General features: G+C 70.7%; 41 protein-coding genes, 1 tRNA gene and 2 pseudogenes. 24 read left to right on the top strand and 20 right to left on the bottom strand.

All coding sequences use genetic code 11. The features are described from left to right. Positions 1–302: 302 nt before the first annotated feature. Positions 303–1,262, bottom strand: a complete 960-nt coding sequence (locus ACWFR1_RS32640) for a helix-turn-helix transcriptional regulator (protein WP_453557639.1) — start codon at positions 1,260–1,262, stop codon at positions 303–305. 62 nt (positions 1,263–1,324) lie between these two features. Here ACWFR1_RS32640 and ACWFR1_RS32635 point away from each other — a divergent pair, with 62 nt between their 5' ends. Next, complete coding sequence (locus ACWFR1_RS32635; protein ID WP_453557637.1) at positions 1,325–2,857, top strand: MFS transporter; 1,533 nt, start codon at positions 1,325–1,327, stop codon at positions 2,855–2,857. Between the two features lie 127 nt (positions 2,858–2,984). Here ACWFR1_RS32635 and ACWFR1_RS32630 read toward each other — a convergent pair whose 3' ends face one another. Next, the gene (locus tag ACWFR1_RS32630; protein WP_453557635.1) at positions 2,985–4,322 is read right to left on the bottom strand and encodes a hypothetical protein; all 1,338 of its coding nucleotides are present in this window, start codon (positions 4,320–4,322) and stop codon (positions 2,985–2,987) included. 280 nt (positions 4,323–4,602) lie between these two features. Between ACWFR1_RS32630 and ACWFR1_RS32625 the strand changes: the two genes are divergently transcribed. Beyond that, positions 4,603–5,715 carry a glycosyltransferase gene (locus ACWFR1_RS32625; RefSeq protein ID WP_453557633.1) on the top strand — a complete coding sequence of 371 codons (1,113 nt, stop codon included), beginning with the start codon at positions 4,603–4,605 and terminating at the stop codon, positions 5,713–5,715. Between the two features lie 59 nt (positions 5,716–5,774). On the opposite strand, the gene ACWFR1_RS32620 is transcribed toward ACWFR1_RS32625, so the two are convergent. The 5 genes from ACWFR1_RS32620 to ACWFR1_RS32600 form a co-directional block, all read right to left on the bottom strand. Next, positions 5,775–6,623: a DUF6227 family protein gene (locus ACWFR1_RS32620; RefSeq protein WP_453557631.1), complete on the bottom strand. Its 849-nt coding sequence runs from the start codon at positions 6,621–6,623 to the stop codon at positions 5,775–5,777. A gap of 111 nt (positions 6,624–6,734) precedes the next feature. Beyond that, positions 6,735–7,895, bottom strand: coding sequence for a P1 family peptidase (locus ACWFR1_RS32615; RefSeq protein ID WP_453557629.1), 1,161 nt, complete (start codon positions 7,893–7,895; stop codon positions 6,735–6,737). A gap of 9 nt (positions 7,896–7,904) precedes the next feature. Continuing rightward, complete coding sequence (locus ACWFR1_RS32610) at positions 7,905–8,471, bottom strand: AAA family ATPase (RefSeq protein WP_453557627.1); 567 nt, start codon at positions 8,469–8,471, stop codon at positions 7,905–7,907. Between the two features lie 28 nt (positions 8,472–8,499). Then, positions 8,500–9,684, bottom strand: a complete 1,185-nt coding sequence (locus tag ACWFR1_RS32605) for a low temperature requirement protein A (protein WP_453557625.1) — start codon at positions 9,682–9,684, stop codon at positions 8,500–8,502. Between the two features lie 13 nt (positions 9,685–9,697). Beyond that, positions 9,698–10,171, bottom strand: coding sequence for a sirohydrochlorin chelatase (locus ACWFR1_RS32600; RefSeq protein ID WP_453557623.1), 474 nt, complete (start codon positions 10,169–10,171; stop codon positions 9,698–9,700). Here ACWFR1_RS32600 and ACWFR1_RS32595 point away from each other — a divergent pair. From ACWFR1_RS32595 to ACWFR1_RS32555, 9 genes are all read left to right on the top strand, one after another. After that, entirely contained in the window at positions 10,110–10,253 is a 144-nt protein-coding gene (locus tag ACWFR1_RS32595; protein WP_453557645.1) for a nitrite reductase (NAD(P)H) small subunit, read from the top strand. The genes ACWFR1_RS32600 and ACWFR1_RS32595 overlap by 62 nt on opposite strands. 147 nt (positions 10,254–10,400) lie before the next feature. Next, entirely contained in the window at positions 10,401–11,834 is a 1,434-nt protein-coding gene (locus ACWFR1_RS32590) for an MFS transporter (RefSeq protein WP_453557621.1), read from the top strand. A 230-nt stretch (positions 11,835–12,064) separates the two neighbouring features. Then, positions 12,065–14,311 (top strand): formate C-acetyltransferase, encoded by a 2,247-nt coding sequence (gene pflB / locus ACWFR1_RS32585; RefSeq protein ID WP_453557619.1) that lies wholly within the window; start codon positions 12,065–12,067, stop codon positions 14,309–14,311. Positions 14,312–14,399: 88 nt separating this feature from the next. Next, positions 14,400–15,212 carry a pyruvate formate-lyase-activating protein gene (gene pflA, locus ACWFR1_RS32580; RefSeq protein ID WP_453557617.1) on the top strand — a complete coding sequence of 271 codons (813 nt, stop codon included), beginning with the start codon at positions 14,400–14,402 and terminating at the stop codon, positions 15,210–15,212. Between the two features lie 67 nt (positions 15,213–15,279). Continuing rightward, positions 15,280–16,398 carry an MFS transporter gene (locus ACWFR1_RS32575; RefSeq protein ID WP_453557615.1) on the top strand — a complete coding sequence of 373 codons (1,119 nt, stop codon included), beginning with the start codon at positions 15,280–15,282 and terminating at the stop codon, positions 16,396–16,398. Then, a complete protein-coding gene (locus ACWFR1_RS32570; protein WP_453557613.1) occupies positions 16,395–18,719 on the top strand; it encodes a molybdopterin oxidoreductase family protein in 2,325 nt (774 codons plus the stop codon). The genes ACWFR1_RS32575 and ACWFR1_RS32570 overlap by 4 nt, the downstream gene beginning before the upstream one ends. Positions 18,720–18,726: 7 nt before the next feature. Beyond that, entirely contained in the window at positions 18,727–19,326 is a 600-nt protein-coding gene (locus tag ACWFR1_RS32565; RefSeq protein WP_453557611.1) for a 4Fe-4S dicluster domain-containing protein, read from the top strand. Further along, the gene (locus ACWFR1_RS32560) at positions 19,323–20,000 is read left to right on the top strand and encodes a QcrA and Rieske domain-containing protein (RefSeq protein WP_453557609.1); all 678 of its coding nucleotides are present in this window, start codon (positions 19,323–19,325) and stop codon (positions 19,998–20,000) included. The genes ACWFR1_RS32565 and ACWFR1_RS32560 overlap by 4 nt, the downstream gene beginning before the upstream one ends. Continuing rightward, entirely contained in the window at positions 19,997–20,410 is a 414-nt protein-coding gene (locus tag ACWFR1_RS32555) for a hypothetical protein (RefSeq protein WP_453557607.1), read from the top strand. The genes ACWFR1_RS32560 and ACWFR1_RS32555 overlap by 4 nt, the downstream gene beginning before the upstream one ends. Here ACWFR1_RS32555 and ACWFR1_RS32550 read toward each other — a convergent pair. Then, positions 20,388–20,465, bottom strand: a pseudogene (locus ACWFR1_RS32550) (hypothetical protein); the annotation flags it as partial. The gene ACWFR1_RS32555 and the pseudogene ACWFR1_RS32550 sit on opposite strands and share 23 nt — an antisense overlap. Positions 20,466–20,600: 135 nt before the next feature. Between ACWFR1_RS32550 and ACWFR1_RS32545 the strand changes: the two are divergent. Continuing rightward, the gene (locus ACWFR1_RS32545; RefSeq protein ID WP_453557605.1) at positions 20,601–20,822 is read left to right on the top strand and encodes a hypothetical protein; all 222 of its coding nucleotides are present in this window, start codon (positions 20,601–20,603) and stop codon (positions 20,820–20,822) included. A gap of 19 nt (positions 20,823–20,841) precedes the next feature. Here the strand turns inward: ACWFR1_RS32545 and mscL are convergent, their stop codons facing one another. The 6 genes from mscL to ACWFR1_RS32515 all read right to left on the bottom strand — a co-directional run bounded on the left by mscL (position 20,842) and on the right by ACWFR1_RS32515 (position 26,630). After that, positions 20,842–21,390: a large conductance mechanosensitive channel protein MscL gene (gene mscL / locus ACWFR1_RS32540; RefSeq protein ID WP_453557603.1), complete on the bottom strand. Its 549-nt coding sequence runs from the start codon at positions 21,388–21,390 to the stop codon at positions 20,842–20,844. 93 nt (positions 21,391–21,483) lie between these two features. Continuing rightward, positions 21,484–22,017 (bottom strand): hypothetical protein, encoded by a 534-nt coding sequence (locus ACWFR1_RS32535; RefSeq protein WP_453557601.1) that lies wholly within the window; start codon positions 22,015–22,017, stop codon positions 21,484–21,486. Between the two features lie 168 nt (positions 22,018–22,185). Further along, the gene (locus tag ACWFR1_RS32530; protein WP_453557599.1) at positions 22,186–23,031 is read right to left on the bottom strand and encodes an S-methyl-5'-thioadenosine phosphorylase; all 846 of its coding nucleotides are present in this window, start codon (positions 23,029–23,031) and stop codon (positions 22,186–22,188) included. 82 nt (positions 23,032–23,113) lie between these two features. Further along, on the bottom strand, positions 23,114–23,461 hold the full coding sequence (locus tag ACWFR1_RS32525) for an FmdB family zinc ribbon protein (protein WP_453557597.1): 348 nt from the start codon (positions 23,459–23,461) through the stop codon (positions 23,114–23,116). Positions 23,462–23,529: 68 nt separating this feature from the next. After that, on the bottom strand, positions 23,530–24,801 hold the full coding sequence (locus ACWFR1_RS32520; RefSeq protein WP_453557595.1) for an MFS transporter: 1,272 nt from the start codon (positions 24,799–24,801) through the stop codon (positions 23,530–23,532). 251 nt (positions 24,802–25,052) lie between these two features. After that, positions 25,053–26,630, bottom strand: coding sequence for a potassium/proton antiporter (locus ACWFR1_RS32515; protein WP_453557593.1), 1,578 nt, complete (start codon positions 26,628–26,630; stop codon positions 25,053–25,055). Positions 26,631–26,889: 259 nt separating this feature from the next. Between ACWFR1_RS32515 and ACWFR1_RS32510 the strand changes: the two genes are divergently transcribed. Then, the gene (locus tag ACWFR1_RS32510) at positions 26,890–29,640 is read left to right on the top strand and encodes a penicillin acylase family protein (RefSeq protein ID WP_453557591.1); all 2,751 of its coding nucleotides are present in this window, start codon (positions 26,890–26,892) and stop codon (positions 29,638–29,640) included. Here ACWFR1_RS32510 and ACWFR1_RS32505 read toward each other — a convergent pair. Beyond that, positions 29,637–30,236 (bottom strand): 5-formyltetrahydrofolate cyclo-ligase, encoded by a 600-nt coding sequence (locus ACWFR1_RS32505; protein ID WP_453557643.1) that lies wholly within the window; start codon positions 30,234–30,236, stop codon positions 29,637–29,639. The genes ACWFR1_RS32510 and ACWFR1_RS32505 overlap by 4 nt on opposite strands. 113 nt (positions 30,237–30,349) lie before the next feature. Here ACWFR1_RS32505 and galU point away from each other — a divergent pair, with 113 nt between their 5' ends. The 7 genes from galU to ACWFR1_RS32470 all read left to right on the top strand — a co-directional run bounded on the left by galU (position 30,350) and on the right by ACWFR1_RS32470 (position 35,769). Further along, complete coding sequence (gene galU / locus ACWFR1_RS32500) at positions 30,350–31,261, top strand: UTP--glucose-1-phosphate uridylyltransferase GalU (RefSeq protein WP_453557589.1); 912 nt, start codon at positions 30,350–30,352, stop codon at positions 31,259–31,261. A gap of 148 nt (positions 31,262–31,409) precedes the next feature. Next, the gene (gene glp / locus ACWFR1_RS32495) at positions 31,410–32,669 is read left to right on the top strand and encodes a molybdotransferase-like divisome protein Glp (RefSeq protein WP_453557641.1); all 1,260 of its coding nucleotides are present in this window, start codon (positions 31,410–31,412) and stop codon (positions 32,667–32,669) included. Between the two features lie 58 nt (positions 32,670–32,727). Further along, positions 32,728–33,213 (top strand): cyclic pyranopterin monophosphate synthase MoaC, encoded by a 486-nt coding sequence (gene moaC, locus ACWFR1_RS32490; protein ID WP_453557587.1) that lies wholly within the window; start codon positions 32,728–32,730, stop codon positions 33,211–33,213. Beyond that, entirely contained in the window at positions 33,210–33,803 is a 594-nt protein-coding gene (locus ACWFR1_RS32485; protein WP_453557585.1) for a MogA/MoaB family molybdenum cofactor biosynthesis protein, read from the top strand. The genes moaC and ACWFR1_RS32485 overlap by 4 nt, the downstream gene beginning before the upstream one ends. Beyond that, positions 33,800–34,411: a GNAT family N-acetyltransferase gene (locus ACWFR1_RS32480; RefSeq protein ID WP_453557583.1), complete on the top strand. Its 612-nt coding sequence runs from the start codon at positions 33,800–33,802 to the stop codon at positions 34,409–34,411. Before ACWFR1_RS32485 ends, ACWFR1_RS32480 begins: the two co-directional genes overlap by 4 nt. Before the next feature lie 137 nt (positions 34,412–34,548). Next, on the top strand, positions 34,549–35,601 hold the full coding sequence (gene sepX, locus ACWFR1_RS32475; RefSeq protein WP_453557581.1) for a divisome protein SepX/GlpR: 1,053 nt from the start codon (positions 34,549–34,551) through the stop codon (positions 35,599–35,601). Positions 35,602–35,695: 94 nt separating this feature from the next. Continuing rightward, a tRNA-Ala gene (locus tag ACWFR1_RS32470) sits at positions 35,696–35,769 on the top strand. A gap of 235 nt (positions 35,770–36,004) precedes the next feature. On the opposite strand, the gene ACWFR1_RS32465 is transcribed toward ACWFR1_RS32470, so the two are convergent. Next, on the bottom strand, positions 36,005–37,828 hold the full coding sequence (locus ACWFR1_RS32465) for a hypothetical protein (protein ID WP_453557579.1): 1,824 nt from the start codon (positions 37,826–37,828) through the stop codon (positions 36,005–36,007). After that, complete coding sequence (locus ACWFR1_RS32460; protein WP_453557577.1) at positions 37,825–38,757, bottom strand: hypothetical protein; 933 nt, start codon at positions 38,755–38,757, stop codon at positions 37,825–37,827. The genes ACWFR1_RS32465 and ACWFR1_RS32460 overlap by 4 nt, the downstream gene beginning before the upstream one ends. A 72-nt stretch (positions 38,758–38,829) precedes the next feature. On the opposite strand from ACWFR1_RS32460, the gene ACWFR1_RS32455 reads away from it, so the two are divergent. Beyond that, positions 38,830–39,192: a helix-turn-helix domain-containing protein gene (locus ACWFR1_RS32455; protein WP_453557575.1), complete on the top strand. Its 363-nt coding sequence runs from the start codon at positions 38,830–38,832 to the stop codon at positions 39,190–39,192. 159 nt (positions 39,193–39,351) lie between these two features. Here the strand turns inward: ACWFR1_RS32455 and ACWFR1_RS32450 are convergent, their stop codons facing one another. After that, positions 39,352–39,894, bottom strand: coding sequence for a hypothetical protein (locus ACWFR1_RS32450; protein ID WP_453557573.1), 543 nt, complete (start codon positions 39,892–39,894; stop codon positions 39,352–39,354). A gap of 339 nt (positions 39,895–40,233) precedes the next feature. Here ACWFR1_RS32450 and ACWFR1_RS32445 point away from each other — a divergent pair. Next, positions 40,234–40,992, top strand: a pseudogene (locus ACWFR1_RS32445) (transposase family protein). Positions 40,993–41,005: 13 nt separating this feature from the next. Here ACWFR1_RS32445 and ACWFR1_RS32440 read toward each other — a convergent pair. Together ACWFR1_RS32440 and ACWFR1_RS32435 are read right to left on the bottom strand one after the other, a co-directional pair. Continuing rightward, complete coding sequence (locus ACWFR1_RS32440; protein WP_453557571.1) at positions 41,006–41,368, bottom strand: hypothetical protein; 363 nt, start codon at positions 41,366–41,368, stop codon at positions 41,006–41,008. A 122-nt stretch (positions 41,369–41,490) separates the two neighbouring features. After that, positions 41,491–41,928, bottom strand: a complete 438-nt coding sequence (locus ACWFR1_RS32435; RefSeq protein ID WP_453557569.1) for a hypothetical protein — start codon at positions 41,926–41,928, stop codon at positions 41,491–41,493. 516 nt (positions 41,929–42,444) lie between these two features. Here ACWFR1_RS32435 and ACWFR1_RS32430 point away from each other — a divergent pair. Further along, positions 42,445–42,957, top strand: a complete 513-nt coding sequence (locus tag ACWFR1_RS32430) for an AMIN-like domain-containing (lipo)protein (RefSeq protein ID WP_453557567.1) — start codon at positions 42,445–42,447, stop codon at positions 42,955–42,957. Between the two features lie 320 nt (positions 42,958–43,277). After that, positions 43,278–43,499 (top strand): hypothetical protein (locus ACWFR1_RS32425; RefSeq protein WP_453557565.1); only part of this gene is annotated, 222 nt, incomplete at its 3' end.

The following is a 43,499-nucleotide window of genomic DNA, read 5'->3' as shown; positions in this document are numbered from 1 at the left end:
AAGGCGCCACATGGTCGTCGATGAACACGTACAGTGCCGCCAGAAGGGCGTCCAGGTTTGTCTTCACACACTGACCAACGGGCGCCCTTCGCCATAGTCGCGACCAGCACGAACATCGGACTCATTCATCTAGGTTGTTCGTCACACAACGATCTTGGACGCCCTGTCTGCGTTCCCGAACGCATCGTCAACATTCGGAATGACTCGTCTAGGGGGTGTTTCGAACTAGGAGGGACCCACGACGTACGGAGGACGTGCGGCGGGGCGCCGGGCGAACGGCTCCCCGCTTCCGTCCGTGCCGCCTACCCCCGTGTCGCCGCCGCGAGGCGGGTGGCCAGCTCGTCCACGTAGCCGTGGAGGACGGGCGGGCCGTGGATCGTGAAGGGCGCGTCGACCAGGGCCAGGCGGAGCGCCAGCCACTCGACGGAGTCGGCGGAGCGGGTGCGCAGGCGGCAGGTCGTCGGGCCCGTCGCCGTCGGGACCAGGTGGGACGGCAGCCGGGCCGTCACGAAGTCGGCCGGGGCGTCGAAGCTGACGTCGAGCTCCAGCTCGGCCTTGGCCCGGGACATCGAGCGGAGCAGCAGCTGGGCCGCGTCGCCGACCGGGAGCTCGCGCGGGGCGAAGCGGGCGCCCGTCGCGAGCGGGTCGCTCACCCGGTCCACCCGGAAGGTCCGCCAGTCGTCGCGGTCCAGGTCGTACGCGACGAGGTACCAGCGGCGCCCGGTCGACACCAGCCGATACGGCTCGACCAGCCGTTTCGACTCGGCGCCGTCCGCCGCCCGGTAGCCGAAGCGCAGCTTCTCCCGCCCCGTGACCGTGCCCGCGAGTGTCGTCAGGGTGGCGGGCGCGACCGTGGCGCCGTCGCCCCTGGTCAGAGGGAGCGTCGCGTTCTGGAGGGTGGAGACCCGGTGGCGGAGCCGCGCGGGCAGGACCTGCTCCAGCTTCGCCAGGGCCCGTACGGACGCCTCCTCGATGCCTTCGATGGCGTGTCCGGCGCCCGCGCGCAGGCCGACGGCGATCGCGACGGCCTCCTCGTCGTCGAGGAGGAGCGGCGGCATGGCCGTACCCGCGACGAGGCGGTAGCCGCCGACCGCGCCGAGGGTGGCCTCGACGGGATAGCCGAGGTCACGGAGCCGGTCGATGTCCCTGCGGATGGTGCGCGGGGAGACCGAGAGCCGCTCGGCGAGCTCGCTTCCGGGCCACTCGCGCGGGGTCTGGAGCAGCGAGAGCAGATTCAGGAGTCGTGCCGGGGTGTCCGTCATGTCTTCCAGGATGAGGCTCATCTAGGACATGTACTGGCCTAGATGACTTCTATCTTCTTCGTATGAGTTCACACGAAGCCGTCACGGATGCGGCCCCCCAGGACACGAGCGACAAGAGGCGGTGGATCGCCCTCGCCATCGTGATGACGGCCGCCTTCATGGATCTGGTCGACGCCACGATCGTCAACATCGCGATCCCCAGCATCGAGAACGACCTCGGTGCCTCCTCCGGGGCCATCCAGTGGATCACCGCCGGTTACGCCCTCGCCTTCGCGACCGGGCTGATCACCGGCGGCCGGCTCGGTGACATCTACGGCCGCAAGCGGCTCTTCCTCATCGGCACCGCCGCCTTCACTCTCGCCTCCGCGCTCTGCGGCGTCGCCGCCAACTCGGAGATGCTGGTCGCCTCCCGCCTCCTCCAGGGCGCGGCGGCGGCGATGATGGTGCCGCAGGTCCTCTCGATCATCCACGTCACCTTCCCCGCGCACGAGCGCGGAAAGGTCTTCGGCATGTTCGGCGCGATCATCGGCCTCGGCGCCGTCTCGGGTCCGCTGCTCGGCGCGCTGCTCACGGAGTGGAACATCGCCGGTCTGGAGTGGCGCCCGATCTTCCTGATCAATCTGCCGGTCGGCATCGCGGGCCTGATCCTGGGCCGGAAGTTCATCACCGAGTCGAAGGCGCCGAAGGCGCTGCGCCTCGACATCGTCGGCATGCTCCTGGTGGCGGCGGCGCTGCTGATGCTGATCTACCCGCTGACGCGTGGACGTGAGCTGCAGTGGCCGCTGTGGGGCCACCTGATGATGATCGGCAGCCTGTTCGTGTTCGCCGCGTTCATCGCGTACGAGAAGTACAAGGCGAAGAAGGACGGTTCGCCGCTCGTCGAGCTGTCGCTGTTCAAGGTGAAGAGCTTCGCCGCCGGCATCGCCGTGCAGCTGACCTTCGGTGTGGTCCTCGGCATCTTCTTCCTGGTCTGGACGCTGTACATGCAGATCGGCCTCGGCTGGAGCGCCCTGAAGGCGGGTCTCACCGGTGTGCCGTTCTCGATCGCCGTCTCCGTGGCCGCCGGTCTTTCGGTGCAGAAGCTGGTGCCGCGCTTCGGCCGCAAGGTGCTCCAGGCGGGTGCGCTCACGATGATCGCGGGCGTCCTGCTCTACTTCTTCGTGGCGGGCCGGTACGGGACCGGGATCGAGTCCTGGCAGATGATCCCGCCGCTGGTGGTCATGGGTCTGGGCATGGGCCTGATCGTGGCCCCGCTGACGGACGCGGTCCTCTCCGAGGTGCCGCGTGAGCACGCGGGCTCGGCGTCGGGCCTGATCAACACGACGGGCCAGATGGGCAACGCGCTCGGGCTCGGCCTGGTGTCCGTGGTCTTCTTCGGCGTGGTCGACGACTGGAACCTCGCGAAGGCTCCGGCCGAGGTGGGCGCGGCGTTCACGGACGCCTTCCAGAACTCGCTGGGCTGGGCGGCGGGTGTGCTCGCCGCGATCTTCCTGGTGATGTTCGCGCTGCCGGCGAAGCCGAAGCAGCACCTGGAGGGCGGCGAGGACGAGGACGTTCCGGCGGCCGTGGAGAAGGAGCCGGTGCTGACGCACTGAGTTCCTGGCGAGCGGGAAGGGGCGGTGCGCATCGCGATGCGCACCGCCCCTTCGTCATGTCACCTGTCGGTCATGTCACCTGTCGGTCATGTCGCTGTCGGGCATGTTGCCTGTCCTCAGGGGGACTTCAGTTCCGGGGGGCGAGGTTGCGGGACGCGCCGGGAGGCAGGGCCCGTGCGAACTTGTTCGCGCGGAGTGCCGCCGGGGTGGGTGTCGTCTGCTGAACCCAGGGTTGGTTCCAGATGAAGTCGGTGCCGGTGGTGTCGCCCACCGTCTGCCACACCTCCCCGGTCGTGGTCACGATCTTGACGTACGCCGTGTTGCCCTGGCTGTCGTAGGAGACGCCGCAGGCGCCGGCGGGGAAGTCGGGGTTCGCGGGGTCCGTCATGGTCGCGACCGCGTTGCTGAGGTCCTGCCAGACGATCGTCCCGCCTGCCGAGGGCGCCCTTCCGACGTAGACCCTGCCGCCGGTGAGCACGGCCTGCTGGTCCTGGGTGGCGGAGGGAGCGTAGAGGTCGATGTCGGAGCAGGGGCCGGTGGGCCCGGTGGCGCCTGTGGCGCCTGTCGCACCGGTGGCTCCGGTGGCTCCGGTTTCGCCTGTGGCGCCGGTCTCGCCGGTGGCTCCCGTGGCTCCGGTGGCTCCGGTGGCGCCCGTGGCGCCCGTCTCGCCGGTGGCTCCCGTGGCGCCCGTAGCGCCCGTCTCGCCGGTGGCTCCCGTGGCGCCCGTAGCGCCGGTCTCACCCGTGGCGCCCGTGGCTCCGGTGGCTCCGGTTTCGCCTGTGGCGCCGGTCTCGCCGGTGGCTCCCGTGGCTCCCGTGGCTCCGGTGGCGCCCGTGGCGCCCGTCTCGCCGGTGGCTCCCGTGGCGCCCGTAGCGCCGGTCTCACCCGTGGCGCCCGTCTCGCCGGTGGCTCCCGTGGCTCCGGTCGCGCCCGTCGCGCCCGTGTCTCCCGTCGGGCCGGGCGGGCCGGGCGGGCCGGTTGGGCCGGTCGGGCCTGTGGGGCCGACCTTGCAGTCGCCGTCGCCGCCGTTCGGGGCCGCCGGCAGGGCGCGGGACTGGTGGTCCTCGACCAGGGGGCGGATCTCGTGGTCCAGGAACCCCTGGAGGTCACCGGTGGCCGGCGGGCCGGCCAGGTCCGCGCTGCGAGGGCCGTTCTGCTCCCACGGCGGGGGGCCGTCCTGCTGCTCCCACGGCGGCGGTCCGTCCTGGTGCTGCTCCCAGGGCGGAGGGCCGTCCTCGTGGTGCGGCGGCGGTCCGTCCGGGTGCTGCGGGGGCCGCTCCTCGCAGTGGTCGCCCGTCGACGGGCCCGCCGTCGTCCTCTCCGGGGAGTCCCAGGCGGCGGCGGCCGCCGGTGAGGCGAAGCCCGTGAGGACGAGTGCGACGGAGGCGAGGGCCCCGCCGACGACCCAGGGGCGTCGTCGGGGCAGGGGACCGAGCGGGGACCTGGTCCTGGCATCAGGACGCATGCATGCTCCTTCTTCCACCGGCCGCGCGGCGGCCGGTCCGAGTGATCTCCGGGAAGCTCGTTCGCGCTTCCTGGTCGGATCATCGGATCGCGCATGGGAAGGCTTGACGGTCTCGCGGCACTCCCAACGCCATGGCGTATCGCTGCTAGCCGGATGGATGCGTACACGAAGGCGAATTTCGAACCGCCCGTCGGCGTGCCGACATCGCCCCCTCCGTGGGCGCCCGTAGGGTCGCCCACCCCCCGACAGCTCTCCCGCCCCCACCGGAAGTGGTGTTGCCGTGCAGCCGTCCATCTGCCTGTGCATGATCGTCAAGAACGAGGCCAAGGTCATCGAGCGCTGCCTCGCCTCCGTCCGAGGTCTCGTGGACACCTGGGTCATCTCCGACACCGGTTCCACCGACGGGACCCAGGAGCTGATCCGCACCGCCCTCGCCGGCGTCCCCGGCGAGCTGCGGGAGGAGCCGTGGGTGAACTTCGGCCACAACCGCAGCGCGAACATCGCGCTGGCCCGTGGCCGCGCCGACTACCTCCTGCTCCTCGACGCCGACCACGTCCTGCGGCAGGACGGCCCGCTGCCCGTCCTCACCGAGGACGCGTACATGATCCGCCACGAGGGATCCCTGGAGTACCGCATCAAGCGGCTGGTCAGGGGCGATCTGCCCTGGCGGTACGAGGGGGTCACCCACGAGTACCTGACGGCCGACCGGGACCACGGGCAGCGGAACCTGGACGCCCTGGTCATCGAGGACTACGCCGACGGCGGGTCACGCCACGACAAGTTCGAGCGGGACGCCCGTCTCCTGGGCGCCGAGCTCGACCGGGACCCGGCCAACCCCCGTACGGTCTTCTACCTCGCCCAGACGCTGCGCGACATGGGCCGCACCGACGAGGCCGTCCCGCTCTACGAGCGGCGCGCGGCCATGGGCGGCTGGGGCGAGGAGGTCTACTACTCCCTCCTCCAGTCCGGCGTCCTCCGGGCGGAGTCCGGCGACTGGCCGTCCGCGATGGACGCCCTCTCGCGGGCCTGGGAGTCGCGGCCGGAGCGGCTCGAAGCCTGTTACGAGCTGGTGGCGCGCCTGCGGAAGCTGCGCCGGTACCGGGCGGCCCACGCCGTCGTCTCCGCCGTCCTGGACGGGAGGCAGCCGGACGACCTGCTGTTCATGCAGCCGTGGGTGTACCGGTACGGGCTGCTCTTCGAGTACTCGATCACCGCGTACTGGACGGGTGACCACGCCGCCTCGCTCGCCGCCTGCGACCGGCTGCTCGCGCTGCCGGAGCTGCCCCCGGCGTACCGCGAACAGACCCGCGCCAATCGCGCGTTTGCCGTGGGGAAGCTGGCGGAGGCCGGTGTGGACGTCCCCGACCCCGCCCCCGACCCCGCGCTCGTCTGAAGCGGAGCCGGGGTCTGGGGTCGGGGCCGAGGCCGGGGTGCGGGGCCTGGGTGCGGGTGTCAGCGGACCCGCGCGCGGGTCTCCATCGCCGCGCGGGCCGAGCGCTCGTCCTCGTACACCTCGCACATGTGCCGGCCGTCCGGGGTCGCCGTGTGCTCGATCTCCCAGAGGCTGATCTCGCTGCCGTCGAGCAGCAGGAACTGGTGCTCGTAGAGGGTGAAGCCGGCGTCCCGGCCCCCCTCCACCGCGCACTGCCGCCCGAAGGCCTGTGTGATGTGGTGCGCGAAGGCCAGGCGGAGCCGCCGGGCCGTCCGCTCGCCCGGCCGGTCCGCGTTCTCCGCGCGCCGCAGGACGCGGCGCGCGTGGTCGGCGGAGTTGTCCGGCACGTACATCCGGGGCTGGGCCGGTATGGGGCGGGCGAGCAGGGCGCTCAGGAGCGCCATGTCCTCGTCGTCGTCGCTGTCGAGGGCGCGGCCGTCGGCGCGCTCCACGCTCCAGCCGGGCAGCGGACCGGCCGGCAGTCGCGAGGCCGCGAGCCGGGCCTCCGACTCCTCCGCGTACAGCTCGTGCTGGTCGGTGCCGTCCCGGCCGGTGTTGTGCGTGAGCTCCCACAGGCTGAGCGCGCTGCCGTCGGCGAGCAGATACGTGTGGCGGTAGGTGGTCCGGTGCAGCGACGCGCTGTGGTGCGAGGAGTGCAGCGCGGTGGAGTGGGCGAGCGCCGTGCCGAGGCGCTCGACGGTGGAGTCGGGCAGGTCGAAGGAGTTGAGCGCCCTGCCGAGAAGCCGCTCAAGGTGCGTCTCGGTCGTCTCGTACGGATCGTGAGGATCCTGCGGATCGTTCAAGAGGGTCTCCAGGCCGTCGCCGCATGTCACTTGATGCTTGCTAAACGTAGTCCCTGGGGCTGACATCGTGTCCGGGGTTCAGCAAAACGAAGGGCGCGCACGGGAAGTTCCCGCCGCGTTATTCGTCAACTCCCTTGTGGTTACCGGGAGTACGGGGAGTGGGGGAGGGCTGGGCGGTCAGGCCGGGGTCGCCTCGGGCGGCGCTCCACCGGACAGGCCGCCGGACTGGTCGCCGGAATGGTCTTCGGACAGTTCGCCGTACAGCTCGCCGTACGAGGGGAAGTCCCCGCCCGGGCCGCGCCGCCCGCCCGGGGCCGCGAGCAGCGCCCGGACGATCGCCTGGGTCACCAGGTCCGCGCCGGCCGCCAGGATCTCGTTCAGGGCGAGCGGACCGGGCTCCTCCGGCAGCTCCCGCCGCCCGGTGGCGAGCGCGAAGACCGTGTCCCCGTCGTTCATCAGGTGCACCGGACGCACCGCGCGCGCGATGCCGTCATGCGCCGTGCCCGCGACCTTCTGCGCCTGCGCGCGCGTGAGGACCGCGTCCGTGGCGACGACGGCGAGCGTCGTGTTCAGCGAGGGAGGGGCGCTCGCCGCCCGGGCCTCCGCGAGCCGCCGTAGCGCCGCCTCGTGCACCTCCTCCGCCGGGAAGTCGGGACCGCGCCTGCCGCCCTCGAACCAGCTGCCGTACGGCACGCCCGTCGCCGGGTCGACGGCCGAACCGACCGCGTTCACCACGACCAGGACGCCGACCGTGATCCCCGACTCCAGGACCGTGCTCGCCGTCCCCACCCCGCCCCGCAGCCCGCCGACGACGGCCCCGGTGCCCGCGCCGACCGCGCCCGTCTCCACGCGCGCGTGGTCCCCGCTCGCATCGGCGGCCTCCACCGCGGCGCGTCCCGTCGACGCGTCCGGCCTGGCCGAGAAGTCGCCGCCGCGTCCCAGGTCGAAGACGCACGCGGCGGGCACCACCGGCACCACATGGGACGGGTCGGGGCCCACCCGCACGCCGCGGTGGTGCTCCTCCAGCCAGGCCATGACCCCGCCGGCCGAGTCCAGGCCGTACGCGCTGCCGCCGGTCAGGACGAGCGCGTCGATCCGCTGGACGACGTTCCGGGGGTCGAGCGCGTCGGTCTCCCGCGTGCCCGGCCCGCCGCCCCGTACGTCCACGGCCGCGACGGCCCCGCCCGCCGGGGCCAGGACGACCGTGGTCCCGCTCAGCGCCCCGGGCCCGGCCACGCGCGCGTGCCCCACGCGCACCCCGCTCACATCGGTGATCGCGTCCATGGCGACGCGCACGTCCCGTCCGGCCCCGGCCGTCTCCTCAGGCTGCTGTGTCATGTCCTTTGCCTACCACGCGGCTTGACGCGACGCCGGTCGGTCCACGAGGAGCGCGCCGACCTCCCCCACGAGGGCGGCGAGCGCCGCCCCGACGACCGGCCGCGCGGTGTCGACGACCACGCCGGGCCCTCCGAGCCCCAGCGGACCCGGGTGGGCCGCCCAGGCGGCGACCCGCTCGTCGAGCTGCTCGGCGCTGAGCTCCCGGTCGAGGTGGCCGGGGTGGCGCTCGCGCGCCCGGAACCGTTCGGCGGCGAGCGCGGTCGCGCAGGCGCAGTGCACCTCGACGAGCCGGGCGCCGAGTGCCCGGAGCCGGGCGGGGGCGGTGTCGCGGTGCCACCAGTTCACGAGCACGGCGCGCCCGGCGTCGGCGGCGAGCGCGTACAGGGCGTCGTCGGCCGCCCGGCTCAGCCGGTGGCGCCAGGCCTGGTCGCCGATGCCGAGGGAGTCGTACAGCGACTCCAGGATCACGTCCTTGTCGATGACGGGGAGGTCCAGGCGCGGGGCGAGGGCGCGGGCCAGGGTGCTCTTGCCTCCGGCGGGGAGGCCGGAGACCACGACGAAGGCGCTGTCGGTCATGCCGTCACCCTGTCATCGCCTCAGCCTGTCATCCCCGAGCCCCCTCGCCCGTGCGGGTCGCCGGGTTCCGGGCGGTCAGTGTCACCCCGGTCGCGACCGTGGCCGCCGCGACGAGGCCGGCGGCGAGGACCGCCCAGCGGCCCGCGAACGTACACATCAGGATCGCGAACGACGCCACGGGCAGCACCATTTGCTGGGCGATGCCGATCTTGAAGTAGCGGGCGTGGAGCAGCCAGACGGAGAGCAGGAACACCGCCGAGGGGATCGTCACGGCGGCGGACGCGGCGAGCGTGGAGATATGGGCCTCGCCCACCGCCTGCTCGACGGCGATCTCCAGGCCCGCGCCGACGGCGGCGGCCGAGGCGAAGATGACGTAGTGGCCGTAGCCCCACAGGAAGCCCTGACGGCTGGAGGTCAGCCGGTCGTGGGCGGGCACGACGAAGTAGATCCACCAGGCGGCGAAGACGAGGAGCAGACCGCCCACGGCGATCGGCAGGAGCTCGCCGAGGGCGTCGTTCTCGACGACGCCGGACTTCACGGCGACGGTCGCGGCGGCGACGGTCTCGCCGAGCACGATGATGGTGAACAGGCCGTACCGCTCGGCGATGTGGTGCGGGTGCCAGGTGCTGGGGGCGTCCTTCTCCGCGTACAAGGGCACGGCCATCTCGGCGAGCGCCATGACGAGGAAGATCCAGCCGCGGGCGGGCTCGGGGGCGAGGACGAGCGCGAGCCAGCCGATCTGGACGGCGACGACCCCGCCCGCGTACCGCCGGCACATCGTCCGCTCGGCGGGGTCGGTGGCGTGGTGGCCGGCGCGCAGCCACTGGAAGGCGAGCGCGAGCCGCATGACGACGTAGCCGAGGTAGACGACGAGGAAGTCGTGCTCCTGGAAGGCGCGCGAGACGCCTGCGGCGAGGACGAGGACGCCGGCGATCTGGACGAGCGTGACGACGCGGTAGAGGACGTCGTCGTTGTCGTAGGCCGAGGCGAACCAGGTGAAGTTCATCCACGCCCACCAGATGGCGAAGAAGACCATCGCGTAGTTGAGGATCCCCTCGCCGGTGTGGTTCTCGGCGACCGCGTGCACGAGCTCGGCGCCGGCCTGCGCGACGGCGACGACGAAGCACAGGTCGAAGAAGAGTTCCAGGGGGGTGGCGGCGCGGTGCGACTCCTCGCGGGAGCGGGCGGCAAGAGGCAGGAACGGTTGTGTCATGTACCCCAGGACATCAGAGTGATTGGCGAGCCTCGCCACATGGCACGCGGTACGGGCGCGGCTCCCGCTCCCTCGCGCGCGCACCGCGCCACCACCAGCCCGGCCAGGCGCGGATGGTCGGCGAGCGGTTCCCCGACCGCCGCAGGAGCGTGCCCAGCTGCCGGACCGCCGTGAGCGTGCCGTCGTTGCCGCCGGGCCGGGAGGAGCCGGCCCCGGCGACGACGACCGCGTCGGCGGGGCCGTCGGCCGTCCGCTCGGCGGCGCGCAGCCGGTCGTACAGGGCGAGGGCCACCGCGTGCTCGCCGCTCAGCCCGCGCGTGACCGTGCAGTCGAAGTGGCGGGCGACGGCCGGGATGTCGACGGTGCGGTGATAGCCGTCGCCGAGGAGCAGCGGGACGAGGGACCCGTTCTCGGGGGCCGACGCCATCGCGAACGGGATCACGGGCAGCCGTGACGGGGTGCCGGTGGTGGCGTCCCCGATGCACAAGCAGGAGTTCGACCTGCGGACCGGGGTCTGCCTCGACGACCCGGAGGTGTCCCTCCCGGTCCTTCCGGTGCCCACGACCTGACCGGGAGCCCGGTCCTTCCGGTGCCTACGACCCGAGCGGGAGGGGACCTACGCCCGCCCGTCCGGCGACCAACGGCACTCACCTCCCCTTATGCCGGGGCGCAGCCTGGAAGAGCAAGGAAGGTCTGCGAAAAGGCAGGGAAGCGCCATGAGTTCCGTACTCCAGTCCCAGGACCAGGGCAGCAGAAGGACGGGCGGGCCGACTCCGTCGTACGACACGGAGCAGTACCGCCCCGGCAGGCCGATCGCCGACTGGGAGCCCGAGAACGAGCTCTTCTGGAAGTCCATCGGCAAGAAGGTCGCCACCCGCAACCTGTGGATCGCGGTCCCGGCGCTGCTCGTCGCCTTCGTCGTCTGGCAGGTCTGGTCGGTCACCGCGACCAACCTCAAGGACGTCGGCTTCGGCTTCTCCACCTCGCAGCTGTTCTGGCTGACGGCCATCCCCGGTCTGACCGGCGGCACGGCCCGGATCCTCTACACGTTCCTCGGCCCGATGGTCGGCCAGCGCCGCTTCACCGCGCTGTCGACGGTCGTCCTGATCGTCCCGCTGATCTGGCTCGGCATCGCCATCCAGGATCCGACGACCCCGTACGGCGTGATGGTCGCCATCGCCGCGCTCTGCGGCATCGGCGGCGCGAACTTCGCCTCCTCCCTCGCCAACATCGGCTTCTTCTTCCCCAAGGCGAAGAAGGGCAGCGCGACCGGCATCAACGGCGGTCTCGGCAACCTCGGCGTCTCCGTCGTCCAGCTCCTCACCCCGATCGTCATCACCTGGTCGACCATCGCGATCGGCTCCGCCCAGCACAAGGCCGACGGAACCCCCGTCTACCTGCAGAACGCCGCGTTCCTCTGGGTCCCGATCCTGCTGATCCTGGCCGCCGTCGCCTGGTTCGGACAGAACGACCTCACGGTGGCCTCGACCCCCTTCAGCCAGCAGAAGATCATCTTCAAGCGCAAGCACAACTGGCTGATGACCTGGCTGTACGTCGGCACCTTCGGCTCCTTCATCGGCTTCGCCGCCGCCCTGCCGATGCTGATCAAGACCACGTTCCCGGACTACTCCGTCGCCACCTACGCCTGGATGGGCCCGGCCGTCGGCGCCCTCGCCCGCTGGGGCGGCGGCTGGATCGCCGACAAGTGGGGCGGCGCCCGGGTCACGATCCTGTCCTTCGTGGGCATGGCCGTCTCCATCGTCGGCGTGATCAACTTCCTGCCCTCGGGCAGTGACGGCGGCTCCTTCCACGGCTTCTTCCTCTGCTTCCTCGCCGCGTTCTTCTTCTCCGGAATCGGCAACGGTTCGACCTTCCGGCAGATCCCGGTCATCTTCCGCGGCACCCACCTCAAGGGCCTTGAGGAAGGCACCCCGGAATACACCAGGGCGCTGAAGCAGGCGGAAATGGAGTCGGGTGCCGTCACCGGATTCACCTCGGCCATCGCCGCCTACGGATTCTTCTTCATCCCGGCCCTCTTCGGTTCGGTGGCCGTGACCAGCGCGATGTGGGGATTCGTCGCCTTCTACCTCAGCTGCACGGTCGTGACCTGGTGGTTCTACGCCCGCAAGAGCGCCGAGGCGCCCAGCTGAGCCCATCCCCGAACCCCTCCCTCCACCCCTCCCTCCACCCTCTCGGAAGGTCCCGCCACGGCGGGGCCTTCCGGCGTACTCGGACCAGGACCAAAGCCCGTCGACCGGTGACCAATGCCGACCGGAACGATCGATCGGAAGGAGTGAAATGGAGGTAGGCAACGACGCGATCGAATGAAGCGAAGAGGGCGGTGTGGGCAGTGACTGCGACCCCTGCTGAAGCAACGGCAATGATGAACGAGCAGGCCTGGAACGGCTTCAAGGGCGGGCTCTGGCGCGACGCCGTCGACGTCCGCGACTTCATCCAGCAGAACTACACGCCGTACGAGGGCGACGACTCCTTCCTGGCCGGCCCCACCGAGCGGACCACCGCCGTGTGGAAGGCCATCACGGACAAGTTCCCCGAGGAGCGCGCCAAGGGCGTCCTCGACGTCTCGTACGACATCCCCTCCACCATCACCGCCCACGCCCCCGGCTGGATCGACCGCGACAAGGACCTGATCGTCGGCCTCCAGACCGACGCCCCGCTGAAGCGCGCGATCATGCCGTACGGCGGCTGGCGCATGGTCGCCGGCGCCCTGGAGACCTACGGTTACCCGGTCTCCGAGGAGCTCGAGAAGGTCTTCACCGAGTACCGCAAGACCCACAACGCCGGCGTCTTCGACGCGTACACCCCCGAGATCCGCGCCGCCCGCAAGGCCGGCATCGTCACCGGCCTCCCCGACGCGTACGGCCGCGGCCGCATCATCGGCGACTACCGCCGCGTCGCGCTCTACGGCGTCGACCGTCTCATCGCGGTGAAGAAGGAGGAGAAGGAGGGGCTCAACGCCCTCCCCGCCGGAAACCGCTCCCTTGAGGAGACGATCCGCCTCCGCGAGGAGCTCTCCGAGCAGATCCGCGCCCTCGGCGAACTCAAGGCAATGGCCGCCTCCTACGGCTACGACATCTCCGGAGCCGCCGCCAACGGTCACGAGGCGATCCAGTGGCTGTACTTCGCCTACCTCGCCGCCGTGAAGGAGCAGAACGGCGCCGCGATGTCCCTGGGCCGGACGTCCACCTTCCTCGACGTCTACCTCCAGCGCGACATCGAGGAGGGCCTCCTCACCGAGGAGCAGGCCCAGGAGCTCGTCGACGACTTCATCATCAAGCTCCGTATCGTCCGCTTCCTGCGCACCCCCGAGTACGACGAGCTGTTCTCCGGCGACCCCACCTGGGTCACCGAGTCCATCGCCGGCATGGGCGAGGACGGTCGCCCGCTGGTCACCAGGACCTCCTTCCGCTACCTCCAGACCCTCTACAACCTCGGCCCGGCCCCCGAGCCCAACATGACCGTCTTCTGGTCGCCGCGACTCCCGCAGGGCTTCAAGGAGTTCTGCGCCAAGGTCTCCATCGACACCTCCTCCGTGCAGTACGAGTCGGACGAGCTGATGCGCCCGCGCTTCGGCGACGACACCGCCATCGCCTGCTGCGTCTCCGCGATGCCCGTCGGCAAGCAGATGCAGTTCTTCGGCGCCCGCGTGAACCTCGCCAAGACCCTCCTCTACGCGATCAACGGCGGCCGCGACGAGAAGTCCGGCGCCCAGGTCGGCCCGTCCACCGGGGCCCTGACCTCCGAGGTCCTCGACTACGACGAGGTCATGGCCAAGTTCGACGAGCAGATGGAGTGGCTCGCGAGCGTCTACGTCCACGCCCTGAACGTCATCCACTACATGCACGACCGGTACGCCTACGAGCGCATCGAGATGGCGCTCCACGACCGCGACGTGCGCCGCACCATGGCCTGCGGCATCGCCGGCCTCTCCGTCGCCGCCGACTCCCTCGCCGCCGTCAAGTACGCCAAGGTCACCCCGGTCCGGGACGAGACCGGTCTCGCCACCGACTACGTGATCGACGGCGACTACCCGGCGTACGGCAACAACGACGAGCGCGTCGACGGGATCGCGGTGCGGCTGGTCGAGGAGTTCATGCGGAAGGTGCGCAAGCACCCGACGTACCGCGACGCCGAGCACACCCAGTCCGTCCTGACCATCACCTCCAACGTCGTCTACGGCAAGAAGACCGGCAACACCCCCGACGGGCGCCGCGCCGGCGAGCCCTTCTCCCCGGGCGCCAACCCGATGAACGGCCGCGACACCCACGGCTACGTGGCCTCGGCACTCTCCGTCGCCAAGCTCCCGTACGAGGACGCCGAGGACGGCATCTCGCTCACCAACACCGTCACCCCCGACGGCCTGGGCCGCACTCCCGAGGAGCGGATCAAGAACCTCGCGGGCGTCCTCGACGGCTACATGGCGAGCGACGGCTTCCACATGAACGTCAACGTCCTCAACCGCGACGTGCTGTTGGACGCCATGGAGCACCCGGAGAACTACCCGCAGCTGACCATCCGGGTCTCCGGATACGCGGTCAACTTCGTCCGGCTCACCCGCGACCAGCAGCTCGACGTGCTGAACCGCACCTTCCACGGCTCGCTGTAGCCCCCCGGGCACGACCCGGGGCCGGTGGCCCTCACCCCCGGCCCCGGGTCGCGCCCCCCTCCGACACCCTCCCTAGGAGGCCCCTGCCATGACCAGCCTCACCGTCGGACCCGCCACCCCGGCCGCCGCGGCGACCCAGCGGCCCTCCGAGGGCTCGGTCCACTCCTGGGACCTGTCCACCGGCGTCGACGGACCCGGCACCCGCTTCGTCACCTTCCTCTCCGGCTGCCCCCTCACCTGTCTCTACTGCCACAACCCCGACACCTGGCGGATGCGCAACGGCACGGGGGTACCTCCCAGCGGTAGCCGGGGGAGCACCTCCGCCGACGACGTGATCGCCGAGGCGGGCAAGTACGTCCGCTTCATCGCCGCCTCCGGCGGCGGGGCGACCGTCTCGGGTGGGGAGCCCCTCCTCCAGCCCGTCTTCACCGGCGAGCTCCTGCACCGGATGAAGCACGAGCTCGGCCTCCACACTGCCCTCGACACCTCGGGCTTCCTCGGCGTCCGCGCCACCGACGCCCTGCTGCGGGACACCGATCTGGTCCTGCTCGACATCAAGTCCTGGGACCCGGACACGTACAAGAAGGTCACCGGGCGGCCGCTGCGGCCGACCCTGGACTTCGCCCGGCGCCTCGCCGACCTCGGCCAGGAGGTCCACGTCCGCTTCGTGCTCGTCCCGGGGCTCACCGACTCCCCCGACAACGTCGAGGGAGTCGCCGCCTTCGCCGCCGGCCTCGGCAACGTCTCCCGCGTGGACATCCTCCCCTTCCACAAGCTCGGCGAAGCGAAGTGGCAAGCACTCGCCAAGCCGTTCACCCTGCACGACACCCCGTCCCCGACGCCCGAGCAGGTCGCCGAGGCCCGTGAGGTCTTCCTCTCCCACGGCCTGCACGCCGTCTGAGGGACGTGCTCACCCCGCTGCCTCGCAAAACAGGACGAAACGGTACGTACGCCCTTACCGTGGCCGCGTGACCGAGCCACCGCAGACAGCCGAGCCGCCCCTCCCACCGGCCGAGCCCACCGCCGGGCCCACCGCCGGGCCCGCGCCGCGGACGCCCGCCGCCGTGCGCCGCCGCGCGGCCCTGACGGGCACCGTCGTCTCCGTGCTCCTGATCCTCGCGATCGTCTTCGGCAGCCGTCTCCTCCGCGACTTCGACTCGGCCCTCCTCCCGTACGCCGTCGCGACCGTCTTCCTCGCCTTCGGTGTCGCCTACCGGTACACCGTCTGGGTCTCCGCCCCCGGCGCCCGACGCCTCTTCCGGCAGGGCTGGCGGTCCTTCTCCTCCGCCGCGAACTTCCGCAAGGCACCCACCGCCCTGCCCCGGATGATCGCCACCTACCTCGGCTTCCAGAAGTTCCTCGGCGCCCGCTCCCACGCCCGCTGGGCCGCCCACCAACTCGTCTTCTGGGGCTGTCTGCTGGCCGCCGCCATCACCTTCCCCCTCACCTGGGGCTGGTTCACCTTCACCTCGTCCACCGGATCGGGACCCGGCTACGAGATGCGGATCTGGGGCCTCAAGGTCGTCGGCTTCGACGCCCTCAGCGTCCTCGGCTGGCTCATGTTCCACGGCCTGGACATCGCCGCCGTCCTCGTCATCGCCGGCGCCTCCTACTTCCTCTGGCGCCGCATGAAGGACCGCGGAGCCGTCACCGGCCAGCGGTTCGCCTACGACCTGGTGCCCCTCCTCGCCCTCGTCGTCATCTCCGTGACGGGGCTCCTGCTCACCTTCTCGTCGATCTTCCTGCACGGCGGCGGCTACGAGTTCCTCGCCATCCTCCACATGGTGTCCGTGGTCTTCACCCTCATCTACATCCCCTTCGGGAAGTTCTTCCACATCGTCCAGCGGCCCGCGGCCGTCGGCATGCAGCTCTTCAAATACACGTCCCGTCGCAAGGACGGGGACGAGATCCTCGCCTGCCGCCGCTGCCAGGAACCCATCGACACCGCCCCCTACGTCGAGAACCTCCAGGGCACCATGCGCGACCTCTCCCTGGGCTTCGACGAGTGGGCCGAGTACTGCCCCCGCTGCAAGCGCGTCCTCCGCGGAAACGCCTACCTCGACCACGTGAAGAAGGGCTTCAAATGACGGCCACCGACCCCGTGACCACCCCCGGGCAGCCGGTGCCGCTCGATCCCTCCCTCGCCCCGTCCGGCACCCGTGGCTTCCGCGACGCCGGCGGGATCCCGGCCGACCGCTGGCACGCCGACCAGAACGGCGAGACCCTCGTCCCCACCCACTGCTGCTTCTGCGGCGTCCAGTGCGGCATGTACCTCCGCGTCGACCGCGGCGGCAAGGTCTTCGGCGTCGAGCCCCGCAACCACGACATCAACCGCATGCGGCTCTGCCCCAAGGGCATCAACGCCTACCAGCAGGTCAACCACCCCGACCGGCTCACCGCCCCCCTCATGCGGAGCAACCGCGACGAGGAGTTCCGCGAGGTCAGCTGGGAAGAGGCCCTCGACCACACCGTCGCCGAGATCCGCCGCATCCAGGGCGAGTACGGCAACGACGCCTTCGGTCTCCTCGGCGGCGCCAGCCTCTTCTCCGAGAAGACCTACCTCGTCGGCAAGTTCGCCCGCGTCGCCCTCAAGTCCCGGCACGTCGACTACAACGGCCGTCTCTGCATGGTCTCCGCCGCAGGCGCCAACAAACTCGCCTTCGGTATCGACCGCGCCGGCAACCCCTTCTCCGACATCCTCCTCACCGACTGCCTCCTCATCGCCGGCTCCAACGTCGGCGAGTGCTTCCCCGTCATGACCCAGTACCTGTGGGGAGCCCGCGACCGGGGCGCCACCCTCATCGTCGTCGACCCCCGCGAGACGGCGATCGCCCGCACCGCCGACGTCCACGTCGCGCTCAAGCCCGGCACGGACTCCGCCTTCTTCAACGCCGTCCTGAACGTCGTCGTCGCCGAGGGCCTCACCGACGAGGCCTACCTCGCCGCCCACACCACCGGCTGGGACGAGGTCAAGAAGACCGTCGCCGACTACCCGCCCTCCCGCTCCGCCCGGATCTGCGGCGTACCCGAGGAGCAGATCGTCCAGGTCGCCCGCATGTTCGCCGGCGCGGGCAGGTCCATGGCCTGGCACGCCCGCGGCGTCGAGCACCACTCCCAGGGCGTCGAGAACTGCCTCTCGATCATCAACCTCTGCGTCGCCACCGGGAACATCGGCAAGCCCGGCGCCGGCTACGGCACCATCACCGGCCAGGGCAACGGTCAGGGCGGCCGCGAGCACGGCCAGAAGTCCGACCTCCTGCCCGGCGGCCGCTCCATCACCAACCCCGAGCACCGCCGCCAGATCTGCGAGATCTGGGGCGTCGACGAGGCCGAACTCCCGCTCGCCGGCACCTCCATGATGGAGATGGTCTGGCAGATGCAGCGCCAGGAGATCCGCGGCCTCGTCGGCATCTGCAACAACCCCTTCGTCTCCCTCCCGAACTACGCCACCGTCAAGGACGGATACGACACCCTCGAGTTCCACGCCCAGTTCGACTTCTTCCTCTCCGAGACCGCGGCCAACGCCCACGTCGTCTTCCCCGTCACCGTCTGGGCCGAGGACGAGGGCGTCATGGCCAACGCCGAAGCGCGGGTCGTCAAGCACAACAAGGCCCAGGAACCCCCGGCCGGTGTCCGCACCGACACCTGGGTCATGTGCGAACTGGCCAAACGGCTCGGCGCGGGCGACAAGTTCGACTTCCCGGACTCCCGCTCCGTCTTCGAGGAGCTCCGCGTCGCCTCCGCGGGCACGGTCAACGACTACTACGGCATCACCTACGAGCGCCTGGAGGAGACCGGCGGCATCGCCTGGCCCTGCCCCACCACGGAGCACCCCGGCACCCCGCGTCTCTTCGAGGACGGGACGACCTACCACCCCGACGGCAAGGTCCACATGCAGGTCGTCGAGTGGCACCCGCCGATGGACCCGTACAGCGAGGAGTACCCCCTCTCGCTCACCACCGGCCGGACCGTCGCCCACTTCCTCTCCGGCAACCAGACCCGCCGGCTCGGCGCCCTCGTCGAACAGACGCCCCGCCCCTGGGTCGAGGTCCACCCCTCCCACGGCTTCCGCAACGGCGACCCCGTCCGCGTCGTCACCCGCCGCGGCAGCGAGGTCTTCCCCGCCCTGGTCACCGAGGCCATCCGCCCCGACACCGTCTTCATCCCGTACCACTGGCCCGTCCCCACCGCGGCCAACGCCCTCACCATCGACGCCCTCGACCCCCGCTCCAAGATCCCGGAGTACAAGGTCTGCGCCGCCCGCATCGAGGCCGCCGAACGCGTCGACGAGGTCCCCGCACCGCCCACCGCCCCCGGACAGCAGGCCTACCCGGAGACCCAGGTCTCCCGTCTCGACCCGCTGCCGCCGACCTCCCCCCAGGGCCGCGGCACCGCGGAGAGGAGCTGACCCGCACATGATGGGCCGCACGATCTTCATCGACCCGGGCCGCTGCATCGGCTGCCAGGCCTGCGTCTCCGCCTGCCGCGAGTGCGACTCCCACCGCGGCAAGTCGATGATCCACCTCGACTACCCCGACGAGGGCCACTCCGTCGCCTCCCTTCCCACCGTCTGTATGCACTGCGAGGACCCGGTCGCCCCGTGCGCCGAGGTCTGCCCCGCCGACGCGATCCTCGTGACCGCCGACGGCGTCGTGCAGCAGGCCGACACCACCCGCTGCATCGGCTGCGCCAACTGTGTGAACGCCTGCCCCTTCGGCGTCCCCAAGATCGACCTCCAGGCGAAGCTCCAGATGAAGTGCAACCTCTGCTACGACCGCACCTCCTACGGCCTCGCCCCCATGTGCGCCACGGTCTGCCCCACCGGCGCCCTCTTCTACGGAACGCTCGAAGAGCTCCAGGCCGAGCGCCCCGGCGTCCAGATCGCCGACTCCTTCACCTTCGGCACGACCACCGTCACCACCGGCGTCGCCATGGTCGTCCCCGCCGACAAGGTCCAGTGGCCGGTCCCCGGGGGCCTTCCGGTGGTAGAGATCAACGGGAGGGACGTCCGATGAGCGTCACCGACCCGCAGCCGCCCGCGCCGGACCCCCGCGCGGACGCGGCTCAGGAGGCGCTCCGCGACCGGATCGCCGCCGACTCCCTCACCACCCGCCGCGACTACCTGCGGATCGTCGCCACCGTCTCCGGCGGCCTGGCCGTCGGCGGCGTCGCCGTCGCCTCCGGCATCCTGCACCGCCACGGCGACAGCGAGGGCGCCCCCGAGATCAGGAAGGTCGCCGACCGGATCGAACCGGGGGAGTCGCTCGCCTTCCGCTACCCCGGCGACGAGGACCGGGCCATCGCCGTCCGGATGGACGACGGCACCCTCGCCGGCTACTCCGCCGTCTGCACCCATCTCGCCTGCGCCGTGCTGTGGCGCAAGGAGCGGGGCAGCGAGGGCGAGCTGTACTGCCCCTGCCACGAGGGCGTCTTCGACGCCCGTACGGGAGAGGTCACCGCGGGTCCGCCGCCGAGGGGTCTGCCGAAGGTGCTCCTGGTCGAGCAGGCCGACGGCAGTGTCTGGGCGATCGGCACCGCCCGCTCGGGCGAGAGCGCGGTCGAGGGCTTCTGCCGCCAGAACGGCGACGACCGTCCGGGCTGCCCCGGCTTCGGCGCCGGCGGCCCGGCCGGCCCGAGCGGCCCCGGCGGCCCCGGCCGGAAGACGGCCGAGAGGAGTGAGCGGACATGAGCGAGACCCCGTTCCCACGGGACCCCGGCGCGCCGGAGGCACCAGGGGCGCCGGAACCCCCGCCGCCGCCCGCGTACACCCCCGGCAGTGCCCAGCCGCGCCTGAACCGGCCGGTGCGTGAGCGGTATCCGCAGATCCGGCCCACCAGCGGCTACGGCGACCCGCGGATCCGGCACACCGGTCCGGGTCCGGGAGCCGGTACGGAGCAGGAGCCGGAGCGCTCCTCGAAGCTGTCCGCCCGCCTCGCGCTGGCGCTCACGGCCGTCATCGGCCAGCTCTGGGGGCTGACGATCGTGGTGGACGAGTGGATGGCCGGTGACACCGGCACCGCGTGGTGGGGCGCCGGCTTCCTCGTGCTGTCGTTCCTGGTCGTGCTCGGCATCTGGCTCATCGACCCGAAGGACCGCTGAGCTGAGATCCGCTGAGCTGAGATCCGCTGAGCTGAGATCCGCTGAGCCGGGAGCCGCTGAGCCGGGACCCGCCGAGCTGAGATCCACTGAGCCGAGATCCACTGAGCCGGGACCCGCCGAGCCGGGGCCGGCGGCCGAAGTTCGCTGATCAGCGGGGTAGGGGGCGGGGGAGCGGGCGTACCCTGAAGGTATGAGCACCGCCCCCGCCCACGGACCGCGAGACGCCAAGCAGCCCGGCTCCCGACCCAGCCCCGAGAACACACCGAAGCCGGTCATCGTCTTCGACGATCCGTTGGACCAGCAGTCCGCGGACGACACGGACCGCGGGTGGGGCGAGCGGCCTCCGGCCGGCGGCGGCAGTGCCGCCGACCTCGCGCGCTTCCTCGACGAGAAGCCGCCGCACCACCTCTGATCCCGGCACGCTCCGCCGGTCAGGAGGTGGGGTGCGTCCCCGCGCCGCCGCCGGAGCCCGAACCGGATCCCGTGCCCGCGCCCGTCCCCGTGGAGGGGCCGCGCTGGGAGACGAGGTGGTCGCGGATCTCCTTGAGCACCTCCAGCTCGCTGATCTCCATGGTCTCCGCGACGCCTTCCTTCGCCCTGTCGTGTGCCGCGCGCTTGGCGAGGATCTTGGCCATCGGCAGGACCATCAGGAAGTAGACGACGCCCGCGGTGATGATGAAGCTCAGGACCGCGCTGAGGACCAGGCCCCACTGGAGCTGGACGCCCTGCACCTCGCCGTTGACCACCTGGCAGGTGCCCTTGATGCAGGACGAGTAGCTCTCCAGGTCCTTCGTGCCGAAGGCACCGACGACCGGGTTGATGATGCCCTTGACGACCGAGTTCACGATGTTGGTGAACGCGGCGCCGATCACGACCGCGACCGCCAGGTCGATCACGTTGCCCCGCATCAGGAAGGCTTTGAAGCCTCCGAGCAAGCTTTCCTTCTTCTCGGCCACCGAAGTGCCTTTCGTTCTCGTCATGTGTGCTGTGTGCGGAGCCATTACGCCGTGAACGGCGCAGAGGCGTCCAATCCGTACACACGGAACGGTGACTTGACAGTAGGTCAGTGCGAATCAGCACAGCGTCACCGCCAGTTGGGACGTGACACCGGCACCTGCCAGCGCCGCCGCGGTCGCCCGTGGCACGGACAGGACGACGAGTGCCCCTCCGTCCGAACGAGTCTCGCCCGAGCGGGGAACTTCGGCCACTCGGGCGCCCGTCGCCACCACCCGGGCCTCACCGGCGCCGCCCATCGGGGAGTTGGGCGCGGCGATCACGTCGACCCGGTCGCCGGCGCGCAGCAGCCGCACGGTCTCCGCGTCGGCGATCCGTACCGGCGCGGACACCAGCCGGACCGCGACGGCGGCGGGCGGCCGCGCCCGGGGCGTCACGGCGGCCCCCGGCGGCGAAGCGCCCGAGCGGGAAGCCGTCGTCGTCGCCGCCGTCAGCGCGGCGACCGTCAACGCGAGCAGCACCACCGGCGCGCGCCGCCCCCGGCGCAGCGCCCTGAGCGGTCCGCGCCGCCCTCCCCGGCCGCGTACCGGCTCGAAGGCGGGCACGACGCACTGTGCGGGAACGGAGGGGAGGAAGGAGCTCGTGGTCGTCATCGTGGGGTACCGCCTGTCCTGGTCGGGAGAAGGGCCGAGGAGGGCCACGCCCCACTCTCCCGGCCTCGCCGCGTCCCCGCTCCGGCCTGGGGACCACCCGCCACCTGTGGACAACTCCCCCGCCCACACGGGTGGTTTGAGCAGCCTCCGAAGGCACTCGAAGCCGCTCTACGGCAGCTCGATCCCCAGGTCCCATCCCTCGTGCGCCCGCGTGCACAGGCAGTCCCGGTCGACCGTCGCCGGGAGCGAGCTCACCGCGTCGAACAGCACGTCCCGCAGCCGCCCCACGTTCTCCCCGAACACTCGCAGCACCTCGGTGTGCGAGACGCCGTCGCCGGTCTCCGCGCCCGCGTCCAGGTCCGTGACCAGCGCGAGCGACGTGTAGCAGAGGCCCAGTTCGCGGGCGAGGACGGCCTCGGGATGGCCGGTCATGCCGACGACCGACCAGCCGGCGGCGGCGTGCCACCGGGACTCGGCCCGGGTGGAGAAGCGGGGCCCCTCGACCACGACCATCGTGCCGCCGTCCACCGGTTCCCAGTCCTGCCCCCGGGCGGCCTTGACCGCGACCCGCCGCCCGTCGGGGCAGTACGGGTCGGCGAAGGTCACGTGGACGACGTTCGGTACGGCTCCGTCGGCCCGCCGTTCGCCGTCGAAGTACGTCTGCGCCCGGGTCTTCGTCCGGTCGACGAGCTGGTCAGGTACGACGAGGGTGCCCGGCCCGTACTCCTCGCGGAGCCCGCCGACGGCGCAGGGCCCGAGGACCTGCCGTACGCCCACGGAGCGCAGTGCCCAGAGGTTGGCGCGGTAGTTGATCCCGTGCGGCGGGACGGTGTGGCCCCGGCCGTGACGGGGGAGGAACGCGACCTGCCGGCCGGCGATCGAGCCGAGGAAGAGGGAGTCGCTCGGGCTGCCGTACGGGGTGTCCACGGACACCTCGGTGACGTCCTCCAGGAAGGAGTAGAAGCCCGAGCCGCCGATCACGCCGATGTCCGCGTACGCATCATGGGTCGCCATGGCGATCACCCTAGACGGCGGCCCCGGGAAACACCGAGGGCCCCGTCGCGTACGGCGACGGGGCCCTCGGTGAGGAAAAGGATCAGGCGGCCGAGGTCGAGCTTCCGGCGCTCGACGACGACGAAGAAGACGACGACGAAGACGACGCGGATGCGGTCGAGGACGACGACGCGGCCGGCTTGGCGTCCGAAGAGGACGCCGAGGACGACGGGGTCGAGGACTTCGACGCGGCCGGCGAGCTGCTGGACGACGAGCCGCGGCTGTCGTTCCGGTAGAAGCCGGAGCCCTTGAAGACGATGCCGACGGCCGAGAACACCTTCTTCAGGCGTCCCTTGCAGCTGGGGCATTCGGTCAGCGCGTCATCGGTGAACTTCTGCACCGCCTCGAGGCCTTCGCCGCACTCGGTGCACTGGTACTGGTAGGTCGGCACGTGACTTCCTCCTGGCACTCACACTCATCGAGTGCTAACGACGATCCATACTGACGTATTCCGTGGGATCAGTCCACCGCCACCGGCACGCGGTGACCGATACCACGTGCCGCGACCCGGCTGGTCTCGTGCGGCTTCAGCCGCGACCGGAGGGCGAGGAGCGTGGCCAGGGCGAGGACGGTGCCCGCGGCAGGCACCAGGAACCCGGCGCTCGACCCCTGGGAGTCGGCGAGGCGGCCGGCGATCGTGACGGCCGCGGCCTGGCCGAGCGCGACGGCGCCGGTGAGCCAGGTGAAGGCCTCGGTGCGGGACGACGCCGGGATCAGGGTCTCGACGATCGTGTAGCCGGTGATCAGGGCGGGGGCGATGCACAGACCCACGACCAGGCCCAGGGCGCCGAGGAGGAGCACCGAGTGCGCGGTCCACAGGAGGGAGGCCGCGACCGTGAGGCCGGTGTAGCCGAGGATCAGGCGGCGGCGGGGGCCGGTCTTCCATGCGACGGCGCCCATGGCGAGGCCCGCGAGCATGTTGCCGGCGGCGAAGATCCCGTACAGCAGGCCGTTGGCGCCGGGGTTGCCGATCTCCTCGGTGAAGGCGGTCAGGGAGACCTGCATGCCGCCGAAGACGGCGCCGATGCCGAGGAAGGCGACGATCAGGACGCGGACGCCGGGGATGGAGAGGGCCGAGCGGGCCGGGCCGGCGGCGGTGGCCGCGGAGATCCCGTACGGGGGCTGGGTGGCGCGCTGCGCGGCGAAGAACAGGCCGCCGACGAGGGTGAGGGCGGCCTCGGCGATCAGGCCCGCGGCCGGGTGGATGCCGGTGCACAGGGCGGTCGCGAGGACGGGGCCGACGACGAAGGTGAACTCGTCGGTCACGGACTCGAAGGCCGCGGCCGTCGGCATCAGCGGGGTGCCGTCGAGCTTGGCCGCCCACCGGGCCCGGACCATCGGTCCGACCTGGGGTACGGAGGCGCCGGCGGGCACGGCGGCCAGGAACAGCGCCCACAGCGGGGCGCCGCTCAGGGCGAGGGCCACGAGCAGCGAGACCGAGGCGGTGTGGACGAGGACGCCGGGGATCAGGACGGCGCGCTGACCGAAGCGGTCGGCGAGCTTGCCGCTCTGCGGGGCGAAGACCGCCATGGAGACGCCGGTGACGGCGGCGACCGCGCCCGCGCTGCCGAAGGATCCGGTGGTGTGCTGGACGAGCAGGACGATGCCGATGGTCAGCATCGCGAAGGGCTGCCGGGCGGCGAAGCCGGGGAGCAGGAAGGACAGCGCACCGGGGGTGCGCAGAAGCTGCCCGTAGCCGGGTCGCTTGTCCGAGATGACCGTGGACGCCACGGTCCTGGCCTTTCTGCCGCCTGGTAGCGCGCCCCGGCACGGTGGTGCGGGTGTCGCCGAGAGCTGTCCTCATGCGCGTTACTGCGGTAGATACCGGGCCGGCCCCACTGCGGAGGGGCGCCTCGGCCGCCATACGGTCGCGCCAGCTCTGCGTCAGGCAGAGTTGGTTCGATCAGGTGTGCCTTCATGGTACAGGGAAGAGCGTCTTCCCGCCTGGGAAAACGCTCCCGCACCTGAATTAATGCCTGCGATCAACCGGATGTTTTCTTCTGAGGGCCCCGAGAGCGGTGCCCGTGGCCGGTCCCGTGGCCGCTCCCGCCGCTCCCGTGGCCGCCCGGGAGGTGGAAGCGCGTCGCTGTCTGCGCGTGCGCCCTGGCCTCCGCGGAGCCTCCCGTGCCGAGCCAGCCGGCGAGCTTGCCGCCCTGGCCGACCGCGCGCAGGCGCCGCTCCGTGGCGTCCCGCACCGGGTCGGTCGCGACGACGAGGAGCTCGTCGCCGCGCCGCAGGACGGTCGCCGGACCCGGTACGAAGCTCTTCTCCTCGCGTACGACGAGGGTGACCGCCGCTCCGGCGGGCAGCCGCAGCTCCGCGACCTCGACGCCGTGCATCCGCGAGGCCTCGGGGATGGCGACGGAGAGCAGGTGCCCGCGCAGTCGCTCCAGGGGGGCCGACTCGACGCCGAGGTCGGCGGCCTCGGAGGAGTCGCCCAGCTTCAGCGCCCTGGCCAGCCAGGGCAGGGTCGGGCCCTGGACGAGGGTGTAGACGACGACGAGGACGAAGACGATGTTGAAGATCCGCTCGCTGCCCTCGATCTGCGACACCATCGGGATGGTGGCGAGGATGATGGGGACGGCTCCGCGCAGCCCGGCCCAGGACATCAGGGCCTGCTCCTGCCAGGGGATCCGGAAGGGCGCCAGGCTGACCAGGACCTCCATCGGCCGCGCGACCATCGTCAGGACGAGGCCGATGACGACGGCGGGCCAGAAGTCGTGGACGAGCTCGTGCGGGGTGACGAGCAGGCCGAGCAGGACGAACATGCCGATCTGCGCGATCCAGCCGAGCCCCTCGGCGAAGCCGCGGTTGGCCGGCGCGTGCGGCAGCTTGGCGTTGCCGAGGACCATCGCGGCCAGATAGACGGCGAGGAAGCCGGAGCCGTGGGCCAGGGCGCCCGCCGCGTACGCCACGACCGCGATGGCCATGACGGCGATCGGGTAGAGGCCGGAGGCGGGCAGGGCGATGTGCCGCAGGCCGTACGCGCCGAGGAAGCCGACGGCCAGACCGACGGCGACGCCGATGGCGAGCTCCAGGGCGATCGTGCCGACCAGGACGTACCAGGCGTCGACGGGGCCCGCGGTGGAGAAGGCGACGACGAGGATGACGACGGGGGCGTCGTTGAAGCCGGACTCGGCCTCCAGGACGCCGGTGACCCGGGAGGGCAGCGGCACCTTGCGCAGGACGGAGAAGACCGCGGCGGCGTCGGTGGACGAGACGACGGCGCCGATGATCAGCGCCTGCTGCCATTCGAGACCGACGAGGTAGTGGGCGGCCGTGGCCGTGATGCCGACGCTGACGGCGACGCCGACCGTGGAGAGGACGACGGCGGCGGGCAGTGCCGGCTTGATCTCCTTCCACTTCGTGCCGAGGCCACCCTCGGCGAGGATCACGACGAGGGCGGCGTAGCCGATGACCTGGGTCAGTTCGGCGTTGTCGAAGGCGACGTTGCCGATGCCGTCCTGCCCTATCGCGATGCCGATCCCGAGGTACAGCAACAGGCTGGGGAGCCCGCTCCGGGACGAGATCCGTACGGCCGCGACGGCGATCAGCAACACGAGGGAGCAGATGAGCAGGAGTTCGTTGAGCTGGTGGACAGTCAGTGGCCGATCCTTCCCCTCGCGTGCAGCTGGATCGTTCCTCCAGCGGCCGACACTTCGTTACCTTACCTAATCTTTAACGTTTTCTTGACGCCTCCTTTGCGACAGGTCGCTCATCAGTACGGTTCTCTTCCTGACACCGAGTCCGGGCCCTCCGGGGGCTGCGCCTAAGGTTGCTCCCGTACTCCAGGACCACCCTGCCCCTCGAAGGACAGCGATGCCCTCCAACACGACCGCGCCCCCCGCCAAGAAGAAAGGGCGGCGCGCCCGCCTGCTCCTCCTCGTCCTGGTCCTTGCGCTGGTCGCGGGCATCGGATTCGGCGGGTACTGGGGTGTCAGCACCGTCCGGGCCTCGTTCCCGCAGACCACGGGCGAGATCCGGCTCGACAGCCTCTCCGGTGACGTCGAGGTGAAGCGGGACGCGAACGGCGTCCCGCAGATCTACGCGGACAACGAGACCGACCTCTTCCGCGCCCAGGGCTACGTCCAGGCGCAGGACCGCTTCTACGAGATGGACGTCCGGCGGCACGTGACCGCCGGCCGGCTCTCCGAGATGTTCGGCGACAGCCAGGTCGAGACCGACTCCTTCCTGCGCACGCTCGGCTGGCGCCGGGTCGCGCAGCAGGAGTACGACACCGTCCTGTCGGCCGAGACGAAGAAGTACCTCGCGGCCTACGCGGAGGGCGTCAACGCCTACCTCAAGGACCGCGACCCGGCGGACGTCTCCGTCGAGTACGCGGCGCTGTCCTTCACCAACGACTACGCGATCGAGCCGTGGACCCCGGTCGACTCGGTGGCCTGGCTCAAGGCGATGGCCTGGGACCTGCGCGGCAACATGCAGGACGAGATCGACCGCTCGCTGATGACGAGCCGGCTGAGCGCGAGCCAGATCAAGCAGCTGTACCCGGAGTACCCGTACGCGCTCCACCAGCCGATCGTCGACAAGGGCGCGGTCGACGAGTCGACCGGTGCCTTCGACCCGGCGGCGAAGCCCGGCGAGGGCGACGGATCGACGACGGGCGACACCCCGGGCACCAACCCCACCGGCCCCGGTTCCTCCGCCGGCGGCGATGTGGACACCCAGCTCAGCGGGCTCTCCGAGGTCCTCGACGGCATCCCGGCGCTCCTCGGCCCCAACGGCAACGGCATCGGCTCGAACTCCTGGGTCGTCGCCGGCAAGTACACGACCTCCGGCAAGCCGCTCCTCGCCAACGACCCGCACCTCGCGCCGCAGCTGCCGTCGCTCTGGTACCAGATGGGGCTGCACTGCCGCTCGGTCTCGGCGACCTGCCGCTACGACGTCGCCGGCTACACCTTCTCCGGTACGCCCGGTGTGATCATCGGTCACAACGACAAGATCGCCTGGGGGCTCACCAACCTCGGCGCCGACGTCACCGACCTCTACCTGGAGAAGATCGGCCCGGACGGCTACCTCGTCGACGGCAAGGTCAAGCCGTTCACGGTCCGCGACGAGATCATCAAGGTCGCCGGCGGCGAGGACCGGAAGATCACGGTCCGCTCCACCGACCGCGGCCCGCTCGTCTCCGACCGCTCCACCGAGCTGGAGAAGGTCGGCCAGAAAGCCCCCGTCGGCAACGCCGCCCCCGACCGCGGCACCGGCTACGGCGTCTCCCTCCAGTGGACCGCCCTCCAGCCCGGCAAGTCGATGGACGCGATCTTCGCGCTCGACCGCGCCAAGGACTTCACCACCTTCCGGGCGGCCGCCAAGAACTTCGAGGTCCCGTCCCAGAACCTCGTCTACGCCGACACCGAGGGCAACATCGGCTACCAGTCCCCGGGCAAGATCCCGCAGCGCACCAAGGGCGACGGCGCCCTCCCGGCGCCGGGCTGGGACTCCACGTACAAGTGGAAGGGCTACATCCCCTTCGAGAAGCTGCCGTACGAGTACAACCCCGACCGCGGCTACATCGTCACCGCCAACCAGGCCGTGATCGACCGGAAGACCTACCCGGAGCTGCTCACCAAGGACTGGGGCTACGGCTCGCGCAGCCAGCGGATCAACGACCTCATCGAGTCGAAGACCAAGGACGGCGGAAAGATCTCGCCGGACGACATGCGGACCATGCAGACGGACAACCGCAGCGAGATCGCGACGCTGCTCAACCCGCTCCTGCTGAAGGTCGACATCTCCGACCCGTACGTCCGCGAGGCGCAGAAGCTCCTGGAGGGCTGGGACTACACCCAGGAGCCCGACTCGGCCGCCGCCGCCTACTTCAACGCGGTCTGGCGCAACGTCCTCAAGCTCTCCTTCGGCGACAAGCTGCCCAAGGAGCTCCGCGCCGAGGGCGACTGCATCACCGTCCGCCCGGCGGACGCCACCGGCCCGGTCGACGAGCAGAACAAGCTCGTCCGGGAGTGCGGCCAGCGCGACCCCGACTCGGCGCAGCCGGACGGCGGCGACCGCTGGTACGAGGTGGTCCGCCCGCTCCTCAAGCAGGAGAAGAGCGAGTGGTGGACGACCCCGGGCAACCGCACGGACGCCGCCACCGAGACCCGTGACCAGCTCCTCGCCCGGGCCATGAAGGACGCCCGCTGGGAGCTGACCGCGAAGCTCGGCAAGGACGTCTCCACCTGGAGCTGGGGCCGGCTGCACCAGCTGACCCTGAAGAACCAGACCCTCGGCACCGCCGGCCCCGGCTTCGTGCAGCAGCTCCTCAACCGCGGCCCGTGGAACCTGGGCGGTGGCGAGGCGGCGGTCGACGCGACCGGCTGGAACGCGGCCGGCGGCTACGAGGTCATCTGGGTGCCGTCGATGCGGATGGTGGTCAACGTCGGTGACTGGGACAAGTCCCGGTGGGTCAACCTGACCGGGGCCTCGGGCCACGCCTTCGACGACCACTACACCGACCAGACGGACACCTGGGCGAAGGGCGAGCTCTACGACTGGGCCTACGGCAAGGCCGCGGTGGACGCCTCGACGAAGGACACGCTGATGCTGAAGCCCTAACCGGCTGCTGCGAATCGGGTGACCCCCTCCGGGGTCACCACCGCGTGCACGGGGTGGTCGTGCGGTTCCTCCGGGACCCGGGCGACCACCTCGTTCGCGTACAGGAGCACGACGAGCGCCGGGTCGGTGCCCGCCCGCGCGAGCCGGGCGAGGACCCGGTCGTACGAGCCGCCGCCCCGACCGAGCCGCATCCCGCGCGCGTCGACCGCGAGACCCGGCAGCAGGACGGCGTCGGCGGAACAGACGGCCTCGGGCCCGAGGCGGGGCCCGACCGGTTCGAGGAGACCGCGCCCGGCCTTCGCGAGCCGCTCCGGACCTTCGTACGAGGCCCAGTCCAGGTCGTTGTCGGGGAGCAGTACGGGGAGCAGGACCCGCACCCCGCGCGCGTGCAGCGCGTCGAGCAGCGCGCGCGTGCCCGGTTCGCGGCCCACGGACACATAGGCGGCGACGGTGGACGCCTCGGCGAGTTCGGCCAGTTCCACTCCCTGGCGGGCGAGGGATTCGGCCGTGTCCGCCAGGGATTCGGCGCTCAGTGCGGCGCGGGCGGCCAGAAGTCGACTGCGCAGCAGGGTCTTTTCGGACATCTCGGGTGTCATGACGGCCTCGGGTGGATTCACGAAACGCTCATACCTGTCTTAACTGCCGCAATGCGGAGGAAGTTCATCGGAGTCACATCTTTCTCTCATTCCGAACGGCTAAGGTGCACCGCATGAATCAGTCGCTCCCCAGGCTCGGCCGGATCAGCAAGGCTGTCATCCCGGCCGCCGGCCTCGGCACCCGCTTCCTCCCGGCGACCAAGGCGACGCCGAAGGAGATGCTTCCGGTCGTCGACAAGCCGGCCATCCAGTACGTCGTCGAGGAGGCCGTCGCGGCCGGCCTCTCGGATGTTCTGATGATCACCGGTCGCAACAAGCGTCCCCTGGAGGACCACTTCGACCGGAACTACGAGCTGGAGGAAGCTCTGAGCCGGAAGGGCGACGCCGAACGCCTCTCCAAGGTCCAGGAGTCCAGCGACCTCGCCACCATGCACTACGTGCGCCAGGGCGCCCCGCGCGGCCTCGGTCACGCGGTGCTGTGCGCGGCCCCGCACGTCGGCGACCAGCCCTTCGCGGTGCTCCTCGGAGACGACCTGATCGACCCGCGCGACCCGCTGCTCGCGCGGATGGTGGAGGTCCTGGAGCGCGAGGGCGGCAGCGTGATCGCGCTGATGGAGGTCGAGCCCTCGCAGATCCACCTCTACGGCTGCGCGGCGGTCGAGGAGACCGTCGACGCGGACGTCGTGAAGGTGACGGACCTGGTCGAGAAGCCCGACGCGGGCCAGGCGCCCAGCAGCTACGCGATCATCGGCCGCTATGTGCTGGATCCGGCCGTCTTCGGGACGCTGCGGGAGACCGAGCCGGGCCGCGGCGGGGAGATCCAGCTCACCGACGCCCTGCAGAAACTCGCCACCGACGAGAAGATCGGCGGGCCGGTGCACGGGGTCGTGTTCAAGGGCCGCCGCTATGACACCGGTGACCGCGGGGACTATCTGCGTGCCATTGTCAGACTCGCGTGCGAACGTGAAGATCTGGGACCGGACTTCCGGGCCTGGCTCCGGAGATACGTCAGCGAGGAGATGTAGGACCTTGAGCAGCAGCGCGGCACCGTCGCCGTCCGACGAGCGCGGCCACGGCCACGGCCATGAGCACGTCCACGGTGACGACCACGGCCACGGTGACGGCCACGGCCCGGCGGACCCCTGCGCGGGGCCGTCGCGGGGCCTGTGGTCGGTGGACGAGCACCTGGCCGACATCCTCGCGACGGTCGGCCCGCTCGAACCCATCGAGCTCCAACTCCTCGACGCGCAGGGCTGTGTCCTCGTCGAGGACGTGACGGTGCCGGTCGCGCTGCCGCCCTTCGACAACAGCTCCATGGACGGGTACGCGGTGCGGGTCGCCGATGTCGCCGGTGCCACCGAGGAGTTCCCCGCGGTCCTCACGGTGATCGGCGACGTCGCGGCCGGTGACGGCAGGCTGCCGACCGTCGGCCCCGGGCAGGCCGCCCGGATCATGACGGGCGCCCCGCTGCCGCCCGGCGCCGAGGCCGTCGTCCCCGTCGAGTGGACCGACGGCGGTACGGGCGGGGGCGCGGCCACCGGCATGCGCGCCGCCAGCACCGCCCCGGAGGGCGCGGGTGGCGAGGTCCGGGTGCACCGGTCCGCCGAGACCCGCGCACACGTCCGCGCGCGCGGCAGCGACGTCTCGGCAGGGGAGCTGGCCCTCGCGGCGGGCACGGTCCTGGGGCCGCCGCAGATCGGCCTGCTCGCGGCGATCGGCCGGGGCACGGTGAGGGTCCGCCCCCGTCCCCGGGTCGTGGTCATCTCCACCGGCAGCGAGCTCGTCCAGCCCGGTGAGCCGCTGGGCGAGGGCCAGATCCACGACTCGAACAGCTTCGCGCTGGCCGCGGCCGCGCGGGACGCCGGCGCCCTCGCCTACCGCGTGGGCGCCGTCACCGACGACGCCGAGACGCTGCGGGCCACGATCGAGGACCAGCTCATCCGGGCGGACCTGATCGTGACCACGGGCGGGGTGAGCGTCGGCGCGTACGACGTGGTGAAGGAGGCGCTGACCGCCGACGGGCAGGTCGACTTCCGCAAGCTGGCCATGCAGCCGGGCAAGCCGCAGGGCTTCGGCGCGATCGGCGCCGAGCAGATCCCGCTGCTGGCCCTGCCGGGCAACCCCGTCTCGTCGTACGTCTCCTTCGAGTTGTTCGTCCGCCCCGCGATCCGCGCCCTGATGGGCGTCGAGGACCTCCACAGACCCACGGCCCGGGCCGTCCTCACCACCGACAAGCCCCTCTCGTCCCCGGCCGGCCGCCGCCAGTTCCTGCGCGGCACGTACGACCCGGAGGCGGGCACCGTCACCCCCGTGGGCGGCGCCGGCTCACACCTCATCGCGGCCCTCGCCCACGCGGACTGCCTGCTCGTGGTCCCGGAGGCCACGACCGGCGTGGAGCCGGGCACCGAGCTGGACGTGGTCCTCCTCGGCTGAGGGGGCGAGGGTGGCGGTACGGTGTCGTCCCCATACAGCGACCGGGAGTGTCACGGCCATGAGCACGCAGCAAGGTCTCACCCACATCGACGATGCGGGGGCGGCCCGCATGGTCGACGTCTCCGCGAAGGACGTCACGGCCCGCACCGCGCGGGCCAGCGGACGGGTCCTCGTCTCGCCGCGCGTGATCGAGCTGCTGCGCGGCGAGGGAGTACCGAAGGGCGACGCGCTGGCGACGGCGCGGATCGCCGGGATCATGGGGGCGAAGAAGACCCCCGACCTGATCCCGCTCTGCCACCCGCTCGCCGTCTCGGGCGTCACCCTGGACCTGGCGGTCACGGACGAGGCGGTCGAGATCCTGGCGACGGTGAAGACCACGGACCGCACGGGCGTCGAGATGGAGGCCCTGACGGCGGTCTCGGTGGCGGCCCTGACGGTGGTCGACATGGTGAAGGCGGTCGACAAGGGCGCGGTCATCTCCGACGTACGGGTGGAGGAGAAGACGGGCGGAAAGTCGGGCCACTGGACGCGGAGCGAGTCGTGACGCGCGCGGGCCGGGTGACGGGCTCGCACGAGCACGAGCACGAGCACGGCCACGAGGCGCAGGCTCCGGCGGCGCCCGGGGACGGCGTCGGCGGCGCCCTCTCCGCTCCCTACTCGGCCCTGGTCGTCACGGCCTCCAACCGGGCGTCGGCAGGGGTGTACGAGGACAAGGGCGGTCCGCTGATCGCCGAGGGCCTGGCCCGGACGGGCTTCGCCGTGGACGGCCCGCAGATCGTCCCGGACGGGGCGCCGGTCGAGGCCGCGCTGCGGGCCGGCGTCGCGGCCGGGTACGACGCGATCGTCACCACCGGCGGTACGGGCATCTCGCCCACCGACGAGACCCCCGAGGCCACCCGCAGGGTCCTGGACCGCGAGATCCCGGGCATCCCGGAGGCGATTCGCGCGTACGGCCGGGAGAAGGTGCCGACGGCGGCGCTCTCGCGCGGGCTCGCGGGCGTGGCGGGCGGGACGCTGATCGTGAACCTGCCGGGGTCTCCCGGCGGGGTACGGGACGGGCTGGCGGTCCTGGAACCGCTCCTCAGGCACGCCGTCGACCAGATCCGCGGCGGCGACCACCCGAGACCGTCATGATCCCGCCCTGGCCCGTGGTCCTGGTGGACGGGGACGTCGTCCTCCGCCCGATAAAGATGAGCGACCAGCGGGCCTGGCGCGAGGTGAACCGGCGCAACCGCGAGTGGCTGCGGCCCTGGGAGGCGACGGTCCCGCCCCCGGCGCCGGGCGGCCCGGTCGCGCAGCGGCCGACGTACCGCCAGATGGTCCGTCATCTGCGGTCGGAGGCGAAGGCCGGCCGGATGCTGCCGTTCGTCATCGAGTACCAGGGGCGTCTCGTCGGGCAGTTGACCGTGGCGGGGATCACCTGGGGCTCGATGTGCTCGGGGCACGTGGGCTACTGGGTGGACAGCGAGGTGGCCGGGCGCGGGGTGATGCCGACGGCGGTCGCGCTCGCCGTCGACCACTGCTTCCGCGCGGTCGGACTGCACCGGATGGAGGTGTGCATCCGCCCGGAGAACCGCCCTTCGCGGCGGGTCGTGGAGAAACTCGGCTTCCGCGAGGAGGGGCTGCGCCCCCGCTATCTCCACATCGACGGCGCGTGGCGGGACCATCTCGTCTTCGCGCTGACGGTGGAGGAGGTGCCGGAGGGATTGCTGCGGCGCTGGCGCCAGACACGAATGGCATAAACGTTCGAATTTAATCGGTAGTTGGCACGCAAACGATCTGAACAATCACAAAAAAGTTCAGTGATATCAGCCAGATCGTGCGACACACCGGGCCAATTGGCCGATGGCCTCCCGCGAACCCCTCTACCGTGTGAGGCGTGAGCAGCAGCGGCCTCATCTACGCAGTCATCGTCGGGGCCTGGGCCGCCTACTTGGTGCCGATGTGGCTCCGCAGGCAGGACGAGCTGAACGAAGCCCGTCCGACGGAACGCTTCAGCACCGCCATCCGGCTGCTGTCCGGACGGGCGGGAATGGAGCGCCGGTACGCCAAGGAGCTCAAGGAGCGGGACCTTACGGCGGAGGGACCGACGCCCGACGTGGACCCGGACGCGACGACCGAGCATGTGAGCTCGGTCGACGTCCGGGCTTTTTCCGCGCCCGCGGCCAGGACCGAGGCGCGCCTCGAACTCCCCGAGCCCGAGCCGGAACCGACGCCGGAACCCGCCCCCGCCCCGGCGCGCCCCTCCGCGAGTGGCGCGGCGGCCGAGCGGGCCCGCCGGGGCAAGGTCCTCGCCCGGCGCCGGCGCACCACCACGCTCCTCTTCGCGGGGTTCAGCCTCGGCGCGGTCGTCGCGGCCGTCGGCGGCGTCCCCTTCCTGTGGGCGCCCGCGGTCCCGGCGCTGCTCCTGAGCGCGTACATCGTGCATCTGAGGGTCCAGGAGCGACGGCGCTTCGTGTACGTGATGGACCGGCGCCGCGCGGAAGCGGCGGCCGCCCGGCTGCGCGAGAGCCGCCGGCCCACGCCGACGCCCGAGCCGGAGGCCGAGCAGGCGCCGGTCTCGACGTCGCCCGTGTCGCCGCAGGAGGCGGGCCGGCGCGCCCTGGTCGAACAGACCGACCACGCGGAGTGGGTGGACCAGCAGCGCGAGCGCGGCCCGGCCCGCGGCGACAGCTGGGAGCCGGTCCCGGTCCCGCTCCCCACGTACGTCACCGCGCCGGTCGCCCCGCGCGCGTCGAGCGGCGTCGACATCACGGACCCGGAGACCTGGAGCGCGGCCCGCTCCTCCACGGCGGCGGACCCGACCCCCGCCCCGTCCCCGTCCCAGCCCCGCCGCCGCACCGCCCCGCCCCGCCGGGGCCGCGACAGCGGCCGCACGCCCCTCTTCGACCAGTACGCGGAGGACGACCGCCCCCGGGCGGCCAACGAATGACCCCCACCGGGGGCCCGCGACGGTCCCCGGTGACCTGCGGCGAAACCGATTTTTGCGTGAGCCGGTCGGGATGCTAATGTTTCACACGTCGCAAGGGCCTGTGGCGCAGTCTGGTAGCGCACCTCGTTCGCATCGAGGGGGTCTGGGGTTCAAATCCCCACAGGTCCACAAACGGCTGTTCTTGAGTTCGCTCAGGAAGAGTTTACGAGATCCCGCCTGATCGAAAGATCGGGCGGGATCTCTGCGTTTCCGGGGTCTGTTCGAGGCGTTGTCCGAACGGGGTCGGTGCCGGAGTCGGTTGCCTGGCGGTCGTCAGCCTGGAGTTTTCGGGGTGGTTCGGATCCATGGGGTGTTCTGGGGCTACCGGTGGGCGTGCGTGATCCCGATCTGTGGTGCAGGGGTGTCAGGTGGTCTCGCGGATTTCCTGCTCCGTGGGCGGAGGCAGCCCGGTGGCGTCGGGTGGCCGGGCCGCCGGTCCGGCGATAGCGGCGAGTTCGTGGGTGGCGACCGCTTCCGTGGACCCGGTGGTCTGTTGCCAGGTGAAAAGGATGCTCAGGTTGATGCTGCAGATCATCAGCGCGAGCAGGATGGTCTGTGCGACGCGTCCGTGGGCGAGGCGCTTTGTGGGGTCGGAGATGTCGATGCCGTGGCTCTTGGCCCTGCCGTTGAGACCTTCGATGTTCGCTCGCTCGGGCCGGTAGGCGTCCTGCCAGGTGGGGTGGAGGTAGTGCCGGTCCTGGCGGAACTTGTCGAGCTTGCCGAGGGCACCGGGCCGGACGGTGATCGTGGGCTTCTGGCAGATTCGCGGCAGCTCGCCTTTGGGCAAGGGGCGGAGCCGTTCGCCTTGGGGGATCGGGACGGTGGGTTTGGCCGCGCTGTGCGCGGCGGTGGCCCGCTTGCTGGTGAGGTCCATCACGACCGGCCGCGGAGCCGGGACGCGGTGGACCTGGTTGAAGCGGGGACACGACACGGCGGGCGAGGGTCCGCTGGCCGGGCACTGGAGCCTGATCGCGCCCCGCTCGTCCGCGGACTCCTTGAGTTTGAGGAAGTACGGCTCCCGGGCAGCGATCAGATCGCGGAGCTCGTCGCTGTCGCCGATGCCGCGTACGGCTTTGTCGTCGAGCCCTGCGGTCGTGCGGGCCAGTGCGTCCGGCATTGCGGGGCAGGCGAGCGATCCGTCGACGAGGAGGGCACCCTGGTGGGTGCCCTGGACACCCCGGTGCTGCTGCTTGTAGTCGAGAACCAGCTGGTAGCCCATGGTGCGGACCGGCTGGGCGAAGTGCTCGGTGATCTGGTCGGTGTAGGCGCGGTCGGCCGCCAGCAGACCTTTGGGGAAGCCGAACGGGGCAAGCTGGGCGAGGGAGTGGACCGCGTTCGGGCCGATGCGTTTGCCCGGGGTGTCCAGGACGAGGCCGAGCGCGAGCTGCGGATGGCGGCTGACACGTTCACCGGCCTGCCGATGGCCGCCGGGGTGGCGTCGGCTGGCCGCGACCAGGAGGCTGGCGGAGTGTCCGAAGATCCCTTCTTCGGAGCCTCCGCAGTAGTGCCAGCCGGCGGTGAGCTCGACGGAGGCCAGGCCCCGTCGTTCGCGGGCCGGCTGGTGCCAGGCGGGAATCGGGGTGGTGTCGGCGGCGATATCGCCCCGCCAGCCCTTGAACAGGCCCCGGCGGTGGGCGAGGCGGACGGTGATCAGCACCAGACGGTCACTGACCTCCTGCAGAAGCTCCCGCCGACGTGTGCGCTCGGCGTCCGCGTCCTCCCAGGCAGCGGCCACGACTGCGGCCTCTTCCGCCGGCAGCCGGCGCCGCCGGTCGCAGCGCAGGGGGTCGAGGGCGGTCGTCAGCCGGTCGAAGGAGCGGTAGACGCGGCGGGAGAACGCGATCCTGGCATGGTCGTCGGCACGGCAGGCGTCCGGGACGCCGAGCCACGATCGCGCGGGGGCACGGAGCTCATCGAGCAGCACTCGGCAGACGTCCGCGAGGCTGGCGCTGCGGTGATAGTGCAACGCCAGAAGCAACCCCACCAGCACGGTCCGGACCGGGAGCCCCTTCGGGCCCGGTCGGCCTTGCAGCTCGGGGTCGATCAGTTCAAGCACTCCGGACTCGTGCAGAAGTGCATCGAGCTGGCCGACCTTCGACTCGGGGATCTCGAAGTGGGCATCGGTGACCGGCCGTGGCCGGCACCTCCTGATCTTCTCCGGGTTCCGCCAGGCCCGGGGCTTGGTCACCTCTCCTCCGTGCCCCGCAGGAGCCGGGCCGCTGTCACCTCGTCCACGGGCGGCACCAGGTGCTGCCAGCGGGCCAGGGACGCGGCGGATGCGAGCCCGGCGGCCTGGGCGATCAGATGGTGATCGATATGCGCGCGCATCAGCTCGACGATCCACGTCGCCCGCAGCCGGCCCACCGAGACAGCGGGCAGATCCCGCGGCGGCCGATGGATCAGGGACCAGGAGCCGATCAGGTTCTTGGAGTACTCGACGGTCCGTCTCGGCCGGAACAAGTACCCGCCACCCGCCTCCTCCGCCAGCTCGCCCAACACCGTGTCCCATGCGGCCCGGGCGACAAGTGGGACCAACCGTTTGACGCCCTTGTGCAACAGCGGCCCGTCCCGGCGAGGGCGCCGCAGATCAACGCCTCGACTGGCTGCGACCTCCTTCGGCATCAGCCCCAGCCCGGCACCCAGCCCCAGCAGCGCGAGCGCGTCTGTCCTCTGCTGCCGGGACAAATGAGTCGCCCAGTGCCGCAAGCCCGCCAACTCGGCCGCCGTGTAGGGCTGGTAGGGGCTGGCCTCGGCATGCATCCGGGCCGAGGGCGCCTCGCCGCGCTCGCTCCAGGCCAAGGCGTCACGTACGCGCAGAAGCCACGTCCTGTAGGTCCGGACCGACGACGGCTCGATGTCCCCGGTCCGCGAGAGCACGAATGCGTCGATCGCCTCGTTGCGCAACCATGCATCCGCGGACCGCTCGATCCCCATCGCCTCTGCCCACAGTGCCAGCCCGCCGACCACGTGCAGCAGCCGCTCCACGTCATAGGGCACGGCCGTCACGGTCGCGGTCACGATCGTCCGCACCAGTGGCGAGACCTCGGCCCAGACGGGCGGAGCGTTCTTGGGCCGGTAGCGGGTGATCTTCGCGGACGTGACGGGATCAAGGACCACGGTCCATGCATACCGGCTGGACAAGCAGCCATTCCGCAGCTGATCAACTTCAACGGACAGGATGGTGCGCGCATGGTCGGCGGACGCGCCCGCGCACGCTCCCCCAGGGAGCTGACCTGCAATCCGGAAGCCTGGCCCGAGCAGCCGAGCACCGACCCGGCCGCCGAAGCGGTTCGTCACATCGCTCGTACCCTCGCCCTCGTCCTGGACGGCCGGGGCCTGAGCCTGCGTGCGACTGCCGCTGGCTCCGGTGTGAACAGGCAGGCCGTCGCCGACCTTCTCGCGGGACGGTCCTGGCCGGACGTGGCGACCGTCGCCCGCCTCGCCCACTTCACCGGCGCCAACCTGTGGCCGCACAGCATCAACATCGATCGGAAGAGAACGCAATTGAGCCTCGATCCACGCCCGAAAACACGAAACAGCGACCGGGCATGACGAAGTTCGCGGCTCCGCGCATCGAGGGGGAAGAGCTCCACTACCCTCGAACACGCGAGAGCCACCTGCCAGACGGGCGCTCACGCACCCGGCACCGCCGAGTCGATTGGTAGTCCCTCGGCGGTGCCACCTCACCTGCCGCGCGCTCGCGGCCCCGGTTCACTCCCGGGTATCCCCCTGCCGCTGTTCACCGGCATGGGTCGGAGCGATCGCGAACCAGGCCGTCGGACCCTCCACCACCCGGCCCTCCTTCGCCAGGGCCTTCAGCCGGGATCGAGTGGTCTCCACCCGCCGCCCCTTCGACGTGTCCGAGACGTCCTCGCCGATCGCCACGGTGATGTCCTTCGCATGCATCGCACGCCCCGCCCCCGCAAGGAGCACCAGAATCCGCTCTCGCGCCTCTTCCCACTCCAGCGGGCCGGAAGGCGCGGCCCCGCTGGAAGGTACTTCTGCATCGGCAGGCCGGGAATCGTCGGCAGGGGCATTCGCCACCGGGTCCTCTGCAGGGGCCTCTGGCGGCTCTTGCGTGGAGTCGTGGCCCTGGTTGGTGTACTCGTCGACGACCAGGGACAACAGCGTCTCCCGCGTGATCGTCAGATGAGCCAGCCGCTCCTCGGACGCAGCGATCTTGTCGCGTAGGGCCGCCAACTCGCCACGGACGACCGCCTCTTCCTGATCCAGACGCTCGAACAGTGACGTCATACCGGCCCCACCTTCACTCGCCGACCCCAGAGCCCGATGGCACTCCAGGCCCCAGCCAAACGTAGGACCAACTCCAGCAAGATCGCAGAGGGTGACCGTAGATGGCCCCAACCGACTGCATGTGAACGCCTTGCGCTCACACCCCTCCGACCGGCGACAGAACCCGTCCGCACCGTAGTGTCAGAACATGCAGACCGAAGACTCCCCGGGGCCCGCCGCCAAGCTGAGTCTTTTCCAACCTGACGGTGCTGGCCGCGTATTGAAAGGATCTGCGGAACGACGAAGCTCCTGGTAGATGGGTTCTCGACCAAGATCGCCCGTAGCCACCAGGAGCTTCGTGTGCTTGTCTACCCGTCGTCGATCGACCTGTCCAGTCGTACCCTGCGGTGGCCTGACCGCACGGCTTGCGGTGCGGCGAGGGGAGATCGGGACCCGATGGCGGCGTCTGACCGCCGGCCGTCAGGCTCTGCTCGCCTTGGCCCATTGCAATGCGGTGACACATACGCCCAGCTCGCCGCCGGGTTCGGCATCGGCATCGCGACCGTATACCGCTACATACGCGAGGCCATCGAGGTGCTGACCACCCTCGCGCCCACCCTGGCCGAGGTGATGCAGATCGCGCGGACAAAGTTGTTCGTGATCCTGGACGGCACCCTGCTGCCGATCGACCGGATCGCCGCCGCCAGTCCGTACTACTCGGGCAAGCATAAACGTCACGGTATGAACGTCCAGGTCCTCACCGATCCCTTCGGACGGCTGCTGTGGGCCTCGCCCGCGCTGCCGGGCTCCACTCACGACCTGACCGCCGCCGCCCGCACCCACGGCATCGTCGAAGCACTCGCCGATGCCGACCTCAAGGGCTGGGCCGACAAGGCGTATCAAGGCGCCGGTGGCGCCATCCGAGTGGCCTTCCGGGGCCGCAGTCTCAGGCGGTGGCAGCGCCGGCGCAACAGCACACGCGCCAAGATCCGCTGCCTCGGCGAGCAGGCCATGGCCACGCTGAAGGGCTGGCGCCTCCTGCGGAAGCTCCGCTGCAGCACCAACCGCATCACAGCGATCGTCCAGGCTGTCCTCGTCCTTCATCACGCGTCAGCGTGAGGTTGAAAAAGGCTCAGTAAGGTGTGACGGAGTCGATGTAGATTTTCGGATCGTCCGGCAGGTTGCCTGCATGGGAAGCGCCCATCACTGTGGATTCCGAAGCGACCTGGCCGGCGGGCACCTGCTGAAAGTCGAACTCGTTGGTCGTCACCCATTCCTTGCCGTCACCGATGCTGACCTTGACCCTGATGTTCCGCGTCTCTCTTGCGGTATTGGTGACGTTGCATGCGACATTGATGCCGATCTCGTTACGGGTGGCCCGGATCTCCACATCACCCATCGTGACGATCTTCGTCTTCCCCAGGTAGCTGATGGCCGGTGACGGTTCCGGACTGGGCTCCTGAGATTCCGGAGTGCGGAGAGTGCTGCTCTCCATGGCAGGAGGAGAAGGCAAGGAACCAGGAGAAGAGCCCTCGCTGCTCGAACATCCGGTGACCAGTGCGACGACGAGCAGTGCCGCGCCCCACGATGTGGGGCGCAGTGCGCTGGGGGATGCCATCAGTTGCAGGACCCAACCTGGAGGTAGTTGTCAACGACAACCTGGCTGCCGACCTTCATGTAGGAGTACGCCTTGCCGCAGTAACCCCGGTTCTGGTAAACGGGCCCGGCGTAGGAACTAAAGGAGCCGAAGTTCTCGGTGGCAGGGGTGGAGGTGTAGTTGTCGTTCAGGCGGATGCCCATGTAGCGGGTGTAGCCGGTGTCGTTGAAGAACACGGCACAGATCGGCCTGTCGTAGTAAGAGCTGCCTGTCTCGGTGCCGTTGGTCCAGGTGTACGTGGTGCCGTAGGTGCCGTAGCGGGCGGCCCCCGTGGAGATGGTGTAGCCGGATCCGCACACGTTGGCGGTCGCTGCGGCAACCTCGACGTTGGACTCGACCAGGGAACGCCCCTCGGCGTTCGCCTCGACCTTCAGACCCTTTCCGCCCTTGAGTTCCACTATCTTTGCCGGGGGCTTCGGCCCCGGCTCGCCGACGGGCGCGGCGTTGGCACTGGTGGCGGTGACAGCGGTTATGCCCAGGGCCAGGGCAGCGACAACGCGACGAAAAGCGGGCCTGGAGGGCATCGTTGTCGACCGGGCCCGGCTGCGCTACGGAGGAGGGGAAACTCTGTCAGGTCTTCCGATCGGCACCAGTGCCGCCTTTCCCGCGTCATTCAGCCAACCTGACAGAGGTCCACACCGCGCCTGGCGTCGACGGGAATAGAGGGTGATGATCCTGCCCAGTGTCCTCGGAAATGATCACTCCGAGTTGGCTGGAACGCCCCCCACACCTTGTGAGCAGGGTCTGTCGCTCAGGAACAGGCCATGAAACCGCATCCTTTCGGCCGCATTGCCCCTGCTGGGGCGACGACTCGAGGTCGTGCCCGTCGTCGTGCGCGCGTCACGTGTGCCTGAGTGGGGGGCATCCGTCATCGGGGGTGCCGGCCGGGATCCCATGAGAAGGAGTTAGCCACCATGAGCTCATCACGACGTAAGTGGGGCCGAATAGCCGGGCCTCTCGCCGCCGCTGCTCTCGTCTCAACGCTCGCGTCTGCGACGGCATCCGCCTCGACGCCGGCCGACCTCACGTCAACCGTCACCTGCTATGGAACCGACCCCTGTGTGATGGGGGTCCGGGCAGCCACACACACGGGCTACGACCGCCTCGTGTTCGACCTCGCGACCAACCGCACTGGAGTCTTCAGCACGTCGACGAACACGACAGGCGCGTACGACGGCCCGGAGGGCAGGCCGGAGTACCTGACCGTCACGGGCACGTCATACCTGTTCATCACGCTGGAACCCGCCATTCCCGCCGCCGGTGCAGTCCTGAGCAAGGCCTTCGACCTGCCGACGATCAAGGGCATCGAGTCGACGTACTACCACGCGGCGCGTCTGGGATTCGGTATCTCGCTCGGTCCGTCCACCCGCTACAACATCTTCCATCTGACCCAGCCGAACCGCCTGGTCATCGACGTCTACCGGTAGAGGCCGCCCCTTCGGCAACCCCGGATTTCCGCAGCCTGAAAAGCTTTGGGAATCGTTTCCGCTGTCCCCGGTACAGGGAACACCTCTCTGACCTCGGAGGTGCCAGGCGAACGGCGTCGAAGGTCGTTAGCTCTGGGTACGGCCTATCTCGAACGCTTTCAGGCGGTGCCTTTTCTGGGCCTCAGATCGAGCAGGCCAAATTTCGCCATCGGCGTCGCCGAACGCTTCCTGCTCCTCATCGGTATCCGCCTCGTCATTGGGCTCTGCCGATTACCAATTGCGACGCCGGTCTCCGTAGCAGAAGTCCTGGTGTTGGCCTCGTGATCGGCCTGCTTGTTGACCGCTATCCGGCGTGGAGGGCGAAGGTCGTGGATCGGTCGATGCAAAGTGGCTTCAACCTCGTGTTCCCTCCTCTTCTCGGAGTTTTTCCGCGCGCTTTTGAGGGACTATTGATCAGAAACTCATGGGGTTCACTCGTCGAGGATGTAGCGGACGTGCTGGCCGCCGAAGTATCCGCGCACGATGTGGGGCTGGCGTTGTCG

The sequence above is a fragment of the Streptomyces sp. NPDC055103 genome, from assembly GCF_053607625.1.
Note: the sequence above shows the minus strand (reverse complement) of the source record. Positions and strands in the feature narration are given on the sequence as shown.

What these genes read in the sequence shown, in the direction of transcription:
- ACWFR1_RS32640 (WP_453557639.1), bottom strand. Translation starts at nt 1,262, where the DNA reads ATGACGGACACCCCGGCACGACTCCTGAATCTGCTCTCGCTGCTCCAG.
- ACWFR1_RS32635 (WP_453557637.1), top strand. Translation starts at nt 1,325, where the DNA reads ATGAGTTCACACGAAGCCGTCACGGATGCGGCCCCCCAGGACACGAGC.
- ACWFR1_RS32630 (WP_453557635.1), bottom strand. Translation starts at nt 4,322, where the DNA reads ATGCGTCCTGATGCCAGGACCAGGTCCCCGCTCGGTCCCCTGCCCCGA.
- ACWFR1_RS32620 (WP_453557631.1), bottom strand. Translation starts at nt 6,623, where the DNA reads ATGTCAGCCCCAGGGACTACGTTTAGCAAGCATCAAGTGACATGCGGC.
- ACWFR1_RS32615 (WP_453557629.1), bottom strand. Translation starts at nt 7,895, where the DNA reads ATGACACAGCAGCCTGAGGAGACGGCCGGGGCCGGACGGGACGTGCGC.
- ACWFR1_RS32610 (WP_453557627.1), bottom strand. Translation starts at nt 8,471, where the DNA reads ATGACCGACAGCGCCTTCGTCGTGGTCTCCGGCCTCCCCGCCGGAGGC.
- ACWFR1_RS32605 (WP_453557625.1), bottom strand. Translation starts at nt 9,684, where the DNA reads ATGACACAACCGTTCCTGCCTCTTGCCGCCCGCTCCCGCGAGGAGTCG.
- ACWFR1_RS32590 (WP_453557621.1), top strand. Translation starts at nt 10,401, where the DNA reads ATGAGTTCCGTACTCCAGTCCCAGGACCAGGGCAGCAGAAGGACGGGC.
- pflB (WP_453557619.1), top strand. Translation starts at nt 12,065, where the DNA reads ATGATGAACGAGCAGGCCTGGAACGGCTTCAAGGGCGGGCTCTGGCGC.
- pflA (WP_453557617.1), top strand. Translation starts at nt 14,400, where the DNA reads ATGACCAGCCTCACCGTCGGACCCGCCACCCCGGCCGCCGCGGCGACC.
- ACWFR1_RS32570 (WP_453557613.1), top strand. Translation starts at nt 16,395, where the DNA reads ATGACGGCCACCGACCCCGTGACCACCCCCGGGCAGCCGGTGCCGCTC.
- ACWFR1_RS32565 (WP_453557611.1), top strand. Translation starts at nt 18,727, where the DNA reads ATGATGGGCCGCACGATCTTCATCGACCCGGGCCGCTGCATCGGCTGC.
- ACWFR1_RS32560 (WP_453557609.1), top strand. Translation starts at nt 19,323, where the DNA reads ATGAGCGTCACCGACCCGCAGCCGCCCGCGCCGGACCCCCGCGCGGAC.
- ACWFR1_RS32555 (WP_453557607.1), top strand. Translation starts at nt 19,997, where the DNA reads ATGAGCGAGACCCCGTTCCCACGGGACCCCGGCGCGCCGGAGGCACCA.
- ACWFR1_RS32545 (WP_453557605.1), top strand. Translation starts at nt 20,601, where the DNA reads ATGAGCACCGCCCCCGCCCACGGACCGCGAGACGCCAAGCAGCCCGGC.
- mscL (WP_453557603.1), bottom strand. Translation starts at nt 21,390, where the DNA reads ATGACGAGAACGAAAGGCACTTCGGTGGCCGAGAAGAAGGAAAGCTTG.
- ACWFR1_RS32535 (WP_453557601.1), bottom strand. Translation starts at nt 22,017, where the DNA reads ATGACGACCACGAGCTCCTTCCTCCCCTCCGTTCCCGCACAGTGCGTC.
- ACWFR1_RS32530 (WP_453557599.1), bottom strand. Translation starts at nt 23,031, where the DNA reads ATGGCGACCCATGATGCGTACGCGGACATCGGCGTGATCGGCGGCTCG.
- ACWFR1_RS32510 (WP_453557591.1), top strand. Translation starts at nt 26,890, where the DNA reads ATGCCCTCCAACACGACCGCGCCCCCCGCCAAGAAGAAAGGGCGGCGC.
- ACWFR1_RS32505 (WP_453557643.1), bottom strand. Translation starts at nt 30,236, where the DNA reads ATGACACCCGAGATGTCCGAAAAGACCCTGCTGCGCAGTCGACTTCTG.
- galU (WP_453557589.1), top strand. Translation starts at nt 30,350, where the DNA reads ATGAATCAGTCGCTCCCCAGGCTCGGCCGGATCAGCAAGGCTGTCATC.
- moaC (WP_453557587.1), top strand. Translation starts at nt 32,728, where the DNA reads ATGAGCACGCAGCAAGGTCTCACCCACATCGACGATGCGGGGGCGGCC.
- ACWFR1_RS32480 (WP_453557583.1), top strand. Translation starts at nt 33,800, where the DNA reads ATGATCCCGCCCTGGCCCGTGGTCCTGGTGGACGGGGACGTCGTCCTC.
- ACWFR1_RS32455 (WP_453557575.1), top strand. Translation starts at nt 38,830, where the DNA reads ATGGTCGGCGGACGCGCCCGCGCACGCTCCCCCAGGGAGCTGACCTGC.
- ACWFR1_RS32450 (WP_453557573.1), bottom strand. Translation starts at nt 39,894, where the DNA reads ATGACGTCACTGTTCGAGCGTCTGGATCAGGAAGAGGCGGTCGTCCGT.
- ACWFR1_RS32440 (WP_453557571.1), bottom strand. Translation starts at nt 41,368, where the DNA reads ATGGAGAGCAGCACTCTCCGCACTCCGGAATCTCAGGAGCCCAGTCCG.
- ACWFR1_RS32430 (WP_453557567.1), top strand. Translation starts at nt 42,445, where the DNA reads ATGAGCTCATCACGACGTAAGTGGGGCCGAATAGCCGGGCCTCTCGCC.